Annotated in this window: 54 protein-coding genes and 3 pseudogenes; 26 read left to right on the plus strand and 31 right to left on the minus strand. The window is 70.8% G+C overall.

Annotation, left to right across the window (positions count from 1 at the left end; translation table 11 throughout):
* Positions 1–125: 125 nt before the first annotated feature.
* Genes ABZ822_RS28165 through ABZ822_RS28175 form a run of 3 tightly spaced genes read left to right on the plus strand, consistent with a single transcriptional unit; the run spans position 126 to position 3,251 of the window.
* A complete protein-coding gene (locus ABZ822_RS28165) occupies positions 126–1,523 on the plus strand; it encodes an LLM class flavin-dependent oxidoreductase (protein WP_360860221.1) in 1,398 nt (465 codons plus the stop codon).
* On the plus strand, positions 1,520–2,017 hold the full coding sequence (locus ABZ822_RS28170; RefSeq protein ID WP_360860224.1) for a flavin reductase family protein: 498 nt from the start codon (positions 1,520–1,522) through the stop codon (positions 2,015–2,017). Before ABZ822_RS28165 ends, ABZ822_RS28170 begins: the two co-directional genes overlap by 4 nt.
* A 1-nt stretch (position 2,018) precedes the next feature.
* The gene (locus ABZ822_RS28175) at positions 2,019–3,251 is read left to right on the plus strand and encodes a hypothetical protein (protein ID WP_360860227.1); all 1,233 of its coding nucleotides are present in this window, start codon (positions 2,019–2,021) and stop codon (positions 3,249–3,251) included.
* 97 nt (positions 3,252–3,348) lie between these two features.
* Here the strand turns inward: ABZ822_RS28175 and ABZ822_RS28180 are convergent, their stop codons facing one another.
* From ABZ822_RS28180 to ABZ822_RS28205, 6 genes and pseudogenes are all read right to left on the minus strand, one after another.
* Positions 3,349–4,221 (minus strand): oxygenase MpaB family protein, encoded by an 873-nt coding sequence (locus tag ABZ822_RS28180; protein ID WP_360860230.1) that lies wholly within the window; start codon positions 4,219–4,221, stop codon positions 3,349–3,351.
* Positions 4,222–4,370: 149 nt separating this feature from the next.
* Positions 4,371–4,976 carry an alkaline shock response membrane anchor protein AmaP gene (amaP, locus tag ABZ822_RS28185; protein ID WP_360860233.1) on the minus strand — a complete coding sequence of 202 codons (606 nt, stop codon included), beginning with the start codon at positions 4,974–4,976 and terminating at the stop codon, positions 4,371–4,373.
* Between the two features lie 61 nt (positions 4,977–5,037).
* Positions 5,038–5,790, minus strand: a complete 753-nt coding sequence (locus ABZ822_RS28190; RefSeq protein WP_360860236.1) for a DUF6286 domain-containing protein — start codon at positions 5,788–5,790, stop codon at positions 5,038–5,040.
* Positions 5,791–5,878: 88 nt separating this feature from the next.
* Positions 5,879–6,196, minus strand: a complete 318-nt coding sequence (locus ABZ822_RS28195; RefSeq protein ID WP_360860239.1) for a hypothetical protein — start codon at positions 6,194–6,196, stop codon at positions 5,879–5,881.
* 203 nt (positions 6,197–6,399) lie between these two features.
* A pseudogene (locus tag ABZ822_RS28200) lies at positions 6,400–6,582 on the minus strand (hypothetical protein); the annotation flags it as partial.
* 41 nt (positions 6,583–6,623) lie between these two features.
* Positions 6,624–7,109, minus strand: coding sequence for an Asp23/Gls24 family envelope stress response protein (locus ABZ822_RS28205; protein WP_360860242.1), 486 nt, complete (start codon positions 7,107–7,109; stop codon positions 6,624–6,626).
* A gap of 181 nt (positions 7,110–7,290) precedes the next feature.
* On the opposite strand from ABZ822_RS28205, the gene ABZ822_RS28210 reads away from it, so the two are divergent.
* From ABZ822_RS28210 to ABZ822_RS28225, 4 genes are all read left to right on the plus strand, one after another.
* The gene (locus tag ABZ822_RS28210) at positions 7,291–7,974 is read left to right on the plus strand and encodes a sigma-70 family RNA polymerase sigma factor (protein ID WP_360860245.1); all 684 of its coding nucleotides are present in this window, start codon (positions 7,291–7,293) and stop codon (positions 7,972–7,974) included.
* On the plus strand, positions 7,965–8,654 hold the full coding sequence (locus tag ABZ822_RS28215) for a hypothetical protein (RefSeq protein ID WP_360860248.1): 690 nt from the start codon (positions 7,965–7,967) through the stop codon (positions 8,652–8,654). The genes ABZ822_RS28210 and ABZ822_RS28215 overlap by 10 nt, the downstream gene beginning before the upstream one ends.
* On the plus strand, positions 8,651–9,013 hold the full coding sequence (locus ABZ822_RS28220; RefSeq protein WP_360860251.1) for a hypothetical protein: 363 nt from the start codon (positions 8,651–8,653) through the stop codon (positions 9,011–9,013). Before ABZ822_RS28215 ends, ABZ822_RS28220 begins: the two co-directional genes overlap by 4 nt.
* A gap of 774 nt (positions 9,014–9,787) precedes the next feature.
* Positions 9,788–11,317 carry an MDR family MFS transporter gene (locus ABZ822_RS28225; protein WP_360860254.1) on the plus strand — a complete coding sequence of 510 codons (1,530 nt, stop codon included), beginning with the start codon at positions 9,788–9,790 and terminating at the stop codon, positions 11,315–11,317.
* Positions 11,318–11,682: 365 nt separating this feature from the next.
* Here ABZ822_RS28225 and ABZ822_RS28230 read toward each other — a convergent pair whose 3' ends face one another.
* The 4 genes from ABZ822_RS28230 to ABZ822_RS28245 all read right to left on the minus strand — a co-directional run bounded on the left by ABZ822_RS28230 (position 11,683) and on the right by ABZ822_RS28245 (position 15,442).
* On the minus strand, positions 11,683–12,525 hold the full coding sequence (locus tag ABZ822_RS28230) for an alpha/beta hydrolase (protein ID WP_360860257.1): 843 nt from the start codon (positions 12,523–12,525) through the stop codon (positions 11,683–11,685).
* 80 nt (positions 12,526–12,605) lie between these two features.
* Complete coding sequence (locus tag ABZ822_RS28235) at positions 12,606–13,553, minus strand: SMP-30/gluconolactonase/LRE family protein (RefSeq protein WP_360860500.1); 948 nt, start codon at positions 13,551–13,553, stop codon at positions 12,606–12,608.
* A gap of 234 nt (positions 13,554–13,787) precedes the next feature.
* Positions 13,788–14,144 carry a hypothetical protein gene (locus ABZ822_RS28240; protein WP_360860260.1) on the minus strand — a complete coding sequence of 119 codons (357 nt, stop codon included), beginning with the start codon at positions 14,142–14,144 and terminating at the stop codon, positions 13,788–13,790.
* A 206-nt stretch (positions 14,145–14,350) separates the two neighbouring features.
* Entirely contained in the window at positions 14,351–15,442 is a 1,092-nt protein-coding gene (locus ABZ822_RS28245; protein WP_360860263.1) for a glutamate--cysteine ligase, read from the minus strand.
* 337 nt (positions 15,443–15,779) lie between these two features.
* Between ABZ822_RS28245 and ABZ822_RS28250 the strand changes: the two genes are divergently transcribed.
* The gene (locus tag ABZ822_RS28250) at positions 15,780–16,454 is read left to right on the plus strand and encodes a DUF5701 family protein (RefSeq protein WP_360860266.1); all 675 of its coding nucleotides are present in this window, start codon (positions 15,780–15,782) and stop codon (positions 16,452–16,454) included.
* A 35-nt stretch (positions 16,455–16,489) separates the two neighbouring features.
* On the opposite strand, the gene ABZ822_RS28255 is transcribed toward ABZ822_RS28250, so the two are convergent.
* A complete protein-coding gene (locus ABZ822_RS28255) occupies positions 16,490–17,140 on the minus strand; it encodes a LysE family translocator (RefSeq protein WP_360860269.1) in 651 nt (216 codons plus the stop codon).
* A gap of 255 nt (positions 17,141–17,395) precedes the next feature.
* Between ABZ822_RS28255 and ABZ822_RS28260 the strand changes: the two genes are divergently transcribed.
* On the plus strand, positions 17,396–17,728 hold the full coding sequence (locus ABZ822_RS28260) for a plasmid stabilization protein (RefSeq protein ID WP_360860272.1): 333 nt from the start codon (positions 17,396–17,398) through the stop codon (positions 17,726–17,728).
* Positions 17,729–17,810: 82 nt separating this feature from the next.
* Here the strand turns inward: ABZ822_RS28260 and ABZ822_RS28265 are convergent, their stop codons facing one another.
* Positions 17,811–18,020, minus strand: a complete 210-nt coding sequence (locus ABZ822_RS28265) for a DUF397 domain-containing protein (protein ID WP_360860275.1) — start codon at positions 18,018–18,020, stop codon at positions 17,811–17,813.
* Positions 18,002–18,844 (minus strand): helix-turn-helix transcriptional regulator, encoded by an 843-nt coding sequence (locus ABZ822_RS28270; RefSeq protein ID WP_360860278.1) that lies wholly within the window; start codon positions 18,842–18,844, stop codon positions 18,002–18,004. Before ABZ822_RS28270 ends, ABZ822_RS28265 begins: the two co-directional genes overlap by 19 nt.
* Positions 18,845–19,019: 175 nt before the next feature.
* Between ABZ822_RS28270 and ABZ822_RS28275 the strand changes: the two genes are divergently transcribed.
* The 3 genes from ABZ822_RS28275 to ABZ822_RS28285 all read left to right on the plus strand — a co-directional run bounded on the left by ABZ822_RS28275 (position 19,020) and on the right by ABZ822_RS28285 (position 20,884).
* On the plus strand, positions 19,020–19,349 hold the full coding sequence (locus ABZ822_RS28275) for a hypothetical protein (protein WP_360860281.1): 330 nt from the start codon (positions 19,020–19,022) through the stop codon (positions 19,347–19,349).
* Positions 19,346–19,603, plus strand: coding sequence for a hypothetical protein (locus tag ABZ822_RS28280; protein ID WP_360860283.1), 258 nt, complete (start codon positions 19,346–19,348; stop codon positions 19,601–19,603). Before ABZ822_RS28275 ends, ABZ822_RS28280 begins: the two co-directional genes overlap by 4 nt.
* 81 nt (positions 19,604–19,684) lie before the next feature.
* The gene (locus ABZ822_RS28285; protein WP_360860286.1) at positions 19,685–20,884 is read left to right on the plus strand and encodes a hypothetical protein; all 1,200 of its coding nucleotides are present in this window, start codon (positions 19,685–19,687) and stop codon (positions 20,882–20,884) included.
* 78 nt (positions 20,885–20,962) lie between these two features.
* On the opposite strand, the gene ABZ822_RS28290 is transcribed toward ABZ822_RS28285, so the two are convergent.
* The 5 genes from ABZ822_RS28290 to ABZ822_RS28310 form a co-directional block, all read right to left on the minus strand.
* Positions 20,963–21,259: a hypothetical protein gene (locus ABZ822_RS28290; protein WP_360860289.1), complete on the minus strand. Its 297-nt coding sequence runs from the start codon at positions 21,257–21,259 to the stop codon at positions 20,963–20,965.
* Between the two features lie 294 nt (positions 21,260–21,553).
* Positions 21,554–22,699, minus strand: a complete 1,146-nt coding sequence (locus ABZ822_RS28295) for a DUF6596 domain-containing protein (protein ID WP_360860292.1) — start codon at positions 22,697–22,699, stop codon at positions 21,554–21,556.
* On the minus strand, positions 22,692–23,114 hold the full coding sequence (locus ABZ822_RS28300; RefSeq protein WP_360860295.1) for a YciI family protein: 423 nt from the start codon (positions 23,112–23,114) through the stop codon (positions 22,692–22,694). Before ABZ822_RS28300 ends, ABZ822_RS28295 begins: the two co-directional genes overlap by 8 nt.
* Positions 23,115–23,359: 245 nt before the next feature.
* Positions 23,360–24,121: an SDR family oxidoreductase gene (locus tag ABZ822_RS28305; protein ID WP_360860298.1), complete on the minus strand. Its 762-nt coding sequence runs from the start codon at positions 24,119–24,121 to the stop codon at positions 23,360–23,362.
* Between the two features lie 213 nt (positions 24,122–24,334).
* Positions 24,335–24,481 (minus strand): hypothetical protein, encoded by a 147-nt coding sequence (locus tag ABZ822_RS28310; protein ID WP_360860301.1) that lies wholly within the window; start codon positions 24,479–24,481, stop codon positions 24,335–24,337.
* 412 nt (positions 24,482–24,893) lie between these two features.
* On the opposite strand from ABZ822_RS28310, the gene ABZ822_RS28315 reads away from it, so the two are divergent.
* From ABZ822_RS28315 to helR, 3 genes and pseudogenes are all read left to right on the plus strand, one after another.
* On the plus strand, positions 24,894–25,904 hold the full coding sequence (locus ABZ822_RS28315) for a permease (protein WP_360860304.1): 1,011 nt from the start codon (positions 24,894–24,896) through the stop codon (positions 25,902–25,904).
* On the plus strand, positions 25,901–26,620 hold the full coding sequence (locus tag ABZ822_RS28320; protein WP_360860307.1) for a TIGR03943 family protein: 720 nt from the start codon (positions 25,901–25,903) through the stop codon (positions 26,618–26,620). The genes ABZ822_RS28315 and ABZ822_RS28320 overlap by 4 nt, the downstream gene beginning before the upstream one ends.
* Before the next feature lie 415 nt (positions 26,621–27,035).
* Positions 27,036–29,185: pseudogene (gene helR / locus ABZ822_RS28325) on the plus strand (RNA polymerase recycling motor ATPase HelR).
* 121 nt (positions 29,186–29,306) lie between these two features.
* On the opposite strand, the gene ABZ822_RS28330 reads toward helR, so the two are convergent.
* Both ABZ822_RS28330 and ABZ822_RS28335 read right to left on the minus strand, forming a co-directional pair.
* Positions 29,307–29,690: a hypothetical protein gene (locus tag ABZ822_RS28330; RefSeq protein ID WP_360860310.1), complete on the minus strand. Its 384-nt coding sequence runs from the start codon at positions 29,688–29,690 to the stop codon at positions 29,307–29,309.
* A gap of 154 nt (positions 29,691–29,844) precedes the next feature.
* Positions 29,845–30,492, minus strand: coding sequence for a DUF4232 domain-containing protein (locus ABZ822_RS28335; protein ID WP_360860313.1), 648 nt, complete (start codon positions 30,490–30,492; stop codon positions 29,845–29,847).
* A 553-nt stretch (positions 30,493–31,045) separates the two neighbouring features.
* Between ABZ822_RS28335 and ABZ822_RS28340 the strand changes: the two genes are divergently transcribed.
* The 3 genes from ABZ822_RS28340 (at position 31,046) to ABZ822_RS28350 (ending at position 32,626) form a co-directional block, all read left to right on the plus strand.
* Positions 31,046–31,609, plus strand: a complete 564-nt coding sequence (locus ABZ822_RS28340) for a SigE family RNA polymerase sigma factor (protein ID WP_360860315.1) — start codon at positions 31,046–31,048, stop codon at positions 31,607–31,609.
* 80 nt (positions 31,610–31,689) lie between these two features.
* Positions 31,690–32,040, plus strand: a complete 351-nt coding sequence (locus ABZ822_RS28345) for a hypothetical protein (RefSeq protein WP_360860318.1) — start codon at positions 31,690–31,692, stop codon at positions 32,038–32,040.
* A gap of 127 nt (positions 32,041–32,167) precedes the next feature.
* Entirely contained in the window at positions 32,168–32,626 is a 459-nt protein-coding gene (locus tag ABZ822_RS28350) for a GNAT family N-acetyltransferase (RefSeq protein ID WP_360860321.1), read from the plus strand.
* 178 nt (positions 32,627–32,804) lie between these two features.
* On the opposite strand, the gene ABZ822_RS28355 is transcribed toward ABZ822_RS28350, so the two are convergent.
* Complete coding sequence (locus ABZ822_RS28355; protein ID WP_360860323.1) at positions 32,805–33,353, minus strand: SH3 domain-containing protein; 549 nt, start codon at positions 33,351–33,353, stop codon at positions 32,805–32,807.
* A 582-nt stretch (positions 33,354–33,935) separates the two neighbouring features.
* Here ABZ822_RS28355 and ABZ822_RS28360 point away from each other — a divergent pair.
* From ABZ822_RS28360 to ABZ822_RS28375, 4 genes are all read left to right on the plus strand, one after another.
* A complete protein-coding gene (locus ABZ822_RS28360; RefSeq protein ID WP_360860326.1) occupies positions 33,936–35,120 on the plus strand; it encodes a DUF3103 family protein in 1,185 nt (394 codons plus the stop codon).
* 129 nt (positions 35,121–35,249) lie between these two features.
* On the plus strand, positions 35,250–36,086 hold the full coding sequence (locus ABZ822_RS28365; RefSeq protein WP_360860329.1) for an aldo/keto reductase: 837 nt from the start codon (positions 35,250–35,252) through the stop codon (positions 36,084–36,086).
* A gap of 343 nt (positions 36,087–36,429) precedes the next feature.
* On the plus strand, positions 36,430–37,782 hold the full coding sequence (locus tag ABZ822_RS28370) for an ATP-grasp domain-containing protein (protein ID WP_360860332.1): 1,353 nt from the start codon (positions 36,430–36,432) through the stop codon (positions 37,780–37,782).
* The gene (locus ABZ822_RS28375; protein ID WP_360860335.1) at positions 37,779–38,843 is read left to right on the plus strand and encodes an EamA family transporter; all 1,065 of its coding nucleotides are present in this window, start codon (positions 37,779–37,781) and stop codon (positions 38,841–38,843) included. Before ABZ822_RS28370 ends, ABZ822_RS28375 begins: the two co-directional genes overlap by 4 nt.
* Here ABZ822_RS28375 and ABZ822_RS28380 read toward each other — a convergent pair.
* On the minus strand, positions 38,783–39,775 hold the full coding sequence (locus tag ABZ822_RS28380) for an AraC family transcriptional regulator (protein WP_360860337.1): 993 nt from the start codon (positions 39,773–39,775) through the stop codon (positions 38,783–38,785). The two genes, ABZ822_RS28375 and ABZ822_RS28380, sit on opposite strands and share 61 nt — an antisense overlap.
* Before the next feature lie 337 nt (positions 39,776–40,112).
* Here ABZ822_RS28380 and ABZ822_RS28385 point away from each other — a divergent pair, with 337 nt between their 5' ends.
* From ABZ822_RS28385 to ABZ822_RS28395, 3 genes and pseudogenes are all read left to right on the plus strand, one after another.
* Entirely contained in the window at positions 40,113–40,706 is a 594-nt protein-coding gene (locus ABZ822_RS28385) for a TetR/AcrR family transcriptional regulator (RefSeq protein ID WP_360860340.1), read from the plus strand.
* A 535-nt stretch (positions 40,707–41,241) separates the two neighbouring features.
* Positions 41,242–41,994, plus strand: a pseudogene (locus ABZ822_RS28390) (Hint domain-containing protein); the annotation flags it as partial.
* A 6-nt stretch (positions 41,995–42,000) separates the two neighbouring features.
* The gene (locus tag ABZ822_RS28395) at positions 42,001–42,390 is read left to right on the plus strand and encodes a hypothetical protein (protein ID WP_360860343.1); all 390 of its coding nucleotides are present in this window, start codon (positions 42,001–42,003) and stop codon (positions 42,388–42,390) included.
* Between the two features lie 359 nt (positions 42,391–42,749).
* Here ABZ822_RS28395 and ABZ822_RS28400 read toward each other — a convergent pair whose 3' ends face one another.
* Positions 42,750–43,745: a 5'-nucleotidase gene (locus ABZ822_RS28400; protein WP_360860346.1), complete on the minus strand. Its 996-nt coding sequence runs from the start codon at positions 43,743–43,745 to the stop codon at positions 42,750–42,752.
* A gap of 155 nt (positions 43,746–43,900) precedes the next feature.
* Here ABZ822_RS28400 and ABZ822_RS28405 point away from each other — a divergent pair, with 155 nt between their 5' ends.
* Positions 43,901–44,557, plus strand: a complete 657-nt coding sequence (locus ABZ822_RS28405; protein ID WP_360860349.1) for a maleylpyruvate isomerase N-terminal domain-containing protein — start codon at positions 43,901–43,903, stop codon at positions 44,555–44,557.
* A 25-nt stretch (positions 44,558–44,582) separates the two neighbouring features.
* Here ABZ822_RS28405 and ABZ822_RS28410 read toward each other — a convergent pair whose 3' ends face one another.
* The 8 genes from ABZ822_RS28410 to ABZ822_RS28445 form a co-directional block, all read right to left on the minus strand.
* A complete protein-coding gene (locus ABZ822_RS28410; RefSeq protein WP_360860352.1) occupies positions 44,583–45,692 on the minus strand; it encodes a PP2C family protein-serine/threonine phosphatase in 1,110 nt (369 codons plus the stop codon).
* A gap of 205 nt (positions 45,693–45,897) precedes the next feature.
* Positions 45,898–47,241 carry a transaminase gene (locus tag ABZ822_RS28415; protein WP_360860355.1) on the minus strand — a complete coding sequence of 448 codons (1,344 nt, stop codon included), beginning with the start codon at positions 47,239–47,241 and terminating at the stop codon, positions 45,898–45,900.
* A gap of 29 nt (positions 47,242–47,270) precedes the next feature.
* Complete coding sequence (locus ABZ822_RS28420) at positions 47,271–49,085, minus strand: hydantoinase B/oxoprolinase family protein (RefSeq protein WP_360860358.1); 1,815 nt, start codon at positions 49,083–49,085, stop codon at positions 47,271–47,273.
* Positions 49,082–51,172: a hydantoinase/oxoprolinase family protein gene (locus tag ABZ822_RS28425; protein WP_360860361.1), complete on the minus strand. Its 2,091-nt coding sequence runs from the start codon at positions 51,170–51,172 to the stop codon at positions 49,082–49,084. The genes ABZ822_RS28420 and ABZ822_RS28425 overlap by 4 nt, the downstream gene beginning before the upstream one ends.
* Complete coding sequence (locus ABZ822_RS28430) at positions 51,162–52,418, minus strand: aminotransferase class V-fold PLP-dependent enzyme (RefSeq protein WP_360860363.1); 1,257 nt, start codon at positions 52,416–52,418, stop codon at positions 51,162–51,164. Before ABZ822_RS28430 ends, ABZ822_RS28425 begins: the two co-directional genes overlap by 11 nt.
* A gap of 34 nt (positions 52,419–52,452) precedes the next feature.
* Entirely contained in the window at positions 52,453–53,220 is a 768-nt protein-coding gene (locus tag ABZ822_RS28435) for an SDR family oxidoreductase (RefSeq protein ID WP_360860366.1), read from the minus strand.
* Positions 53,217–54,746, minus strand: a complete 1,530-nt coding sequence (locus ABZ822_RS28440) for an MFS transporter (protein WP_360860368.1) — start codon at positions 54,744–54,746, stop codon at positions 53,217–53,219. The genes ABZ822_RS28435 and ABZ822_RS28440 overlap by 4 nt, the downstream gene beginning before the upstream one ends.
* Positions 54,747–54,863: 117 nt before the next feature.
* A complete protein-coding gene (locus ABZ822_RS28445) occupies positions 54,864–56,102 on the minus strand; it encodes an alpha/beta fold hydrolase (RefSeq protein ID WP_360860371.1) in 1,239 nt (412 codons plus the stop codon).
* Positions 56,103–56,221 lie beyond the last annotated feature (119 nt).

The raw sequence follows: 56,221 nt of genomic DNA on the forward strand, positions 1-56,221 counted from the left end.
GCGACCTATTACGGCCACGCCGTTCAGGACATCCGCGCCTACCTCGACGGAGCACCCGCCCGCCGCCTCGGCTGAACCGCGACACCGGCCGGACCGGCCGGCCCCTTCCATCGGAGAGCAACACCGTGACCACGAACCAGCCCGACACCAGCACGCACAGCGCCGGCCGGCACCGGAAGGACGCCCGGCGGATGATGAAGCTGGGCGCCTTCCTGCCGGCGCCCGGCCACCACGTCGCCGCCTGGCGCCACCCCGACGCCCGCCCGGACGGCGGCCTCGACTTCGACCACTACCGCTCCGTGGTGCAGACCGCCGAACGCGGCAAGTTCGACATGATCTTCCTGTCCGACGGCGCCGGCATCAGGACGCACTACAAGGACGCCGACGAGCTGAGCCGCCAGGGCCGTATGGTCCACTTCGAGCCGCTGACGCTGCTGTCCGCGCTCGCCGTGCACACCACCCGCATCGGTCTGACGGCGACGGCCTCCACCACGTACAACGAACCGTTCCACGTCGCCCGGAAGTTCGCCTCGCTCGACCACCTCAGCCAGGGCCGCTCCGGCTGGAACGTCGTCACCTCCGTGACCGACGCCGAGGCGCGGAACTTCAACCTGGAGCAGCAGCCCGACCATGCGGCCCGCTACCACCGCGCACGCGAGTTCATGGACGTGGTCACGGGCCTGTGGGACAGCTGGGAGGACGACGCGTTCCTCCACGACCAGAAGTCCGGCCGCTTCTTCGACCCGGAGAAGCTGCACATCCTGGGCCACCGCGGTGAGCACTTCCGGGTGCGGGGGCCGCTGAACGTGGCCCGGCCGCCGCAGGGCCACCCGGTCATCGTCCAGGCCGGTTCCTCACCCGACGGGCAGGACTTCGCCGCTCAGTGGGCCGAGGTCGTCTTCACCGCCCAGCAGACCCTCGACCAGGCGCAGGCCTACTACCAAGGCATACGCGAGCAGGTCGCCGCCCATGGCCGCCACCCCGATCACGTCAAGGTCCTCCCCGGAGTCTTCGTCATGGCCGGGCGTACGCGTTCCGAGGCCGAGGACAAGTACGCCGAGCTGCAGGACCTCGTCGACCCGGTCGTCGGACTCGGTCTGCTGACCGGCCTCCTCGGCGACATCGACATCTCCCACCTGCCCCTGGACGGTCCGCTGCCCGAGCTGCCGCCCACGGAGGGCAGCACCAGCCGGCAGCAGCTCGTCTACGAGCAGGCCCGGCGACAGGGTCTGACCATTCGTCAGCTCTACCTCTCGGTCGCCGGCGGCCGCGGGCACCGCTTCCTCCTGGGCACACCGGAATCCATCGCCGACGAACTGGAGGACTGGTTCCGCAACGGCGCCGCCGACGGCTTCAACATCATGCCGTCCCACCTGCCCGGCGGGCTCGACGACATCGTCGACCTGGTCGTACCGGAGCTTCAGCGCCGCGGGCTCATGCGGACCGAGTACGAAGGCTCCACGCTCCGGGAGAACCTGGGCCTGCCCCGCCCCGCCTTCCGGGCGTCCGGGGTCCGGGCATGACGATCGACGGCAGGGAGCTGCGCTCCGTCCTGCGTTCGCACGCCTCCGGCGTGGCCGTGCTCACCGCGGCCACGCCCACCGGGCCGGCGGGCGTCACCATCACCTCGTTCACCTCGATCAGTGCCGACCCCGCCCTGGTCTCCTTCGCCCTGGCCGAGTCCTCCTCCACGTGGGCCCGTCTCCAGAGGAGCATGTGGTTCGGCCTCCACATCCTGTCGGCTGACCAGACAGACCTGGCCGAACGGTTCGCGGCCCGGGGTGTCGACCGCTTCGCCCCGCCCACCCGGTGGAGCACCGGACCGCGGGGAGTTCCGCTGCTCGACGGCTGCGCGGCCCGGCTCATCGGCTTCCGCTACCGCCAAGTCCGGCTCGGAGACCACCACTTGGTGGTCTGCAGCGTCGAGCACGCGGAGACCGGTACGCCCGGGAACGCCCTGATCCACCATCAGGGCGCTCTGCTCCCAGCCGGTTCCACCGTCCCCGCGAGGATCTGACATGCCGAAAGTGCTTCTCTTCTCCCGCCGGCCGCTCGACCGGCGGCCCCTCCACAACTGGCTGGGCGACGCAGCGTCCGACGTCGTCCTGGTCACGCCGCGGAAGGCGGTCGCCGGGACCGGCGACCTCGTCACCGAACGCTTCCTGGGCCACCGGCTGGTCGACGACTACGAGAGCTGGGCCACCGACGTCGTCGCGGAGGAGGCGGCACGCGCCTTCGGTGTGGATCTGGTGGCGAGCACCAGCGAGGACGACGTGTTGCGCGCGGCCCGTCTGCGCGACCGGCTGGGCCTGCCCGGACAGCCCGGAGTGTCCGCCCTCGCCTACCGCGACAAGGTGGTGATGAAGCGGCTGGCGCGTGCGGCAGGGCTGGCCGTACCCGAATTCGCCCCGGTCGACGACCCGTTGGGCCTCCTCGACTTCGTCGACGCGCACGGCTTCCCCGTCGTGGTCAAGCCGCGGTTCGGCGCCGGCGCCGAGGGATTCGCCGCCCTGCGGAGCGAGAAGGACGTGGACGCGTTCCTGGACCCGGGACGGCCGCGTACCGTCCCCTTCGTGGCGGGCCAGTGGATGGCGGAGTCCTTCGCCCACGGGGAGTTCTTCCACGTCGACGGCATCATGCGCGGCCATGAGGTGCTGCACTGCTGGCCCTCCCGCTACAACACGGGCGTGGCCGAACATCTGCGGGACGCGTCCGCCCTCAGCAGCGTGATGCTCGACGCCGGTGACCCGCTGACGGCACGGCTCACCGCGTTCACCTCCGACGTCGTCGCAGCACTGCCCGCCTCCCCGATGCCGGGCAGCTTCCACCTGGAAGCCTGGGTGGGGGACGACGGAGCACCGGTGCTGTGCGAGATCGCAAGCCGCGCGGGCGGAGGGCCCATCGCCGAGACGTACGAGCGGGCCTTCGGAGTCCATCTCGCGAAGGAGGGCCTTCGTGCCCAGTGCGGGCTGGAGCTCTCCGCGGACACCGGGCTCGGCGCTCCGGCCGAGACGTACGGCTGGATCTCCCTCCCGCCCGGCACGGGCCGCTTCGAGCCACCGGCCGGTCCGTGCCCGGTCCCGGGGGTCCACCTCACCGTCCATCTGGAGGTGGGCGCCGTGGGCGAGGGGATGCGCCACGCGGTGGACTCCGCGGCCCATGCGGTCGTCACGGGGGCGTCGGAGGCGGAGGTGAGCAACCGGCTGGAGGAACTGGCCCGTTGGTGGCACGCGGAGACCACCTGGGGCTGAGCGGTAGCCGGCGGCGGTCCCGCTCTCCCGCCACCGACCGCGGGCGGGCGGGACCGCGGCCCCGTTCGAAACGCACGGCCGTTCCGCGCCAGTCTGGTCAAGCGGTGGCCGGCGGGCGGGCCATCGCCCAGCGGATGGCGGCGGTGAGGGCTCGTCCGGCGGGCCGGACGCAGGTGCTGTCCACCCCGGCGAGGCGCGGCAGCCTCAGTGCGTCCCGCGCCCACACCGGAAGCGTGGCCACGGCGTTCGCGCCGAGAACGGCGTACGGACCGCGCGCGATCCAGGGCAGCGGCGGGTGCAGCAGGACGTAGCGGACCGCCTCGTGGGCCTCGCGCGTGGCGCGCAGGTGAGGGCGGTAGGCGGCGATACGGGCCGCCAGTTCCTCCTGCGTGCGCGGCGGGTCGATGACGCCGAGCGCGGTCGCCACACGGGCCGTGTCGGCGATGTACGCGTCGCGGCCTGCGGCGTCGAGCGGCTGCGCGCCGTAGCGCCGGTGGGCGCGGAGAAAGCTGTCGACCTCGGCGACGTGGACCCAGCCGAGCAGATCCGGGTCGGCTGCCGAGTACGTCTCGCCGGCCGGTGTGGTGCCCCGCACGCTCCGGTGGACCTTCCGTACGCGGTCGACCGCGCGCTGTGCGTCCTGTGCCGTGCCGAAGGTGGTGACGGCGAGGAAGGTGCTGGTGCGCTGGAGACGCTGCCACGGTTCGTCCCGGTAGCCGGAGTGGGCGGCGACCGCTGCCATGGCGAGGGGGTGCAGCGACTGGAACAGGAGGGCGCTGAGCCCGCCGATGAACATGGAGGCGTCGCCGTGGACGGTGCGGATGGCCGCGTCCGGTGCGAACCACCGTGGCCCTGGTGTGTCGTGGATCCGGGCGCGGTTGGCCGGGCCCTCCGGCCCTGCGACGCGGCTGAAGAGCGCGCCGCCCAGCCGGGCCCGGAGGTCCACGCGCGCTCGGGGAACGACGTCCACGCCTCCAGTATCGACCCGTGCGACGGAACCGGTCCGTGCGACGGAACCGGTCCGTGCGACGGGACCGGTCCGTGCGAAGGGACCGGTCCGTCCGTGCGACGCCACGTCATCGCCGGGAGGTTCCGGCGCTCCGTCCGGCGGACCCATCGCTAGTCGGCGCGGTGCGGTGCTCGACGGGCGACCTGCAAGGAGGCCGAGACGGGCAGGTGTTGCCACCCGGCGGAGCGGCGGGCCCGCTCGACCGGACCGCTCCACAGCGCCTCCAGCACCGCGTCGGGAGCCCCGTCCGGATCGAGGACGAGGCCGATGTGGGCCTCGGCGCGTGAGGGTCGGCCCGTGAGGCGTACCGCGGCGTTCCGGACGCCCGGGAGGCTTCCGGCGTCGGCGGCGAGGGCGTCGCTCAGCGCGTCGTCCCGCAGCTGTACGCCCTGCCGGCGGTCCGGGCTCCCCACGGGCATACGGCCGGGGCGGTGCCGGCGCAGCTGAGCGAGGAACCACCACAGGGCCAGCAGGAGGACGATGGCCAGTCCTGCGATCACGGCCGGCCACCACCAGTCCTGATCGGTCCATGCCGTGCGATCGGCGGTGGAGAGGAGGACGTCGTCGGGTGCGGTCAGCGGCCAGCCGACGGGAGGGTTCAGATCCCAGTGCCGGTAGATGTCGAAACCCCCGGCGAGGACGAGGAGTCCGCCGCCCAGCAGCACCATGCCGATCGACGCCAGCAGGACCCGGTTGATGGTGGACTGGGTTCTCATCGCTCCTCCAACTCCCCCTGAGCGGCGGCTCGTACGACGTTCGATGGGGTTCGTGCTGCCGTCACCTGGGGCGCCGCCGTACGCGGACTCTCAGCCGCAGCGGACGGGCCAGGGCGAGCCGGTCCGTCTGTTCGTGGGCCAGGACGTCGGTGAGGTCGGCACGGACCTCGTCCAGGTCGCGGAATCCCGCGTCCGCGCGCACGCGTATCCCGCGTCTGCGGACCCGGACCTTGGCCCGGCTCACACCGGGGACGCGAAGGGCGGCGTCGCGCAGCAGTTGCCGGGCGCCGGCACGGTCCAGCACCGCGCGCGCCGAGTCCGTGTGCGTGTGCCTGTCCGTGCCGCCGGTGACGCGGAGCGGCAGGTGGTGACGTAGTCCGGGGGTCAGCGCCAGGACGGCCAGCCACAGTCCGAGCGCCGCCGCGACGGCGGCACCGGTGAGCACCCAGACGTCGTCCAGGGGGCGGGTCGCCAGCTCATCGGCCAACTCCTTGCGCCAGGAGGCGGCTTCGTGGCCGGTACGGACCCGGACGACCTCGTAGAGCAGCGTCCCGGCGGCCAGCAGCAGACCCAGCGCGACAACTGCGGCCGGAGCGCGCCGTGTCGACCACGGCCGGTGCGGACTGTCCGGGACGTCACCACGTCGACGACGGTCATCACCGGTCGCAGGGAGGGGTGTTGACGGGCCGTCGGCAGATGTCCCGGCAGACCGCGGAGGCTTGTCCAGCGGTGTCCGTGTGCCCTGGGCGGCGGGGCGTCCGTTCGGGGTCGTGTCCCCGGAACCGGGCGAGGTGGGCGTCTGATGGCGGGTCATGAGCACCTCCTTCCGCGGCCCTTGTCCCTACGCGGCTGCCCCGTGCCCGTGGCCCGTCCTGCCTTTGGATTCAGGGAGCGTGCCGGGTTCAGGCCACCCGTCGGCCTTCCTGGCTCTCGACGGAGACCAGTCGGCCGATGACGAGGTTGACGTCGGTGACGCGCAGGTCGGTCAGCTGGGCCACGCGCTGAGCGACGTGCTCCTGCACGCGGCGGGACGCGTCGGCGATGTCGATGGGGTAAGGCAGTTCCACGGTCAGGCCCAGCCGGGCCGCGCCACGGTGGACCACCGCCGAGGAGCGGGGGTCGGCCAGGACGCTCCGCACGAGTGGCGGGGCCGGCTGCCGGAGCAACGCCTCTCGCGCCGCCCGGACAGCGATGCGGGCCACCACCTTCTCCGGGATCACGGTTGCTCCGCGCTCGGCCGGTGGCGGAAGCCGCCCGCCCGCTCCCGCGCCCCCGGACGCTCCGGGAAGCGCGGGAGCGGAGGGCCGCGTGGTCATGAGACCCGGCTCCGGACAGGTCCGGTGTCACTCCGGGACGGCGGCCTGGACTGTGTCCTGGACTGCGGGGGGCCGGGGCTCCGCGTACGGCGCCCCTCGTCGCGCGGGCGACGCGCCTCCTCCCGGGGACGTACGAAGTCGCCCAGGGCGAGGTCACCCTGCAGGAAGCCGCCGATGATCAGCCCCAGGGCACCCAGGGCGGCCACCACCACGAACGCCCCGAACCCTCCGAAGTAGCCGGCGAACCCCAGGACCATGCCCGTCAGCAGCCCGATCGTTGGCTTGGTCATCCCTCACTCACCTGTCTCGTGTCCCGAGGGGGACCCGCGGCTCACGCCACGCGGCCCTCGCTCTCCTCCGAAGTCTCGTCCTCCTCGTCGGGCAGATGGACGTCGTCCACGGCGATGTTCACCTCGACGACCTCCAGGCCGGTCATCCGCTCCACGGCCGCGATGACGTTCGCGCGCACCTCGCCCGCGACATCGGATATCGAGACGCCGTACTCGACGACGACATCGAGATCCACCGCTGCCTGGCGCTCGCCGACCTCGACGCTCACACCGCGCGTCAGGCCCGGCTTGCCGGCGGGGACGCGGTCACGGACGGCTCCGATACGCCGGGCCATGCCCGCGCCGAGGCTGTGGATGCCCGGTACCTCGCGCGTGGCCATCGCGGAGATCTTCTCGACCACACTGTCCGAGATCGTGGTACGCCCGCGGTCCTCGGGGGACCGGGGCTTCTTTCCGCCCTGCCGTTCCTTGCCGGTCTCGTTCGAGTGGCCTCTGCCTGTGGCGGGAGGGCTGGTCGTGTCCGTCATGAGGATGCTCCTCGGCGATAGAGGTCCCGAGCGGGCATCACGTCGATGCCCGTCACTGCTTGGACACCCCGCAGCGGAAACCCTCACGCAGAAAAAGAACATTTCTCGCATAGGATGCAGAAATGGCCCATAAGGCCCGCACGCAGAGTGACGGCGGCCCCGGAACCGCAAGTGAGAACCGATGCGCGAGCAGAACGGCTTCCGATCGCCCCCACGGGAAGAGGGCGCGCCGCCCCCGCCCGGCGGACCAGGCCAGGCACTTCCCGGCAGCACGGCGGCCGGGAAGGACGGGCCGGCCGCGGCGTCCGGGGACGACGGGCTGGACGCGGCGGAGGACTGGCTGCTGTCCGTACGGGCGGGCGAGGGCGACGACGACGCCTTCGCCGTTCTCGTCCGCCGGCACACCCCCGCACTGCTGGCGCTCGCCGTCCATCTCCTCGGCAACCTCGCGGACGCCGAGGACGCGGTGCAGGACGCCTTCATCCGCGCCTGGCGGCGGCTCCCGGAGTTCCGCGGCGACGCCCAGTTCCGAACCTGGATGTACCGCATCGTCACCAACCGGTGTCTCAACACCCTCCGCCGGCGGACGCCCACCGTGTCCCTGGAGAACGCCCCCGAGCCCACCACCCGCGACGCGCACGCCTCCCCCGAGCGCGCCGCCGAGGCCGACGCCGCCACCGCGGCCCTGGCCCGGGCGCTCGGTTCACTCCCCGCCGACCAGCGTGCATGCTGGGTGCTGAGGGAGTTGCACGGTCTGCACTACGAAGAGATCGCCCAGGTGATGGGCACCAGCGAACAGTCCGTGCGCGGCAGGCTCTTCCGCGCGCGGCGCTCCTTGACGAAGGAGATGACGTCATGGCGCTAGACGACTCGCACTCCCCTTATGCCGGCAGCGCCCCACCGGGAAGGACCGGCGCACGCCCCACCGTGCTGCGGTCGGGCGACGCCGCCCTGATGGCCGGGGACGAGCGGCTGCCCTGCGGACGCCCGCTGAGCCTGGCCTGGGAGCAGGCCCGTGACCGCACCGGCCCGCTGGACCCGCACATCGCCTCCTGCCCGTACTGCACACAGGCGGTCGAAGGACTGACGGCTCTCGACCGGGCCACGCTCGCGCTCCGCACCCGGGAGCGCCCGAGCGGGACCACACTCGCGGGGCGGGTCATCGACGCCGTACGCACCGAGGTCCGGATCGGGCGCACGCTCCTGCTGGACGACCCCGCGCGCGACCTGCGGATCTCGGAGACCGCGGCCGCGAAGGTCCTCCGGCGGGCAGCCGACACCGTTCCCGGCACACAGGCGTGCAGCTGCCGTCTGACCCCCACGGGGGACGGCACCGGCGTGCATGTCGCCCTCACCCTGGCCTCCGGACTGGGGGCACCGCTGCCCCAACGGGCCGATCTGGTACGTCAGGCCGTGCTCCGCGCCGCGGACCGGGTCCTCGGACTGGCCGTCACCACCGTCGACATCGAGATAGTGGACGTCACGGGGCGCCTCCACCCCCGCCGCCCGCGCGAAGCCACCCGGCCCGGAGGGCGGACCTCGTGAACGACCGTGAGGTGAGCGCCCTCCACCGGGCCGCTGCTCGCGCGGCCCTCTCCGCCCCCGGGGTGAGAGACCTGCAGCCCGGTCTGCGCCACCAGTTGGCCGCGGCCGTCCGCGGCGGACACGGCACGCACTCCCCGACTGCTCCGCCCGAAGCCGGCATCCGGACCGTCCACACCCACGACCCACCGGGCTGGCACGTCGAGGTGCGCTGCATCGTCGACGAGTCGCGGCGTGTGCTGGACACCGCCCGGGACGTCCGCGAACGCGTGCGGGCCGCCGTCACCGACCACCTCGCCGGGCGGGACGAGCCCGGTCGTGTCGACGTGCTGGTCTCGATCACCCGCACCGAGCCGGTCTGAACCTTCACCACCCTGGCAGCGCAGGCGGGACATCGGGCTACGCCTCCCTGGAACTGCCGAGGCGCCGCCCCTTTTGCGCCATGGCGGACATGTCCTGCGCCCCGCATGAAGGAGAGGTGTTTGGTCACAGCCGTCACCGGTCAGGCGAACAAGACACAGCCATAGGAAGTGAGGCAGACGATGACCAACCTCGTACTTCTCACCGCCCCCATGCTGGCGGCGCTGCTCCTGCTGAGCTTCGCACCCTCACGGGCCAAGCACCGCGCGCAGAGTCCGCGCCACCGCTGACATCGCCTGCGCTGCACCACGACGCATGCCGTGAACGGCTTCGCGTATCGACAGCTCAAGACCGCAGTCACCGCGCACATTTCAGGACGAAGCGAGCGACCTCTTCCCCAGCCGCGCGGCGCCTGCTCACCCTCCGCCAAGGACGGAGTCGTCGAGACGATGCGCAAGGCGAAGGCGGCGACCGTGCCGTGTACGGCTGCGCGCGCGGACCTGGACCGGAGCCAGGCGGACCTGGACCGGAGCCAGGTGGGGGACGAACCGTTCGCACGGCGTTCGGGACCCGCTTGCCGGGTCGGGGGCGGACAAGGAATACCCTCTTGGGGCAGAGGAAAATTCGGGGGAGATCTGCGCGGTGATGCGGAACACTCGGGGCGACCGATGAGTTCCGCCGGTCATGCCGGTCTTCACCGGTGCCATGACCCACGTCCACGCCGGCAGCCCTGGCTGCGAGGCGCCTGTGACCCGTAATCCCAGCGAGGTGCTGCCATGTCGGCTGCGATCCCACAACAACCGGCCGTACGGGCGGGGCGTACCCCGACGGTGGTGCGGTTGCTGGTACTGGCCACGTTCGTGGTGATCCTCAACGAGACCATCATGATCAACGCCATCCCGCGGTTGATGGACTCGTTGCACATCACCGAGCAGTCCGCGCAGTGGGTGTCCACCGCGTTCATGCTCACCATGGCCGCGGTGATTCCCGTCACTGGCTGGTTCCTGCAGCGGGTCACCACCCGCCGGGCCTACGGGATCGCGATGGGTGTGTTCCTCGCGGGTACGGCACTCTCAGCCGTCGCGCCGGCCTTCGAGGTGCTGCTGCTCGGTCGGATCGTGCAGGCGGCGGGGACAGCTGTGATGATGCCCCTGCTGATGACCACGTTGATGATCGTGGTCCCCGAGCAGGACCGCGGCCGGGTGATGGGCAACGTCACCCTGGCGATCTCGGTGGCGCCCGCGCTCGGCCCCGCCGTGTCCGGCCTGATCCTGCAGGTCGGGTCCTGGCGACTGCTGTTCGTGGCCGTCCTGCCGATCGCGGCTCTGGTGACCTTGTTCGGACTGCGCAAGGTGGAGAACATCAGCGAGCAGCAGGTGAGCTCGATCGACTGGCCCAGCGTCGTCCTGGCGACGCTCGGCTTCGGCGGCCTGGTGTACGGCCTGAGCCTCTTCGGCGAGGGTGATGGCGAGGTCGGCACCGCCATCGGCATCGTCGCCGCGGGCTCCGCGGCCATCGCGGTCTTCGTGATCCGCCAACTCAAGCTGCAGCGCACCGGTGCACCCCTGATGGACCTGCGCACCCTCAGGCACCGGACCTACAGCCTGTCCTTGGCCCTCATGTCCATCGGGTTCCTGGCGATGCTCGGGTCGATGATCCTGCTGCCGCTGTACCTGCAGAACCTGCGGGGGCTCACCCCGCTGGAGACCGGTCTGCTGATGATGCCGGGCGGTCTGGTGATGGGCCTGTTGGGGCCGACCATCGGCAAGACGTTCGACCGGTTCGGCAGCCGGCCCCTGGTGCTGCCCGGCTCGATCGGAATGGTGCTCGCCCTCGGCGGTTTCACCCAGGTCTCCTTGACGATGCCGTTCTGGCAGGTGCTGGGATTGCACGCGCTGCTGATGGTCAGCCTGGCGGCGACGTTCACCCCGGTCTTCACACTCGGCATGGGCGGGCTTCCCCCGCACCTGTACTCGCACGGCAGCTCGATGCTCGGGACGTTGCAGCAAGTCGCCGCAGCGTTCGGGACCGCGCTTGTGGTGACGGTGATGTCCGCACGCTCCAGCCACCTGGTCGCCGACGGCGTCGCCGCGGTGCCCGCACAGGTGAGCGGGATGAAGCTGGCCTTCGGCATCGCGACCGCCCTCGCCGTGGTGACGATCGTCGTCGCGGCGAAGCTGCCGAACCGGGTCGCGGGCGCCCCGGACCACGGCAACGTCGGCGCGGACGCGCCCGACGACGGACCTGCGATGCAGCAGCACAGCACGGCGGCCGTTGTCGGCGAGAAGAAGACGGACATCCGGTGAACGGCGCCGACCGCACGCGCCGAGCCCATCTCCACCTCTCGTACGACACGGTCCGAGCAGACGGCGCCTGATCCAGGTCGGCAGGAACGCCCGTACGGCAGTACGCCTCCCCCGGCACCTTTGCCGGGGGAGGCGTACTGCCGTACGGGCTCATTGGCGGAGGAGCGACACCACGCGCCAGGCGCCCGGGGCCGTCAGCGGTTCCGCTCCGCCCCGCATGTGGCACCGAGGGCGGCCACAAGGAATTCCTGAACGGCCTTCTCCACCTCGGGCGGCCCGGCGACACCCGGCACCGTCAGGGTCCAGCCGAACGTGACCTGACGGCGGCCGTCCGGTGAACTCCACGACTGGGATCGGTACCCGAGTCAACCCTCGCCGCGCTGCAGGAAGGCGAGCAGCGCGGCGGTGAGTTCGGCGGGGCGGTCCTCGGGGAGCAGGTGGCCCGCGCCCTCGATGACGCGGAGTTCGGAACCTGCGATGAGGCCGGCGAGCTCACGGCCGCGTTCGGCCGGGACCCAGGTGTCTTCGGCGCCCCAGCACACCAGGGCCGGCAGATCGATCCCGGTGTAGCCGCGGTGGATGCGGTCGGTGTACGACGGGTCCGCGCGCCGCTGGGCGAGTTGACGGTAGAAGGCTGCCTGCCCGTCCGCTCCGAGCCACGGCGCGGTCAGGGTGTCCAGCACCTCCGGGCGCAGGCCCGGCGAACTCGCCGTGGCGACGTACTCGCGGAGCATCATCCGGTGCAATGTCCCCGGCAGTTGGCGGAAGACCTCCGTGTGCTCCCCCACCAGCCCGAAGAACGCGCTGCCCCACGGGGACAGCGACACCGCGTCGACCAGGACCAGGCTGCGGTAGGGGACACCGCGGTCCACGTGCGCGCCCAGCGCGACGGCGCCGCCGGAATCGTGGGCGACGACGTCCGGGCGGTCCAGCCCCCAGTGCCCGAGCAGGTCGGCGAAGACGCAGGCCAGCGCGTCCAGGGACAGGTCCTGTCCTTCGACCATGGCCGAGGAGCCGTAACCCGGCATGTCGAAGACGTACACCGAGCGGCTGCGGGCCACAGCCGGAGCGACATCACGCCAGATGAACGAGGAGAACGGCGTGCCGTGCAGCAGGACGAGAGGTGCGCCGCCCGGATCGCCCAGCCGGTCCCATCGGACCTCGCCCAGGCCGCTGTCGAAGCTCTCACCCAACTCCCACGTGCCCACCAGCAACGCTCCTTCGAGATGCCCCGGCCGACAGGGGCGCCCGCTCACACCTGAATCGCGCGGCCCGGTCCGGCCACTCGTCACCGGGTCCGAGGCGGACCGCACACGGCGACGCCGCGTTCGTTCAGGCTTCCCAGCACGAGCCCGTCGCCGAACGCGCAGACACTGGTGACCATGCGATAGGGCGAGCGACGGAGAACGAGGTCGTGCACGATCCGGCTCTCCGAATCGACGGCCAGGACCCTGACCGTAGTACGAGGCCGGGCTCTGAGCCTGGTGACCGCGGCTCCCATGGCCCCGGCGGCCCGCCGGACCGTTCCTGATCTGCGGTGGAGCCAGTCCAGGGCCGGTTCCCTCGGGCTCGCGATCGCGATCCAGTACAGTCCGCCCGGGCTTCGTGAGATGTTGTCGGGAAAGCCCGGCAGACCGTCGAGGAAGGTGTCCCGGCGACCGGCCCGGGGCCCGGTCAGCCAGAACCGGGTGAGCCGGTACGCGCCGGTCTCCGCGACGATCAGGAACGACTCGTCCGGAGCGAGCGCCACGCCGTTGGCGAACTGCAGCCCGTCGAGCAGGACTTCTGGCTCACCGCCCGGCCGGAGGCGCACCAGCAGCCCGGTCCCCGTGTGCTCAAGGATGTCGCCGAGCCATGCCTCCAGTCCGTGGCGGCGGCTGGAGACCGTGAAGTACACCGTGCCGTCGCTCGCCTCGGTGACATTGCTGCAGAACCGGAGCGGACGCCCGTCCACCTCATCGGCCAGGACCTCCACCGAACCCGCTCGGGTGTCGACGCGCAGGAGACCGCGTCGGGCGTCGCACACCAGAAGTCCGTCGTCGGCCGTCACCTCAAGACCGAGAGGTCGTCCACCGGTCCGCGCGAGTACCTCGGAGTGGTCCGTACGCCCGGCTTCGTCGAGGGTGAACCGCAGGATCCGGCCGTCCCCCGTTCCGGTCAGGACCCTGCCGGAGGCGTCCACCTGGACATCCTCCGGGCCCTCGGCCTCGGGGGCGCTCACGTGCAGCAGCGCCAGAGGCCGCTCGTTCTCCCCCTCGTACCGGGCCGCCGTCGTCCTCACCGCGCCTTCCTTCCCCTGGCCGCCCGCACGCACCGCGTCATCTCCTCGGTCCTCCACGCGCGGGCCGCAGGACTGCGAAGAAATGCCATCGTGACTCCCAACAGTGCGGCCGATGATGTGTGCCCGCAAGAGGCGGCGCCGGCACCTGGTCGTGGGCCGTCCGGGCGACCACTGGGCGCCGCACCCGTCTCACCCGCTCTGCAGCCGGAGTTGCACGTCCTTCTCCTGGTCACCGGAGGCTCCACCCTCGTCGTGCACCACGAAGGCTTCGGTGAGGACCTGCTCGAGATAGTCCACCGAGGCGTGGCTGCCGAGGATGCGGGCCACCACGGGAGCGTCCAGCCGTGTCGGGGCGAGTGAAGCGCGCGGGCGCGCGATGTCGAGCGTGGCGGTCCACACCGTCGCGGTCCCGTGCCGGTCGGGTGGGGTCGCGTCGTCCGACAGGTAGCAGGCGTACAGCACGTCGAGGACCGCGGCTGCGTCCCTCCGGGTGCATTCGCTGAGGGTGACCGTCACCTCTGTCTCAGGCTGTTGACCGTGTGTCATGTCAGTCCACCTGTTCCCGGGCTCCGGCCCGTACGTGCTTGAGGGGTGCTCGGTCCTCTCGCTGTCCGAGGACCACCCGGCGATTCATCCGTCATCGGGTGCCCGAGCGGACGTCATCCCATTCCGGTGCGGCGCGCCGGGCTTCGGAACCCTGACCGTGACGGCGCGAGCGCCCTGCCGGGCGCGGTCCGCTGCGGCGTTCGGCCTCAGCCTGCCGTACGCCTCGCGCACTCGACCACCACATCCCGCAAGCTGCCGGTCCGCCGGAAGAGTTCGCGCTGGAACCTGGCACCCGTACCGCGGCGTGACAACTCCTGCAGTCCCTCCTCGACCAGAGCCCGGTCACCGTCGTCGAGGACCTCCCGCACATGCTCGAAGAGCGCGCGCACCACGGAGTCGGAGGATTCGGGGCGCATGGTGAGGGGGTGCAGCAGGTCGCCGTCCAGCCCCGACCGGGCCGCTCGCCACGCCGCCAACCGGAGCACGCCCACCCCGTGCGGCACCGGCGGCTCACCGGCCCTCCACTGCTGGGCCGCCCGCTCGACCAGGCCGCGCGTCAGCGCCGCGAGAAGGAGCGTGGTCGAGGGGTCGAGGCAGACATCCGCCACGCGCACCTCGACCGTGTCGTACTTGTGCGACAGGCGGGCGTCGAAGTAGATCATGCCCTTGTCACGGAGAACCCCCGTCTCCAGCATCGCTTCCACCTGCGCGTGGTAACGCTCGGCGGAGCCGAACATCTCCGCCGGCCCGGCCGACGGCCACCGCCCCCACACGCGGCTGCGATAGCTGCCGTACCGGCTGTCCTGCCCTTGCCAGAAGGGGGAGTTGGCGCTCAGGGCGAGCAGCACCGGCAGCCACGGGCGCATGCGGTCGAGGACGGCGACACCTTCCTCATCCGATGCCACGGACACATGGACGTGACATCCGCAGGTGAGCTGCTCCTGAGCGGTGAGCCCGAACTGCTCCTGCAGCCACCGATAGCGTTCCTCGGAGCTGATGGAGGGACTGGCCTCCAGCGGGGAGGTGGCCAGTGCGGCCACGGCCGCCCCCAACCGCCCGGCGTGGTGCGCCGCTTCACGGCGCCATCTGCGGAGTTCGTTCCACAGCTCCGTCATACCGGTCTGCGGCCGGGTGGCGAACTCCAGCTGCTCCCGGTGCAGCTCGGCCTCGAATCCGTGCTCCTCCGTGTCACCCGAGGTCCCGGTGGCGGAGGCCAGGACGGCCGCGGACAGCGCCCTGGGCTCTCCGGAGTTGGCGTCCACCAGGAGGAGTTCCTCCTCCACGCCGACACTGCGCATTGACGAGCCTCCCGACACGCTGTACGGGTCGCTGCCGACCCGGTGCGACCAGGCTCGCCTCCCCGCTGCGTGCGCGCCCGGTATCTCGCGCCGAGTACCCCGCCACGTCACTCACATGGCCGACCGGCCGAGGGCCACCCTCCCGGACCGGCCGGCGGCCACCCTCCCGGACCGGTCGGCGGCCACCCTCTCGGACCGGCACCGCGGGCCGACCAGTGCTCGCTCGCCGAAGCGGCGTGATCATGGCCAATGTGCGACGGCATGCGGGGACGGGAACGTTCCGGTGGACTGTGTCGTTGCCGCAAAGCCTGTCCACGTCGCGACCCCTGGGAGTCCCGTGCCCGACGCCACACCCGCCACTCCTCTCCCCGTCCTCCCGTCCCTGAGCCGGCAGGCCGAGCGACTGATCGAGACGGGGGTGCACGAGATCGCAGGGCTGTCCGCCGCCGAGCTGCGCGCCTTCGCCGAGTCGGCCGAGGCCGGTGCGGACGGCGAGGGCACCCTGCTCGCCGTCCACCCGGACCGTGCCCCCGCATCCGCCCTCGCGCCGCTGCTCCGCCGCGACGACAAGCCCGGCTTCGTCGTCTCGGACATGTCCGACGTCGATCTCTTCGCCCCGCTCGACACCGTCACGCCGCCCGGCGCCCCGCTCTACCTCCTCACCGGTCTCGACCGCGGCGACCGGATGGCCAACTGGAGCCCGGACGAGGCGCTGCCCGCACTCACCGGTGAGGCCCGCACCCCGTTGCTGCTCACCGAGGGCATCCACTGGGTGCTGCAGCAGCCGGACGCCCTGGAGCGCAACCGCTGCTTCATGACCATCGGCTCCCGGCTGCGCAAGGCCAACGGCACGCTGGACGCCCGCACCCCGGCGATCTGGATCAGCAACGGCACCGGACGGGACGGCCGCGAACGCCGCAACGCCCCCAAGGTCGGCTGGTGCTGGGCGGGCAACCGGCACACCTGGCTGGGCTTCGCCTCCACCACGGGCAGAAAGAGCCGGACCCTGTGACGCTGTGCGCCGTTGCGGCAGTTCACCGTCCGGGGTCAGCCACGCAGCGCCAGAGCGCCTCCCAGGCCGACCAGGCTCACGCCCGACAACCCGGCGAGGCCCTGCCGAACGGCGGGGCGGCGCAGCAGACCCTCGACGCGGGCCAGGAGCAGGAGGACCAAGGAGAGCCAGAGCAGGGTCATGATCCAGAAGAGCCCGGCGAGCACGGTGTGCGCGGCGGTCGTCGTCAGGCCCGGCAGGGTGAACTGGGGGAAGAGGGACAGGTAGAAGGCCGCCACTTTGGGGTTCACGAGGTTGCTGACCAGGCCCTGCCGGAAGGAGACCCGCGCGACACGTCCCGCGTCAGGACGGGTGTGCCGGGCGTGAGGGTGAGCCGGAGCCTCCCCTGCCCCGCTCCGGCGCAGACGGACGAAGTCCACCAGGGCTCGGACGCCGAGGTGGACGAGATAGAGGGCACCGACGAGGCGCAGGACGGTGTAGCCGAGTTCCGAGGCCGTCAGCAGGGCCGTCAGACCGGCCACCGCGGCCGCGGCCAGCACGGCGTGGCCCAGCATGATCCCCGCCGCGGTCGCGATTCCGGCATGCCGTCCCGATCGGGCGGTGACGGCCAGCAGCAGGGTCAGATCGGGGCCGGGCACCACGATGATGACCAGGGCCGCGGCGACGAAGCCGACCAGTTCTGACATGGGGATCCCTTCGGCGGGTGATGGAACCCGGGTCGACCGCGCAGAAGGGGGTTGCCGGGTGCCGTACGCATCGGTGGCGACCTGGCCATTTCAGCGGATGCCGCGGCACCGGGGCAGGGCCAATCGCAACGATCTGGACCGACTCGGGGTCGGCACCGCGGGCCCATCGCCGATCCGGTGATTCTCCTGCCGTGGACGCATGACCGGGAGCCGACGTGGAACCCGATGACCGCTACCGGACCAGGAGGTATCGCCATGCCCGCAGGGTCGAGCCAGAAGCGTGAACGGCAGTACGAACGGATCAAGGAGAGCCAGGAGGAGAGGGGCGCCTCGGCCGCCAGGGCCAAGGAGATCGCCGCCCGTACGGTGAACAAGGAGCGCGCGCGTTCCGGTGAAGCGAAGACCGCCGGCCGCACGTCCACACAGGACCCCAAGTCCGCACCCCAGAGAGGCGGCGAGCGGTCCGGCAAAGGCACAGGACCAAAGGGTCCAACGCGCGACCAGCTCTACAACGAGGCCAGGAAGAAGAACATCGAAGGCCGCTCCTCGATGACCAAGGACGAACTCGCCAAGGCGCTGGGCCGCTGATCCGACCCGCAGAATCCGGCGCGGCCCTGACCGGCCCCCGCGAGTCCGTCAACCGGTCGCGGGGGCCGAGTCGTTGGGTGTGCTAGACGCCGAACTCGCCGTTCCTCACGGCCTCGACGAACGAGGACCAACCGCCCTCCGGGAACACGAGCACCGGGCCCTGCGGGTCCTTGCTGTCACGCACAGGGACGACGGCGGCGAAGTCGTCGGAGACCTCGATGCATTCGCCTCCGTCCGAGTTGCTGTAGCTGCTCTTGCGCCAGGTAGCAACGCTCAGGTCAACGGGACACACGGCACTTCCTCCAACAGGCGCAGGACGAACTTCCGCGATTCGGCCGGGGACAACGCCAAATCGCGCACCGCATCGTAGGCACGTTGCAGCCGATCGACCGGCACGTTTTCCTCGATCAGCTCACCGCGATAGGCGTTCTCGGCGTACGCCACAGTACGCCCGTCGGGCAAGCGCAGAAACATCACGGCAGTGCTGTCCAAGCCGTAGAGTCCCGCGCTGAACGGCAGCACCTGAAGAGTTACCGCTCCGCGCTCGACCAAGGTCCCCAGATACTCCAACTGCCCCCGCCACTCCCCCGCATCGCGCAGGGGCGTCCGCAGCACTGCCTCCGACAGGATCGTGCGGAACGGCGGCGCATCGTCCCCCTCCAGCCGTTCGCACCGACCCATCCGGGCCTCCACCTGCTGCTCCAGCTCCTCGCCCTTGAGGCCGCCCGCGGCGAGGACTTCCCGCGCGTACTCCGGCGTCTGCAGCAGTCCAGGGAGCACGCTCACCGCGAAGTGCCAGAGGCTGGTGGCCTCCGCCTCCAGCGCCATGTACCGGCGGTACCGCTCGCGGAACTGGGTCTGGTCGCTCACCGCCAGTTCCCAGAGCGCCAGCAGCAGTCCCGGCGTCCCGTAGTGCTGGTCGAGGGCCTGGACGACTTCGGGGCCGCCCAGCGTCTCACCGTTCTCCATCTTGCCGAACAACGACCAGTCCCAGCCCAGCCGTTCGCCGAGCTGCCGCAGGCTGTCGCCGCGCTGGGTGCGCAGGAGCCGCAGCTCCTCGGCGAACCGGGCTCGGGGTTCGCGGCTGCGGCCCGTGACCGCTCGCCTGGTCGGCATGGTGCCCTCCGTGGAAGGTGTGGAACTTGCGCTGTCCTGCGGGGAAGCAGCTCGCCTCGACGGTGTGTCGGCCCGGAGACGGAGCCATTCTCGTAGCGCCCCCATCACGCACCGTAAGCCACATCGTGCGGCCGGGGCAGCCGATCCCGTGAGGAACGACCGATGGAGCACGCTCATGACGACCCGGGGCACCGCCGTCACCGAGGACGAGGACCACGGCCGGACGACCGACGATCCCGTGGCCTCCCCCGCGCCGCCCCCGGCAGGGGGGAAGGTCCGGGAGGCGGTCGAGGCCCGCGACGCCCTCGCCTCCGCTCTCACGCTCGCAGGTATGCAACTCCCTTCCATGGACGTCCGCGTGCCCTGGCAGGACGCAGCAGCGGGGGACGACCACGATTGCGACGCAGGACGGGCCGCCCGCTATGCCCTCGTGCACCTCGGCGTCTGCTCCGCCCCCGTGGCCCACGCCCTGGCCGCTGTGATCGCGAAGGGCGCCGAGCGGTGACCGGACGACCGCAGTCCCCTCCCGCCGGTGACCCGCCCCCGGAACCGGCCGTCGGTGTCCCGGTCCGGGACACCGAACGCGACCGCGTCGGGGTCGTCATGGGACGGGAGGGGCCGTACCTCCAGCTCCGTCCGCTCGGCGGCGGCCGCGAGTGGGACGCCGAGCCCGGCCGCGTCCGGCTGATCAGTCAGGCGGAACTGCTGAGCGCCCGCGTCGCGGAGGCGAACGCCCGCAGCCGCAAGGACGGCCGCTGAGCGATCCGGGCAAAGGCCACCGTCACAGGCACCGAGTACGCTGAGCGGCCACGACAGCGCTTCGGGTGGGGGCGGGGGCAGGTGTACGACAGCGGGCGCATGGTCAAGGTCAACGTGGCCCTCATCGTGCTGCTGCTCCTGTTCGTCGCCGTGCTGGGGATACGCGCCCTGATCGGCCCCGACATGGCCTGGACGTACGACAAGGTGTTCCGCGGTCCGGAAACGGGCCGGCTGTCGGACGTCATCGCCACCGCCGACGACGACATCTGGGTGGTGGGCAACGCCACCGATGCCACCGATGCCACCGACCGCGACGGGGACGGGGACGACTCGGCCGACGACGGGTTCCTCCTGCACGACGACGGCACCGGTTGGGAGCGTCGTCCGATGCCGGAGTCCTTCGGCCGCAGCGTCCACGAGGCGCGCTTCGACGCCGTGGACTCCGGCGGGGTCCTGCTGACGGCGAGCGCGCGGGACCTCGGCGCCCCGCGGATGGCGCACTGGAACGGCACGCGCTGGACGCCGGTGCCCCGGCTTCCCGACGACCCCCGGATCGCCGATGTCAGGGCCTTCGCTCCTGACGACATCTGGGTCCTCGGCGGCGGGACGAGGGCGTACCACTGGGACGGCGCCCGCTGGACCGCCCTGGATCTTCCCGTCACGGCGGGCGCGCTCGACGGCGTCGCGCCGGACGACGTGTGGGCCGTCGGCTCCCGCGACCGGGACCCCGGCGGGGACCCGGAAGGCCGGTACGCCCAGCCCGCCGCGGCGCACTGGGACGGCCGGGCGTGGAAGTCCGTACCGACGCCCGGGTACCGCTACGGCGTCCCGGCGCCCGAGCAGACGGCCTACCTCACCGAGGTGGTCGCGCTGGGAGACGACGACGTACGGGCGTACGGCGAGCTCACCTCCGTCAGCGAGGACGACGAGCCCGACCCTCCGGAGCAGGGCATCCGGCTGCGCTGGAACGGCACCGGCTGGACCAAGCTGCCGAACGCGGAGGGGGCGTGTGCCGAGCGTGGCCGTGCGGTGCGCGACGGTGACCGCGGGTCGGTCCTCGGCGCGAAGTGGTACCGCTCGGCGGACGGCGACTGCGAAGGGATCGCGCAGCCGGAGCTGCCGAGCGGCGGCGGCATCAGCCCGGACGCGCGGCAGTCGCTCCGGCTCCATGCCATCACCGCGGTCCCCGGCACCGACACCGTCCTCGGCGTCGGCTCGGTCGACGTCTCCCAGGGCGGGAATCCCACGAGCAGATCGGTGATCGCCCACCTGGAGCGGTGAGCGCAAGCCGAACAGTGCCGGCGACCAGACCGATGAAGGCCCGCCGGGGCCGCGCGCCCGGCGCTCGTCCGCTCCTGCCTAGTCCTGCTCCGTTCTCGGGACGACGAAGGCCACCGTGGTGTCGATGTCCGCGTCGCGACGTCTGCGCCGCGCCTTGGGCGTCACGGCGTCGCGGACGGCGGTGTTGAAGGCTTCGTCCGCGGTCGTGGCACACGTGACGAACGTATGGGTGCCCGGGTGTCCGTCCGCCGTGATGATCGGCAGCGTCACCTCCCACCACCCCGCGGAGCCGTCCTCCGCGAATCCGAACCGCTCCACCGGCACGACTTCCGCCTGTGCACGTTCGGAAGGGTCGACGTAATAGCTGTCCATCATCAATCAGCGCTCCGGCTCCGATCCCGAGTCCCGCGCATGGCCCGCGCGAGGAACATCGCCGTATCCCAGACTCGTCGGGACGAGGGGCGTGCACATCCGGCCACGGTGGACAGTTCCGTACACCGGGAGCGTGCGGGCGGGCCCCTGCCGGTACTCCGCGGGGAGTACCGGCGCACGGCCGGAGGGGGAAGATCTGGTGCCCGTGCCGCGGTGACCGGCCTGCGTGATTGGTCACGGGGTTGCGGCCGGTGCTGCGGAAGGAGCCCGGCGGCGGCGGTGGGCGGGAGCGGCGGGTCAGCGGGAGCGGCGGGTGTTGAGCCGGGCGGCCTGGCGCGTCAGGTGGTCGCGTTCCGCGAGGTTGGGGGCCTTCCGTGCCGCCTCCGCGTACAGCCGTGCCGCCGTCGCCAGGTCGCCGTCGCGCTCGTGGAGGTACGCCGCCGCCGCGGTGTGGCGGGGCAGTTGGTCGTCCAGCGCCCCGAGGGCCGCGAGCCCGGCGCGCGGACCGTCGGCCTCGCCGACGGCGACAGCGCGGTTGAGCCGGACGACCGGGCTGTCGGTCAGGCGCGCGAGCTCGTCGTACCACTCGACGATCTGCACCCAGTCCGTCTCCTCGGCGGTGGGCGCGTCGGCGTGGAGTGCCGCGATGGCGGCCTGGGCCTGGAACTCGCCCAGCCGGTCGCGGGCAAGAGCTGTCTGCAGGATCTCGACGCCCTCGGCGATCGATGTCGTGTCCCACCGGCCGCGGTCCTGCTCGGCGAGCGGTACGAGGCTGCCGTCGGGCGCCGTCCGGGCGGCGCGCCGGGCGTGGTGGAGCAGCATGAGGGCGAGCAGCCCCGCCACCTCGGGGTGGTCGATCGCGGCGGCGAGTCGGCGGGTGAGCCGGATGGCCTCGGCGGCGAGGTCCATGTCGCCGGAGTAGCCCTCGTTGAAGACCAGGTAGAGGACGCGCAGCACGGTGGTGACGTCGCCGGGCCGGTCGAACCGGACGCCGGACACGGTGCGCTTGGCCCGGCTGATGCGCTGCGCCATGGTCGCCTCGGGCACCAGGTACGCCTGGGCGATCTGGCGGGTGGTCAGCCCGCCGACGGCGCGCAGGGTGAGCGCGACGGCGGACGACGGCGTCAGCGACGGGTGGGCGCACAGGAAGTAGAGCTGCAGCGTGTCGTCCACCGCGGGCGCGGGCCCGGGGGCCGGCTCCTCGTCGAGACGGTCCTCGCGGCGGCGGCGGGCGGCGTCCGCGCGGGTGGCGTCGAGGAACCGGCGCCAGGCCACGGTGACCAGCCAGCCCTTCGGGTCCCGCGGAGGGTCGGCCGGCCAGGTCCGGAGGGCCTCGACGAGGGCGTCCTGCACGGCGTCCTCGGCCGCCGCGAAGTCGGCTCCGCGGCGGACGAGGACGGCGAGCACGCTGGGCGTCAGGCTCCGAAGCAGAGCCTCATCCATGGAAGGCGCAGTCCGAGGTGGTGGGCGGCGCGCCCAGGAAGGGGCGCAGTTCGAGCCATTCGTGGATCGGCTTCCCGCCCGCCCCGGGTGCGGCGGACAGTTCCCCGGCCAGCTCGACCGCCCGTTCGTGGCTGTCGACGTCGATCACCATCCAGCCGGCGATGAGGTCCTTGGTCTCGGCGAACGGGCCGTCGGTGACCGGCGGGCGGCCCTCACCGTCGTACCGGACCCACTGTCCCTCGGGGGCGAGCGCCTGACCGTCGACGAACTCGCCGGTCTTCTCCAGCCGGGCCGCGAAGTCGTTCATGTACTGCACGTGCGCCGTGACCTCCTCCGGCGCCCACTGGTCCATGGGGACGTCGTTGACCGAAGCCGGAGCGCCGCGGTAGTGCTTCAGCAGCAGGTACTTGGCCATGGTGGTTCTCCTCGGTGGTGGTGCGGCCCATTCTGGTCGCGTTCATACCAGGGACGGAGCGGGCCACGGGTTCTCGACATCTCCGGCCGAAGTTTTTCGGCTTGCTTCGAGGCGCCTGTGGTGAGCCGGTTCGCGGCGCCCCGGTCAGGGCGCGGGCGCGCGGCCGCGACGGGTGCGGGCCGTGGCGGTGGGCGACGGGCCGTGGCACTGGACTCCGCGCGGGAGGCGGCTGCCCCTCGGCGCGGTCATTGGGCGATGAGCTGCTGGCCGCCGTCGATGTCGTACGTGGCGCCGGTGAGCGCGTCGTTGACCATGATGTGCACGGCCAGAGCGGCGATGTCCGCCGGGCCGACGACCCGCCGGATGGGCAGCGTGGAGCGCAACTCCTGGCGCCGGGTCTCCAGTTGCTCGCCCAGGAGCGACGCGGACAGGGGAGTGTCGACGAATCCGGCGGCGATGAGGTTGGCCCGGACCGGCGCGAGTTCGAGCGCCAGATTGGCGACGAGCGCGGGCAGAGCCGCCGTGAGGGCGGACACGACGGACATGCCGACGCCGGGCCGCCGACCGCCCGTACCGCCGATGAACAGCAGCGTGCCTCCGGCCCGGACCTTGCCGCGGCTGTGGACGGCGACCCCGAGGGTCGTCGCGAAGCGTTGATCGACATCACGCCGGGCGGCGGCGAGGTCCATGTCGGCCAAGGGCATGTAGGAGGGCGCGCCGGCCGTGACCATCACGTGGTCGACCGGGCCCGGCAGGCCCTCGAAGAACCGCCGGAGGCTGTCGGTGTCGGTGGCGTCGAAGGCCGCCGTGCTCAGGGGGTGGAGCTCGTCCGCGGCGTGCTGGAGCCGGTCGGGGTTACGGGCGACCAGCACCAGCCGGCCGCCGCACGCGCGTACCTGGCGAGCGGTTTCGAGTCCCATCCCCGCGCTGGCGCCGATCACCACGACCGTCCGACCCGTGAGGTCGGGCTGGAGACGGGTGCCGGGGAGGCCGGGGGCGGCAGTCATGACGAGGCTCCCCTCCGGAGGACGTCTGCACGTCGCGGCCGGGGGAGGCCCGCTGCCCGGCAGTATCGCCTCCGGCCGTCGGTCACGCCCTCATTCTCGCGCCGCGGGCCGCTGATCGCTTCCCGGCCCGGGGCCCCCGGCCGACGGACGGACCTCCGACCGTGAGCGTCGCCATGAATGGAGAGTGAGCGAGCGATTACCCGACGATGACGGTCAGGTCAGGCGCGTCCGGCCCCGTCCCCCGTCGGGCAGCGATCTCGTGCGGCGATCACCGAGCATCAACTCGTCGTAGCGGCCCAGGAATACGACGGCTACGAGCATCAGAGCGGGTACGAGCAGCGACACCAGCACGACCACCACGGCCGGCCCCTTTCCGGGATCTTTCCCCGCATCGGAGGAGAGGGGCAGGCGGTGGGCTCCGAGTTCCCCCTGATCCTGCGCCGGAGCCCACCCCCTGCCCTACGCGGTCCCCGCCGTGCCGTTCGTCCTCCGCGGGGACCGATGGCGCTCGAGCCCCTGGATCTCGAGCGCTTCATCCCCGGGTGCCCGCCGATGCGCGGCTCACGCACACGATGTCGGCCAACCCGTACGGCTCTCGCCCCGGGTGAGGTGAGCAAGCGGTGAATCTCTGCGGCGCGACAGGCGTACTGAGGTGGACAGGAACCCGCTCCGCCGGCTCCGCCCCGCCGGTGCCGCCGTGCGGGTCCGCCCCGCTGGTTCCGCCGGCTGGTTCCGCCCCGACGACGTCCGTCCCGCAGGAGGTACTTCACCCGTGACCGCCACCGAATCGGCACCGACCCGGACCGGCCGCGGCAGGGGGCCCGATCCTGCGGGCCGGCGGTTCAACTCGTCCCTCGCCCTCACCATGCTGCTGCTCCTGGGCGTGGCGTTGCAGGGGCCGATCCGCCGGGCGCTGTCCGGTCCCGCGGTGCAGAGCTGGATGACGGTCTTCGTCGCCGTGGTCGTCCAGGCCCTGCCCTTCCTCGTACTCGGTGTGCTGCTGTCGGCGGTCATCGCGGTGTTCGTGCCGCCCTCGTTCTTCACGCGGGCGCTGCCGCGCCGAACTGCCCTTGCCGTACCGGCTGCCGGGATGGCCGGGGCGGTCCTGCCCGGCTGCGAGTGCGCCTCCGTGCCGGTGGCCGGATCCCTGGTACGCCGGGGTGTGCCGCCCGCGGCGGCGCTGGCGTTCCTGCTGTCCGCCCCGGCGGTCAACCCGATCGTGCTCACCGCGACCGCCGTGGCGTTCCCCGGGAATCCGGAGATGGTCCTCGCCCGCTTCGTGGCGAGTCTGCTCGTCGCGTGCACGATGGGCTGGCTGTGGCAGCGGCTGGGCCGGGCCGAATGGGTGCGGCCACCGGCCCATCCGTCGACGGAGGGCCTGCGCAGGGGCGCGGCGTTCTGGGCGTCCGTACGGCACGACGTGATGCACGCCGGCGGCTTCCTCGTGATCGGCGCGATGGCCGCGGCCGCCCTCAAGTCCCTTGTCCCGGCGGACTGGCTGCAGTCCGCGGCCGGCAACCCCGTCGTCGCGATCCTCGCGCTGGCGGTTCTCGCGGTGCTGCTGTCGATCTGTTCGGAGGCCGACGCCTTCGTGGCCGCGTCCCTGTCGCAGTTCTCGCTCACCGCGCGGCTGGCGTTCCTGGTCGTCGGGCCGATGATCGATCTGAAGCTCTTCGCGATGCAGACGGCGACGTTCGGCCGGGGATTCGCGGTGCGATTCGCTCCCGTCACCTTCGTCCTGGCCGTCCTGGTGTCGGCCGTCGTCGGGGCGGTGGTCCTGTGAACCGGCACGCTCAGACGGCCGTCCTGTTCCTCCTCGGCGCGGCACTGCTCCGTACGGGCTTCACCGACCAGTACCTGCGCTATGTGAAGGCCGGGTTGCGCCCGTTGCTGATCGTGGCCGGGGCGGTCCTCGTCGCGGCCGCCGTGGCGACCCTCTGGTACGAACTCCGGCGCTCCCGCCCGGACCCGGGCGGCAGGGAGCGCGGGGGTCATCGCGAACCGGCGGTCTCCTGGCTCATGGTGCTGCCCCTGCTCGCCCTCGTCCTCGTAGCCCCGCCCGCGCTCGGCTCGTACAGCGCGACGCGCACCGGCACCGCGCTGCAGAAGCCGTGGGGCTTCCCGGCCCTGCCCGCTCACGGCCCTCTGCGCCTCGGTGTCCTCGACTACGCGGGTCGTGCCGCCTACGACCACGGGCGCGGGCTCGACGACCGGCGGATCACGCTGACCGGCTTCGTCACCCTCGACCGCGAGGGACGTCCGTACCTGACGCGCATGGTCCTCAACTGCTGTGCCGCCGACGGCCAACCGGTCAAGGTCGGTCTCTCCGGACGGACCCCGCCCGTCCTGCAACCCGACACCTGGCTCGAAGTCTCCGGCAGCTACACGGACCGCCGCACCAAGGACCCGGTGGGCGGTGGCGTGATCCCGTACTTCGACATCGACCGGGCCAGGCCGGTCCCGGAGCCCAGCGACCCGTACGAGAGCTGGGGTGGCTAGCGGCCCGAACACCGCCACGGCCAAGAACAAAGGCAAGGAGTGAAAGCCCTCCTTGCCACTCTCAACGTATAGCGCACCGGGGGGCTTGCAGCAAGGCCCCGGTCGTGCCGCAGAATCGACCGCCGACACCGGAACCGGGGGAAACAGGAGTTGCGCGGTGCGTGTGCTGTCGCACGAGCGTCGAGCCACACCCGAGACCCCAGCCCCAGACCCCAGCCCACAGACCACGTACGAGACCTGACGACCTGAACCGGCCACGGCCACCGCCACTGCACAGCCGCAGCCACAGCCGCAGCCACAGGTGCGCGTCAGGCGATGAGTCGTTCCCACGGCCACGCACCCGGGCCCCTCACGCCGGTCCGGGCGGAGTGCCGCGCGCCATGGCCGCAAGCGGCCGCAGATCGGAGCTGTTGACGTGAATCCCGTGACCACCCGTGCGTTCGGCCTTCCCGACCGCCTCTCCCCCAAGGCCGACCCGGCCCTGATCGCCGCCGACGAGCGGCACTTCGCGGCCCTGGCGACGTGCCTCGAGCAGTCGATCGCCGATGTGTCCGGCCGCCTCGACGACCTGCGCAGGGCGCCCGGTGGTCTGGGCCGGGAGGCGATGGACCGTGACATCGAGATCCACCAGCTGACCGCTCGTCTGCGGACCCTGCGCCGTTTCGGCCTGGACCTCTGCCTCGGACGGATGGTCGAAGCGGACCGCCCCGACCCCGTGTACGTCGGACGTCTCGGCCTCACGGACAGCGAAGGCCGACGGCTCCTCGTCGACTGGCGCTCCCCCGCCGCCGAACCGTTCTTCGGAGCCACCCACGCCGATCCGATGGGGCTGGCGAGCCGCCGCCGGTACCGCTGGACCGGCGGGCTGATCAGCGACTACTGGGACGAGGTGTTCACCCCTGACGGGTTCGCCGGGCACGCCGCGCTGGACGACCAGTCGGCTTTCATCGCCGGACTGGGCGACCACCGGTCCCCGCGGATGCGGGACGTGCTCGGCACCCTCCAGGCCGACCAGGACGCCATCATCCGCGCGGGCTCCCGCGGCGCCCTCGTCGTCGACGGCGGTCCGGGTACGGGGAAGACCGTCGTCGCCCTGCACCGCGCCGCCTACCTCCTCCACTCCGACCCCCGTCTCGGTCACCGCCGCGGCGGCGTGCTGTTCGTCGGTCCGCACCAGCCCTACCTGGCCTACGTCGCCGACGTCCTCCCCAGCCTCGGCGAGGAGAGCGTGCAGACCTGCACGCTGCGGGACCTGGTGGCCGAGGGAGCCGGGGCGGCGATCGAGACCGATCCGGACGCCGCCCGGCTGAAGTCGTCCGCGGACATGGTGCGGGCGATCGAGACGGCGGTCCGGTTCTACGAGGAGCCGCCCGCCGAGGGGATGACGGTCACGACCGACTGGGCCGACCTCCGGCTGAGCGCCGGCGACTGGGCCGAGGCGTTCGCGGCGCCCGAACCAGGTACGCCGCACAACGAGGCACGCGAACAGATCTTGGAGGAACTGCTCACGATCCTCATGGACAAGCTCGACACCGACGTCCCGCCCGACCAGTTCCGCAGATCGCTGCTGCACGACGAGGAGTTGGTCACCACCCTCAACCGCGCGTGGCCGCTGATCGAGGCGGCCGACCTCGTCGGAGACCTGTGGGAGGTCCCCGCCTACCTGCGCCTGTGCGCCCCGTGGCTCGGCCCCGACGAGGTCCGGAAGCTGCAGCGCAGGACGCGCCCCAGACCTGGACGGTGTCCGACCTGCCGCTCCTGGACGCGGCACGGCAGCGACTCGGCGACCCGCAGGCGGCACGACGGCAGCGCCGGCGCCAGGCAGCCGTCGCCGCCGAACGCGCCCGTATGGCCGACGTCATCGCCGACGTGATCGCGGCCGACGACGACGGTGAGGGCGCGGTGACGATGCTGCACGGGAAGGACCTGCAGGACAGCCTGATCGACGAGACCTCCCTCCCCGTCGCCGACCCGGACCTGCTCGCCGGCCCGTTCGCCCACATCGTCGTGGACGAGGCGCAGGAGCTGACCGACGCGGAGTGGCAGATGCTGCTGCTCCGGTGCCCGTCGCGGAGCTTCACCATCGTCGGGGACCGCGCCCAGGCCAGGCACGGGTTCACGGAGTCGTGGCAGGAGCGGCTCGAGCGGATCGGGCTCGACCGGATCAACCTGGCCTCCCTGAGCATCAACTACCGGACGCCGGAGGGCATCATGGCCGAGGCCGAGCCCGTCATCCGGGCGGTGCTCCCGGACGCGAACGTGCCGACCTCCATCCGCGGCGGTGACCTCCCGGTCGTCCACGGATCCACTACGGAGCTGGACGCGATCCTCGACTCCTGGCTGGCCGCGCACGCCGACGGGACCGCCTGCGTCGTCGGCGACCCCACGTTCCGGCCGACGCCCCGTGTCCGGTCGCTGACCCCGGAGTTGACGAAGGGGCTGGAGTTCGACCTGGTCGTCCTGGTCGACCCGGAGGAGTTCGGCGACGGCATCGAAGGGGCGGTCGACCGCTATGTCGCGATGACCCGCGCGACGCGGCAGCTCGTCATCCTCACCAGCACCTGAAACCCGCCCGACGAACGCCCTCTCCCCGTCCGCACAGTTCCCTGGGCTGTGCAGCGACGGGAGTTGGTTCGGCAACGGACGGCCTGTCGGGGCCGGTCCGGGGCTGGCACGACCAGCGGCCTCAGACCGGAGCGGTCCAGGTGACGTGCCCCATCCACTCGCGTCGCCGGGGCTCCTTCTTCCGCCGCCTGTGGGGTTTGCGGAGGTGCAACGGCGGAAGGGAGAGGGTGACCCAGATGCCTTCCTGGCTCTCGGTCTCCTCAGCATCCAGCGCGTCCATGAGGTAACGGCTGATCACGATGCCGACCTGCCCGTTGTCCTGGGCATCCGGTTGCACGATCCGCCGTTCCTGACCGACCCGCGGTGCACCGAGCCTGTCGAGCTCCCGCGACTCGCTCTCGGCCCCCGTGCAGGACTCGCAGTCGCATCCGCAGCCGACGAACGTACGACTCCGGTGCCGCTCGTCCTCCCAGTGCGTGCACGCATCCCGCAGATCCACGCTCATCCCCCCGACCCGCAAGGCTAGCCCGGGCGACCTCCCGGCGCCTGAGCCAGGAATACTCCAGCCCGCCAAGAGCCACCAGGACAGGGGCAGCGCATCTGCACGGCGCGCCGGACGACGGGCGCGCCCCCGGTCCGGGGCCCGGGGCGCGCGGAGGTCAGTTGCTGAAGGCGCCGAACTTCACCTTGTCCGGGGCGCAGACCGAGAAGGACGACATCTCGCCGCCCTCTCGCGTGACCTCGACGGTGCGGCTCTCGTCCTTGGGCAGGGCGATCTCCACCTCGTGGGCCTCGAGGGGACATTCCTCACTGCCCGTGCCGTCGTTGGCGAAGTCCGGGTACTCGACGGTCGCGACGGCGGACTTGCCGGGTGCCACGTCGACGGCGTCGTTGTTCGCGTCCATGTTGTCGGTCGCGACAGTGGCGGGCTTGCCGGTGATGTCCTTCGCGTTCAAGGTCGAGAAACCGACGATGGTGCACGTGTTGGACCCGGTGTTGGTGAGCCGCAGCTCGGACTTGGCATCTTCCATCTCGTTGCCGTGCTTGACGACGACGAAGGTCAGCTCGGTGTTCTCGGTGGTGCAGGAGTCCGCGGCCTCGGAGTCACCGGAGCCACCGCCCGATCCGTTCTCCTTGCCCGAGCCGTTCTCGTCGCCCTGTCCGCCGGTCTTTCCCTCCGACGAGGCAGGCGAGGAGGAGCTCTTTCCGCTGTCCGCTGCCTTGCCGTCCTCGGGCCCGCAGGCAGTGAGGCTCACAGCCGCCAGAAGCACACTGCCCGCGGTGATGATGCCGGCTCGACGTCGCATGGGGGTTTCTTCCTCTCGGTACGTTCGGTCTCCAAGTCAGGCCCTTCCGTGTCGTGTGGGGCATGACCACATCACGTAGGCAGGATCGAACCCCGCGGCTCTTGGTTGGTGGCCGACCGAGTCCTTCACCAAGGCTCCACCGGCCGCCGACCGTTCGGGCACAGCATCCACCGACACCCCGGCGGAGCTCCCGGGCGGGCGCCGGTCCACGGGCTCCCCGCAGGGAACCGAAGCCCGCTCCCGCCCCGTAGAGCCCGTGGTGATGCCGCGGGAGCGACCGGGCAGCTCGTCCCGCCGGATCTTCGGGAGTGCCACGCCCCGAGGGGCCGGATCGGGCTCGACGGACCACTACTCAATTTCCCGCCGCGCCCTGTCCGTCGGTGCGGAGCGCTCGACAAAGGGCCACCTGCACTCCATATCGTTAAAGCATGGAACCAGATGATGGAATGAGTGGACGTGGCCGCCGCTCGAGCACCGCTCCCCCGTGCCGGCCGGGCTGAGTCACCCCCTTCAGGCAGACCAGGACGTCGCGCGCACGGACGAGGTGCCGCCGATGTCCGGGCTCCAGGAGCCGGGCGCCCCACTGGGTCACCTCTACAGGGCCCACCGGCTTCCCCTCGTACGGCTGGCCGCGTTGCTGGTGGGCGACCTGCCGACGGCCGAGGACGTCGTTCAGGACGCCTTTGCGGCCGTGTGGCACAGACGGCATTCCCTCCACGACGCCACCAGCATGGCGCCCTACATCCGGCGAGCGGTGGTCAACAAGGCCCGCTCGGTGATCAGACGACGCCGGGTGGCCAACGCGTTGCGCCCGGAACGGGAGCAGCACGCCCCCTCGGCGGAGCACGAGGTCCTGCTGAGCTTCGAGCACCGCGAACTGCTGACGGCGCTGCACCGGCTGGCTCCCCGCCAGAAGGAGATCCTGGTCCTGCGGTACTGGGCAGGGCTGTCGGAGGCGGAGATCGCCAGGGCCATGGGCATCACCCGCGGAGCGGTGAAGTCGATGAGCCACCGGTCCCTGGCCGCCCTGCGGCGGCGCCTGGAGAACGGTGCGGACGGGGTCGGGCACCGGCTCGCACCGGACTCGCCCTCCTCCGGAGTGAGGCTCCCCTCATAACCCAGCCCCGCCGCTACAGCCTGTGGTGCCCAATTTTTTGAGTAGTGCCTCGAAGGGGCCCGGCCTGGGAGGGTCCCAGTATGAGCGCCGAAATGACCCCGGACGACCACGATTGCCTTGCGGAGACCGTCACCCGGAACGCAGCCGGACTCACCGAAGCCATCATGGAGATCTCCGAGGCCTACCGGGCGCTGGGCCATGGGACCGGTCAGCAGGTCGCTCGCCTGGTCCGCTTCCGCGACCGCCACCTCACCAGCGGGAAAGCCATCGCGCACACCGCCCGCGAGTTGGCCGACTGGGCGGCCGGGATCGCCGACATGGCGACCGAGTACGACGTCCAACTGCACCGCATGAAGAGCCTGGAGCCCTCTCGGCACAACGGCCTCACCGCGCGCGGCGCGACCCGGTCCGCCGACGCCGGATGGCGCTGAGCCCCACCTGATCGGCGGGCCGCCGGGAGCCGTTGCGGCTCACCTCGCCGAACATCGGGCTCACTTCGGTCGCCGGGACCGGCTGCCATGCTGGGGGCAGCCGCACACGACCGAACCGCGAGGAACCATGCCGACTCCCGCCAGCCTGGACGTACTCCCCCTGTCACCCGGGGACCGCGATGCCTGGGACCCTCTGTGGCAGGGCTACCTGGACTTCTACGAGCACGCCCTGCCTCCCCGCATCAACGACCTGACATGGGCCCGCATCTGCGACCCGGCGGAACCCGTGGGCGGACTGGGAGCCTGGGCCGACGGCACTCTGGTCGGCATCTGCCACCACATCCTGCACCGGTCGACCTGGGCCGAAGGGACCAACTGCTACCTCGAGGACCTCTTCACCTCCCCCTCCTCCCGAGGGCGCGGGGTGGGCCGGGCACTCATCGAGGCAACGGCCGACGCGGCCCGGAAGGCGGGCGCGGAGAAGCTGTACTGGCAGACCCACGCGGACAATTCCACTGCCCGCGCTCTCTACGACCGTGTGGCGCGCCACGAAGGATTTCTCGTCTACGAGCGCCCACTCGTCTGAACCTGCGGACCCGCGTTCACGTCCGCCTCGCGTCGCATCGGTGTTCCGCCGGGTGGAGGCGCCGGCCCTGGTGACGGGTGCGTCTTTCACCCACCACGCAGGCACGCGACGCCTCCACCCTTCCGCAGCAAGCGGCTTGCACCGAATTCAGCGGCGGAAGCGGATCCTTGATCCGGGGTCAGCCCAGCGGAGCGACCGAGTTCCAGTCCTGCTCGATCGGCTCCAGGTCCTCATCCGACAGCCCCGGCGGCTGGGACGGGCAGAAGGGGACATCGCCGTAGTTCTGAACGTACCGGGCCGATACCCAGCGGACCTGGTCCGCCCTCAACCGGTACCAAAGGTCGTTGCCGTCGATGGGCTGGCCGTGAACCTTGCAGGCCAGTCCGACCTCGTCGCCCAGCTTGAGCGTCCCGAGCGCGGGCGAGTTGGTCGTCGGCAACGCCCTCATGAAGAGGGAATCGACGAGCACCCGTCCGTAGGGCCGCGCCGGGGTGCCCGGGTCCTCGGCACCCGGGCCGCCGACGTCGTGGCCGGTGCCTGCGGTGTGCCCGGAGCCGACCAGGTTGTCGCGCCCCGCGATGCTGTTGCCATCGCCGTACACGACGGTGTTGTTGTCCCCGTAGATCGTGATCGGCACGGAGTCCTTGTGCCGGTCGTCCGCGTGGGCGGTGGACATGCCCACACCCGCGGAGACCATGGCCACGACCGCCGCAACTCCAAGCCGCACCCTCTTTTGCATACCGTCCTCTTTCTCGGATGAGTGGGTTGACCTGCTTTGCGTCGGAACATTAATTGCGCACAGACGTAACAGAATTTGATTGGTCCGATCGTGGGCCAAGCCTCACCACGCGCACGACAAGGAGCATATGGCCCAATACCCACAGGACTTCACATCTCATGCGATTTTCCGAAAGTCGTGGTGCTGATGCCTGCGGTATTCCGTCGGTGGCCGAAGGCGCGCAGGCGCAGCCACTTCGCCGTGAGTGAGGGAGCGTCAGGGCCTGAAGGCCCGTACGACCCGGGCGAGTTGGCGGACTACGAGACGACAGCCCACGCCCAACTTGTCCCATCAAACACGGATGTCTTGCGTTTTGCCTATCACGGAGGACATAGAGCGCAATGACTCCAGTCTCCGGTAGGGCATGAAACTGCGTAACTGATACTCATGTGACGTCCGTTGTCGGTCTGTTGAATGTGCGTCAGGTCGAGGGCCCGTAGCGTCTGACCAGCGCTCGGGTTCCTCGTACCGGTCAATCCGCATGGCACGCGGGCCGACCACCACGCGTGCCTCCATTGGGGGTAACAACTCATGTCTCGTTCGCGCTTATCGAAGATCGCTGTCGCCGTGGCCACGGGTGTCGTCGGAGTCGTCGGTGCGGGGCTCGCCGCACCCGCGCACGCCTCGACCGCCCCGGCCTCCGAACAAGTTCCGGCTCGGACGGCAGCACCGACCCAGAACATCGTCCTGGGTGCGAAGAACGAAGCCGCGGCCGCGGTGGCCACCGCACTCGCCTCCTCGGCCACGGCCGAGGAGATGCGGGAAGCACTCACCCATTCCGACACCATCGAGTTCGCACAGCCCCGAACCGAGGGCCTGCGCCGCGTCGCGGCCCAACTCCGGGCCGCCAACGCCAAGATCCTCGAAGCCAAGGGCCTGCCCGCCGACACCGGCAACATCCTGCAGGCCCGTCTGATCAACCCGAAGGCACGTCAGCAACTCCTCGCCGGCGCCGCTCCCTTGATCGCAGCACAGCCGGACGCCGCAACCCACACCCTCAAGGCGCGCCGCCTCGACGGAAGCCCCGTCACCGTCACCCCGGCCATGACGGCCACCCGTCCCGTCATCACCCTCGACTACGACGGGGACAAGGCACTCGAAGCCGGAACCAAGGTCCTCCAGCAGGGCTTCCGGCACGCATGGCCGCAAGCGGCCGAAGCGATGCGTAAGCCGGGTTCCGTCGCCACGGGTGCGTCCACGGCGGGTGCGGCCGCCGGGACGAAGCGGGTCTCGCGTATCCAGGAGATCTCGCTCAAGGACGACGAGGAGCCGTTCTTCAAGGGCGACGCCGAGATCTTCGCGCTCGTCTCGGGCAACGACACGAACGACACCCCGTTCGTGTCCGACCCGATCCCCATGACGTACCTCGACGAGGACGACACGACCTACCGCCCGAACCAGAATCTCTTCGAGTGGTCGCGGTTCGGCTGGGACGAGGCCGGCGTCTCCTTCTTCGAGGAGGACGACGGCACCAACTACAAGTCGATCGTCAGCGCCGTCGTCACGGCCGTCGGCACGCTCGCCAAGGCCACGGACATCGCGACAGTGGTCACCACCGTCATCAACGCCATTCCGGACAGCTGGTGGACGGACAGCACCGATGACGTCGATGCCTTCTACTCGCTGAACCAGGCTTCGGGCAACGGCTCCCTGCTCCACGGGGCCGGGGGCAACGTCAGCATGCGGCTGCAGACCGTCGACGTTCCCAGGGCCTGACACGGCCAGGGCGAGAGCGGCGTACCGGCTCCCGCCCCGCCGAGAGGCCGCACGTCCCGGCGCCCACCCTTTTCCGCCGGGACGTGCGGCCCCATGCGCCAGGTGCGCGACCCCCCTTCACGACGCCGGATGGACCCCCGCTCCGACCGTGACGCGACGATCCGCAAGGTGGCGGAAAATGCCCGGCGCCTGGCCTCGGACTTCCTCTCCACGAAGTTCGGGCTGCGGCACGACCCGGTCAGTGGCCGTGTCGACGGCGTGGACAACTCACCCCGTCACGTGCGCACGGCCTGTGACGCGTCCCTGCGCAGACTCGGCGTCGACCACATCGACCTGTACTACGTACACCGCCTGGACCCGGCGGTTCCGGTCGAGGAGTCCGTGGGAGCCATGGCGGAACTCGTCGACGCGGGCAAGGTCAGGTGTCTCGGCCTTTCGGAGGTCAGCCCTCGCACTCTGCGCAGGGCACACGCCGTCCACCCGATCAGTGCCATTCAGCTGGAGTACTCGCTCTTCACCAGGGACGTGGTGGAGGGAGAGATGCTCACCACGTGCAGGGAACTCGACACGACGGTGGTGGCCTACTCGCCTCTGGGGCGCGGCATGCTCACCGGGACCCTGTCCTCTCGCGACGAGCTGACCGAGGGGGACAACCGACGGCGATGGCCGCGTTTCTCCGCCGAGAACATCGAGCACAACCTCACGCTCGTGTCGTCCCTCAAGGCCGTCGCCGACGAGGCCGGATGCACCCCGGCGCAGGCAGCCCTGGGCTGGCTGCTCGCCCGGGGCGGCGACGTCGTACCGATCCCCGGGACCAAGCGCGTGCACTACGTGGAAGAGAACGCCGCAGCAGTGGACTTGCCCCTCAGTCTGGATCAACTGGCCAGGATCGATGGGGCCGTTCCGGCAGCCGCGGTCGCCGGAGAGCGATACCCGGAGCAGGCGCTGCGCCGCCTCGGACTCTGAAGGCCGGAGTGCGCAGGCCGGAGTGCGCAGGCCGGAGTGCTCACGCTCGGCGGTCTGCCGGTGCCGGGCGGCCCCGCCACGCGACATCGTCGGCAGGCCCTGACCCCGGCCGTCACAGAATGCATGCACTTCGTAACGGATTGACATACCTGCCGGTCGACCTGCCGCCCCGGCCCGTCGGCCACTCCGGCGAAGGCTCCCGACCAGGGAAAACGGCAAAGCGGACAAAACTAGGGATACCTCCTGATCCTGGATCGCCGATGAGCGCCCAGAGTGGATGGTGATCGACGCGGACAGCCCACCCACAGCGTCCGCACCGCCCGTTCCACCAGGAGCCACCACCATGCCCCCCACCACCGTCCTCACCGGACCGACCCTCCGTGACGACGTCCTCTCTCACTCGTCGCCGCACGGCCGCGTGGCCGTCGTCGACCCGCTGTCGACGGGAACCGAACTCGTCCGGGCGTTCCGCGAGCGGGGCGTGGAACCGCTGCACGTGTACGACGACCCGGAGTGGTACCGGGCGGCCGCGGCTGACGGAAACCCCGCCGTGCTCAGCCGGTCCGTCGAGGAGACCGCGGAGAGCCTCATGGCGCGGAACGTACGGACCGTCGTCCCCGGCAGCGAGTACGGCGTCGCGCACGCCGACGCCCTCAACGCCCGAATGGGCCTCGACCTCCACGACCCGGCCCGGTCCACGGCCCGCCGGAACAAGCTCGGCATGATGCGGGAACTGGAGCGCCAGGGTGTCCCGGTCCCCGTGACCCGGTCCGTGCGCAGCGCGCAGGAGCTGGAGGACGTGCTGGGCGACCTTCCGGGCTACCCGGTGTTCGTGAAGCCCTCCAACGCCGCGGGCAGCGACGGCTGCTTCACCTGCCGCAGCGCGGCCGAGGTGCGGACCGCGTTCTACCGGATCGCCGGGCGGAGGAACCTGCTACGGAACCTCAACGACACGGTCGTCATTCAGGAGTTGCTGATCGGACCGCAACTCATCGTGAACACGGTCAGCCACCAGGGACGCCACCTTCTGGCGGACTTCCAGACGGCGCGGATCGACGAGGTCGAGGGCCGCCCGGTCTACCGCAACCAGCGGGTCGTACGGACCCTCACCGCGCAGCACCGCGAGGTCGTGGACTACGCGTTCCGGTGCCTGGACGGGCTGGGGGTGCGCAACGGCGGCGCCGACACCGAGATACGTCTCACCGACCGCGGCCCCCTGCTGGTCGAGGTGAACGCCCGGCTGATGGGCGCGACGATCTCGCACTCCGCGTACACGGCTGCGCTCGGCCACAATCAGGCGGACCTGATCGCCGAACGGTACGTCTCCCCCGGGCGCTTCGAGCGCCGTCTCACGGAGCCCTACGCGCCGCACGCCGCTCTGGGCACCGCCTTTCTGCACCTGCCGCGCAAGGGCACCGTGCTGGGCATGCCCGGTCTCGACCGGCTGCGGGCCCTGCCGGGGTTCCACGGCGTGACGGGGATCGTCCCGCCCGGCGGGCGCGTGGAGGAGCCGTGGCTCTCGTGCGGGCAGGCGGGGTTCGCCTTCTTCGTCCACTCCGACCCCGGGGTCGTGGACGAATCGCTGCGGACGCTGCACGCCATGGAGGACCGCGGCGAGATCTACCGCGTCGCGTACGACGAGGCGCGCACGCCGGCCGAGGCGGGGGCGGGCGCGGGTGGGGGCAGCGGCCGATGATCGCCGTCGTCCTCCTCGCTCTCGTGCTGCAGGCCCTCTGCCACAACGCGGTGTCCGTCCTGTTCTCGCCGCAGGAGAGCCCGGCGTTCTCCTTCGTGGCGTTCGTCCTGGCAGCGGTGGTGTTCATCGTGGTCCGGCAGTTGCGCGCCCGGTCCACCCGGACGTCCACGGGCGGCGCCACCACGGGACCCGCGAGCGAACCCGCGACCGAGAGCCCTCGATCGACGACACCCGCGGCGGCCGCGGACGCCTCGTCGCGGCGTGAGATCCGCCGCTGGATCCGGGCCATCAATGTGGCCGGTGCCGTGTCGTTCATCTGCTTCTACGCGGCACTCACCCTGCTCCCCGCCTCCGTCGTCACCGTGGTCGAGGCCTCCGCCGGGCCGCTCGTACTCCTCGGGCTCGTCACGCTCGTCTCGGGCAAGCACCGCACGCTGGTGCGCCGGCGCGGCCCCGTCCAGTGGTTGCTCGCCTCGGTCATGCCGGTGATCGGCATCATGATGTGCGTGACGGCGCTGCGGGAGCACGGCACCGCCGAAACGGTGGCGGGGGCCGTGCTCGCGCTCGTCTCGGGTGTGGGTGTGGCCTTCGTCAGCGTCAGTTCGCATCATCTGGCGCGCCACGGCGTGAGCCCTACGCACGTCATGTCCGTCCGTTTCCACCTCAGTTACGTCCTGGCGCTGGCGCTGCACTTCGTGACCGCGGGCGCCGTGCCCACCGACGTTCAGCGTCTGCTGCTGATGGGTGCGCTGGGTCTCGGAGCCGTGGTGGTCCCGCTCTTCCTGTTCCAGATCGCGCTGCACCGCATCAGGCCCATCGTGTTCCTGCTGCTCTTCTCGTGCCTGCCCGCGATCACCCTGGCACTCGAGTGGGCCCTCGGACGCACCCCCGACACCGCGCTTCTCGCTCTGACGGGCGCGGGGCTGGCGGTGTCCGTGGCGTACGTGCTGAGCGACCACCCGGGCGGGCGGCGTGCGCGCAGGTCGCGTCCCGTGCCGCCCTACGCGTTCGTGCTCGTGAGGCGCCTTTCGTTGCGGTACGCCGACGGAGGCATGCCGTAGGTGGTGGTGAAGACGCGGGTGAAGTCGGAAGCGCGGGGGAAGCCCCAGCGAGCGGCGATGGCGTGGACGGGTGTGTGGCGCAGCGCGTCGTCGGCGAGATCGCGGCGCGCCCGTTCGAGTCGCTGGTGCCGTATCCAGCCGGCAACGGTGAGCTGTTCGCCCTGGAAGAGGCGGTGCAGATAGCTGAGAGAGATGTGGTGCGCGGCCGCCACTGTACGAGGCGTGAGATCGGGGTCGGTGAGGTGCTGGTGGATGAAGGTCTTGATACGGAGGACCAGGCTGCGGCGGTGGGTCTCCGGATCGAGGGTGTCCTCGGCGTCAAGGAGGTGGGCGAAGAGCGCGAAGAGCAGGTCGGTGGCGACAGTGCCGAGCCGGGATCCGTCGGAGGGACAGTAGGAGGCGGGGTCGTCCCAGATCCGGTGGAGGAAGGCGGCCAGTAGCCCCCCGATCCCGTCGCGCCCGGAGATGCGCCGATTGAGGAGGCGGTCAGCGCTCGCGTCCGGAAGCGGCAGGAGGGTGCGGGGGATCAGGACGCCCGTGCCCAGGACGCGTTCCTGACCGTCGTCCGGGCGCGCCTCCATCACGAAGGGGCTCGAGGTGTCGACCAGGGACAAGTCGTAGGCACCGTAGTGCACTTCGTGGTTACGGAGGGCCAGTGTCTTGGTTCCGCGCAGGGCGAGCGACAGGTGGTACATCTCGGGATCCGACCGCCGGACCAGCTTCGACGTGCGGCGTAATGTCAGCTGAGGATGCTCGGTCCGCCACAGACGTATGGCGCCGAGGTGCAACATGCGCTGTGACGCGGGGAAGTCGCTCGTCCGGTCACTGAGGATCTCGGCGGGTGCGTAGCTCTTGGACAGATGCTCACGCCAGTGGTCGAACTGGTCCTCCGGAGCGACGTCCTGGGTACGGATTCCCGTCTCGGTCAGCATGAGCCCACTCCCCCGTGGTCGGCCTCGGGCAGGTCGGCGGCGATCCAGAAGGCGCCAACTGCCACTGTTTCCCTACTGTTCGTGCTGCGGAATGCCCTCGCCTCGCGCCCCTGAGCGGGCTCGTTCGCATGGTCCGTACCGCGGTCCGAGCGGAAGAGGCGGCACGATTGGCCGCGGTGGCGCCGTCATGCTCCCCCTCTCCACACTCCTGTTCTCGTTCCGCCGCCGGTGACAGGCGAGTTGAGCTCACGGCAACGGCACAGGCGCCGCCACCCCACGCCGCCGCACTCGAAATATACGGAGGCGTATGGTTGACCATACGGTAGCGTATGGTCACATGGCGCACCGCGAGGATCAGCCACGCCGTGAGAGTGGCCGACTGACCGCTCAGGACTGGACCGACGCGGCTCTTACCGCCATCGGTGAAGGGGGCCTGTCGGCTGTCGCGGTCGAGCCGCTGGCCAAGCGCCTGGGAACCACGAAGGGGAGTTTCTACTGGCACTTCCCCAGCCGGGACGCGCTGATCGAGGCCGCGCTCAGCCACTGGGAAGAGACCAACACAGGGCGCGTCATCGCCGAGGTCGAGCCGGAAACGGACCCGGAGAAGCGGCTGCGACGCCTCTTCAAGGCGGTCCCCGCCGCAACCACCGGAGACCCGATCGAAGTCACGCTGCTGACCTCCGTCGCACACCCCCAAGTCGCGTCCGCCCTGCGGCGGGTGACGGAGCGTCGGATCGCGTTCGTCACCCAGATCTTCACCGACCTCGGATTCCCCGCCGACGAAGCGCAGCGCCGCGGACTCCTCGCGTACACAACTCACCTCGGCCAGATCCAGCTCATCCACGCCGTCCCGCAGGCCCTGCCTTCGGAGACGGCCGACCAACGGCGATATCTCGACACGATGCTCCACACGCTGACGCGCAAGGACTGAACGCTTCGACGATGAGGAGCGCTGGGCCGTCGTCACCGGCCTGTTCATCACCTCGCTCGGCATGAATAACCGGGAAGAGAGCGGAGGAAAGCCGCTGAACGACCCGTCCTGGGGCTGCGACGGCGACAGCTACAACGCCGGCTGGTGGACCATCAGTGGCTGGAGCTCCTCCGCTTCGAAGGGGCCGTCGATCATCCCCGGCTACTCAATGGCGTTCCCGGGCGTACACGTTCCCGACGACTGGGATCGCGCCCAGGACTTCAAGAAGGAGCTCAACCAGTCCCTGCAGTCCGACTACTGCGGTGTCGACTGCGTCGCGCGCTGGATCACGGACCCGGAGGACGAGGAACAACTCGCCTTCGGCGAACAGTTCTTGGCGCAGGCCGCCTACCATGCCTGTAAACGCATCAAGGCCGGATGCCAAGACGAGATCGCTTCGTTCGGCAAGGCCCTCGCAGCCGGCGCAGGCCTCTCGATGCTCACGGGTTCGGGCGGTGGCCGCGGGCTCGGCGGCAACAGACTCAGCGGCCTCTGCAACAGCTTCGTGGGCGGAACGGAAGTCCTCCTCTCAGACGGCACGTCCAAGCCGATCGAGGACCTCGAGATCGGCGACAAGGTCCTGGCCACGAACCCCAGGACCGGCAAGACGGAAGCGAAGACCGTCACCGCCGAGATCACGGGCAAAGGTCTCAAGAAGCTCGTCAAACTGACGCTCGGACTGGACGGGAAGAAGGCCGACACCACAACCTCGGTCACGGCGACGGCGGGACACCCGTTCTGGGTCCCCGAACTGCGCGAGTGGATCGACGCGACGGACCTCAAGTCCGGCCAGTGGCTCCGGACGAGCTCCGGCACCCGCATCCAGATCACAGCGGTCAAACGCTGGACCCAGCAGGCCACGGTCCACAACCTCACGGTGGCGGACCTGCACACGTACTATGTGCTGGCTGGGCAGAATCCGGTCCTGGTTCACAACAGCAATGGCAAGGGTTGCGAGCCGAGCGGTTCGGGAATATCTGCCCGTCACGAAAATGCTGGCGATCTCGGTCAATACACCAATGGGCAGAGGACCCGGGATCCGGCTTCGCAGTGGTATCACGAGGAGCTGAGTAATGATGAACTCCTGGACGCCATCAACAATGCTGATGAAGGAGATGGAATCCTTGTCTCGCGCGATGGCACCATTCTTGGAGGTCATCACCGAAAGGACGAGGTCCTGAGAAGAATCAAGGACGGCCGCATCGATCCGCATGCGCAGATTCGCATCGACATCTACGATGGGGATTAGTTTCTGATGTCACTTATCCGTTCGACGGATCCCGACTTCCGTGTGTGCGAGATCAGCTTCGACGCGTTGCTGGTGATCCAGGCGGAGGCGGAGGGTCGAGGCTGGGCAACTCGGTGGTCCTCTGTGGAAGCGCTTCGTGGCCAGGTCAAGGAAGGCACCATCTTGCTCCGGCCGTTGATGCGGGAGGAACGCGGAGGGATTGTGCAGGCATATCGATGTCTGCTGCTGCTCGCGACCGCTGGCGACCAGAATGCTGGCGGCGTTGCCACTATCGACCTCGATCCGGCAATGCTGGAATCGCTGGAGCGAATCGATCGAGATTCTGATGTCCGCAGAGCTCTCGTGCGAATGTTCTCTCTAGCCACAGGTGGGATTTCGATGATCTCGAAGGAGTAACCGTTCCCGACTTCAGGGGAATTGCCCGTCTTTCCATTCCATCAAGTGTTGATTATGCGCCCACGAGAATTGCCCTCCTTCGAGTTGTCGATGAAGGGAAATCGGCATCGAAGAGGGTGCTCTTTCGAGGGCCCACCGCGATGGGCTCGGGCTATCAGAGTCTGACCGCTGATTGGATTCGCAGAAGCCCCGCCGGATTGCGATCCGGCGGGGCTTCTGCGGTGTTCGACAGGCGGACACAGCGGAGGGAGGGTTCAGGTGTGGCAACACATGCCAGTTGCTGCTCATTGCTGCTGCGCAGCCGCAATGTGGAATGCGAGTCTTCGCCCACAGCTATCGACGAGCAGGCCCGCATCGTCTCAGGCGCGGGCAGGACCGCCGTCCGGGCGTGGGTCCCCACCGTGCCTCACTGCAGGATCGCGGAGGTCCCTCTCGTTGATCTTGCCGAACGGGACGTGGACGCTGGGCGTGCTGCGGGACGTGCCCTCCAGGTGTCCGACCTGGTCGTCGAAGAAGATGTGGGGCTTGAGGATCCCCATGACCGTGCTCTTGTCTATGCCGCCGAGGAAGAACGCGTCGTTGACCGTCACACCCCAGCCCTTCAGGCTGCGCACCGCGCGTTCGTGGGCCGGTGCGTTGCGGGCGGTGACGAGGGAGACGTGGACGCGGACCTCGTAGTCCGGGTCCTGCGCCCGTCGTTCCTCCTCGCGCTGCTGGAGCCGGTTGATGCTGGCGAGGAAGTCCCGCAGCGGGCCCGGGTCGTGCGGCGTGGCCGCATTCCTCGTCTCGTGGGAGCGGAACCCTTCGAGGCCGTCGGCCTGGAAGACCTGCTCGGAGGAGTCGTCGGCCAGGACTCCGTCGAAGTCGAAGGCGATGCGCAGGTCCTGGTCGTCGGTCTCGTCGGCCGCCGCCGCACCCAGCACGCGGCCGGCGGGCAGGCCGAGGGCGACGGCCTCGCGGACGTCGGTCTCGTCCGCGGACAGGAAGAGGGACATGTTCAGGGCGGGCATGAACCGGTACGGCGAGCGTCCCTGCATGAAGATGGCCCGGCTGATCGGCAGGCCGTGCGCCTGGATCGACCGCATGACCCTCAGCCCGGTGTCAGGGTCGTTACGGGACAGGACGATCACCTCCACGAGGGGGTCGTCGGGAGAGCTGAGGTCGTTGAGGGACAGCAGTCGGCGGATGAAGGAGAAGGCGACGCCCTTGCCGAGCGTGTCGTCCAGGTGCTCCTCCTGGTAGGCGCGGTAGGACTCCTCGCCCTGCTCGCGGAACACCTCGGCCGACTCCGCCAGGTCGAACAACGCGCTGGTGGCGATCCCGATGACCAGGCGGTTCGCAAGTTCGTACTGCACAGCTCTCTCCCGCATCCATTCGTGCGCCGGGTCCGGTGATGTGCCCGGCCCGGGCCAGGATCCCAGTCGGTGATCGGCCCTGGCGAGCGGGAGGGTCCTCCCGACGCCATGAGTGCGCTTGTCCGCTGTTCCGGCACCGCACTACCGTGCCCGATGTGGATCTCTTCTCCCGCGCCTGGACCGCGCTGCGCGCCGCTGTCGCCGAGCTCTCGGACCGGGACTTCGAGCTGCCGTCCGGCTGCGGCGGCTGGCTCGTACGGGACCTCGTGTGCCACTTGGTCATCGACGCGCAGGACGTCCTGATCACCCTGGTCACTCCGGCCGGCTCGGAGCCGACCCGCACCGCGGTGACTTATTGGAACGTCGAGAAGCAGCCGCCGACCGGCGACGATCCGCTCGATGCCCTCACCGTCCGGCTCGCCGCCGCGTACGAGGAGCCCCGCCTGCTCACGTTCCACCTCGACGACGTCGGTTCAGCCGCCGGACGCGCCGCCGAGCTCGCCGATCCCGGCGCCCGGGTGAGCACCCGCGACGAGGTCCTGACCGTGGGCGACTACCTCACCGCGTACGTCCTGGAGTGGACGCTGCATCACCTCGACCTGATCGCGCATCTCCCGGACGCGAAGGAACCGCCCCCGGAGTGTCTGGCCGGGGCGCGGGGGATGCTGGAGAGCATCGCCGGAGGGGCGTTCCCCGCGTCGTTCACCGACACGGACGTCCTGCTGATCGGTACGGGCCGCCGCGCACCGACCGACGCGGAGAGGGCCGAACTCGGGGAGATGGCCGGTCACTTGCCGTTCGTCCTGGGCTGAGGGTCCAGCGGGAGCGGGCCAGGTCTCACCGGGTGCCGGAAGGGCGCTCGTCGGGGGTGCGGGCCAGCGCGATGATGGCCATGTCGTCCTGGTAGGGGCCGTCCGTCCAGCGCTCCACGTCCTGCACCAGCGCGTCGATCAGCTGACGCGGGTGCCGGTGGGCGCGGGTGGCGAGGCCGGCGTCCTCGATGTCGTAGAAGGCGCCGGTCTCGTTGCGGGCTTCGGTGACTCCGTCCGTGATCAGCAGCAAGGTGGCGCCGGGCGGCATCGCGAATCGGTCCGCCGTACCCGGGCCCGGCCCGGCGTCCAGTTCCCCGAGCTCCATCCCGAGCGGAAGCTGAGGGTCCGTGGGGTCGAGGCGGACGACGTCGCCGTCGTGCACGAGAAACGGTGACGGGTGCCCGCGGTTGATCAGGCGTACGGTGTCGTGGCCCGGGACGATCTCTGCCAGCAGCGCGGTCGTGAAGTCCTCGAGGCCGGTGGGCGCCGACCGGCGCTCGGTGTCACGCCGCAGCGCCGCATCGAGCCTCTGCGCGAGTTCGTCGAGGGTGGGTGCGTTCTCGGCCTCCTGCCGGAAGGCTCCGATGAGGACCGAGACGGAGGCTACCGCCTGCAGGCCCTTGCCCCGTACGTCCCCGATGATCGCCCGGACGCCGAAGGGCGTGGCCTGCACGGCGTAGAGGTCGCCGCCGATACGGGCTTCGGCCTGCGCCGCCTCGTAGCGGGCCGCCACTTCCAGGTCTCCGGCGCGGGCCGGTGGTTCGGGCAGCAGGGCGCGCTGGGCCGCCTCCGCCACGTCACGGGCCTGGGCCAGGCTCCGGCGGTGCCGGGTGAGGAGCACATTGATGAGCAGGGCGAGGCAACTGGTCACGGCCACGTCGGCCAGATCGACGACGAGTGCCGTGACCGGGCGCCCGAGGTGGATGTCGAGCGCGACGGATGCGGCACAGGCGACGACGGCGACGGCGAGACTCTCCCGGAAGGAGAGCATCGCCGCCGCGACCAGAGGGGTGGCGGCCAGCAGAGGCAGCCCCATGTAGGGCTCCGGCCCGAAGAGGTCCGCCGCCGCGCCCGCGACGAGCATCAGGACCACCAGGAGCCGGGTCAGCCCGGGCTGACCGATGGCCTTGGACACGATCGCTCTCCGCTCTCCCTGCGAGCGGCGCTGTGCATCGGAGCGTGGTGCGCCACTGCTGCTGTCGAGCATGCCGCCGCGAGCAGGCCGTCGCACGTGACCCCGCGGGCGGCTCACTGGACCGACGTACGCCCCGGCCGCGCGGGCCGGGGCGACAGGTGTCGGCACAGCGAGAGAGACCGCCGGAGGGTCCGGTGTGCCTCCCTCACATCACCAGCTTCCGGACCGCCTCCTCGAAGACGTCCAGATGGGTGTCGACGTCCGGCTCGGTCGTCGCCGGGCACATCAGCGCCATGTTGTGGAACGGGGTCAGCAGGATCCCCCGGTTCACCAGGTACAGGTGCAGATAGTCCTCCAGGTCCACGTCGGTGGCCCTTTGCGAGGCGGTGCCGTTCACCGGTGCGGGGCTGACGAAGCGGTACTCGGCCCGCGCGCCCAGCTGTGTGACGCTCCAGGGGAGCGAGCAGGTGTCGATCACGCGCTGCACCCCGGCCGTGTAGCGGGTCGCCAGGGCGATCATGCGCTCGTACGCCTCGTCGGTGAGCACCTCGGTCAGCGTCGCGCGGGCGGCGGCCAGCGACAGCGCGTTGCCCGCCAGGGTGCCGCCGACGCCGCCGGTGTCGACCAGGTCCAGATCGGGGTGGCCCCACAGGCGGTCGGCGAGGGATTCGCTCAGGCCGTAGGCGCCGATGGGGATGCCGCCGCCGATGGCCTTGCCGAGGGTGACGACGTCCGGGTCGAGGTTCCAGGCCGCGGTGCAGCCGCCGGGGCCGGCGGAGATCGTGTGGGTCTCGTCGTTGATCAGCAGCGTCCCGTGGCGCCGTGTCAGTTCCCGTACGCCCTCGAGGTAGCCGGGCTCGGGCAGGACGATGCCCATGTTGGTGAGGGCCGGTTCCATCAGGACCGCGGCGACGTCTCCGTGCGCGAGTTCGCGTTCCAGCTCGTCGAGGTCGTTGTACTCGGCGACGCGGCTGGTCAGGGTGACGTCGCAGGGGGCGCCCACATTACCGGGGCGCGAGCGGGGTCCCGTACCGGAGTTGACGATGAAGGACTCGTCGACGGTGCCGTGGTAGCTGTAGCTGTTGACCAGGATGCGCGGTCGGCGGGTCACGGCGCGGGCCAGGCGCAGGACCCAGCGGTTGGCGTCCGTGGCGGTCAGCGAGAAGCTCCAGCGGGAGACGCCGAAGCGGGCGGCGAGTTCGCCCGCCACGACGGCAGCGTCCTCGGTCGGCATCATCGTCGTGGCGCCGCCCCGCTCGCCGTAGCGGCGACCCACCGCCTGCACGGTAGGAGCCGGGGAGTGCCCGGCCATGGCTCCGGTGTCGCCGAGGCAGAAGTCGATCAGCTCGTGCCCGTCCAGGTCCACCAGCCGCGCACCGGACGCCCGGTCGAGATACAGCGGATGACCCGCAGCGCTCTTGGCCATCCACGTCATCGGCACGCCGCCGAGGAGGTGCGACGCGCCCCCGGTGTGGGCCGTGCGCGAGCGCGGGTTGCGTTCCCCGAAGAGCCGGCGCTCCTCGGTGAGCAGTTCCGTCAGCTTCTCCACCGCCGGTGTCCTTCCTGTGTCGTCCTGTGTCATCCCGTGTCCGTCCGGCTTCCGTCGCCGCGGAGCAGCGCGGTCGCCGCCGTGTCCGGATGCTGCCGGGCGTCGAGGGCGACCCGGTAGACCTCCCGTGCCCGCTGCTCGCTGATCCACTGTTCGCGTACGTCGCGGGCCACTTCCTCGGGCGGGCGCGCTTCCGGCGGCCCGTACCCGCCGCCTCCGCTGGTGCGTGCGACGAGCGTCTCGCCCTCCTCGACGCGCACCGGGCCGCAGATGTCGACCTCGTGGAGGGTGCCGTCGCGGTCCCGCTTGAACTGGGCCGAGGGCGCGCCGGAGTGGCCGCCGCGAGCACCCGCCATCGGGTTGATGGACCCGTCGTTGGCGTAGATGGCTTCCAGCTCGCCGCCGACCGGGCCGTACTCGACCTCCAGGCCGGGGGCGCCGCGGTGGCGGCCCGCTCCCTCGGTGTCGTGCGCGAGGTGCCTGCGGTGGATGACGATCGGCTGCTTCAGCTCGTCGATCTCCACGCTGTCCAGGAGCAGGGTGCCGCCGCTGCCGAGGTCGCTCATGGTCAGCCAGCCGTCGCAGGCCGGTCCGGCCGCACCGCCGTTGGGGCCGGTGAAGATCTGGTTGACGAAGGGAACGGGGACGTCGGTGCGCCGGTCCACCCCGGACACGACGGCCTCCGACGGCGACATGCCCGAGCCGACCTCCGCCAGGCCCATGCCGTCCCCGATCTCCGCGAGCGCACGCTGCACGATGTTGCCGACGCGGTTGGCCAGGTTGGTCGTGGCCGCCGAGCAGCTGAAGGGGTGCCGGGTCACGCCCACCACGCAGTTCTCGCGGAGGTGCACCCGGACGCGGCGGAAGCTTCCCTGGTTGTGCGGCACGGTGTGGTCGATGCTGTTGAACACGCCGATGAGGGCCGCCGTGCGCGAGGCGGCCTCGCTCAGGTTGAGGCCGGACGGGACGCAGTCCGGGTTGTCGCGCAGATCGACGTCGATCATGCCGTCGTCCGGACGGACCGTCACCGTGGCCTGGACCGGCACCCCGTCGGGCACACGGGGGAACGGGTCGTGGCGCGTCGTGGTGGTCGCGGTGCCGGCCGGAAGCGCGCGGATCGCCGTCTCCATGCGCGCCTCGCCGTAGTCGAGCCAGTCGTGGGCGAAGTGGTCGAGCGCGTCCCAGCCGACCTCGTCGGCGAGTTGGAGGAGGGCGCGCTCACCGATGCGGGCGCTGCCCAGCACGGCGAGGTAGTCGCCCCGCCACTGGTCGGGGACGCGGATGCGCATCTCGCACATGCGCAGGACGTCCTCGCAGTCGGCGTACGCGTCCTGGACGCGGACGACCGGGAAGATCAGCGCCCCTTCCTCGTAGACGTCGCGCGCGCCCGCCATGTACGTGGTGGGCACCGAGTTGCCGCAGTCGGCCTGATGAGCCTTGGCCAGCACTGTGTAGCGGTGCACGCCGTGGTCGTCGACCACCGGTACGAGGACGGAGTGGTCGGCCGCGTGCGTGTTGCCGTGGTAGGGCGAGTTGTGCAGGAAGGCGTCGCCCGCCCGTACGCGCGGATAGAACTCGAGCATGGACTTGGCCTGCAGGTCGGGGCCGCCCATGACGTGGATCGGCGGGCTGTCGCCGGTCATCAGCACCTCCCCCGACGCCGTGAGCACACAGCAGGAGAAGTCGCGGGCGGTGTTCAGCACGCCCGAACGCCCGGATCTGGCCAGGGTGTTGGACATCCGCCGCACGATGGCCTCGAAGCGGTGGCTGAGCACCGCCATGCGCGCTCCGTCGAGCGTCTCCGCTCCTGTCCGGCCCCGCTCCGGGGCGTCGATGCCGCTCATGCGGCTCCACCTCCATTGATGATCAGGGATCCGGATGGGCCCAACTCGGCCGTGGCCGCGGGGTCGGCGACCACCACCGTGGTAAACGGTGACTCGATGAGGACCGGCCCCCGCACCACCTCTCCGGCCTCGATGGTGCCCAGGGGCCGTACGGGCACGTACGTCATGCCGCGCCCCTCCACGTAGGCCCGCCGCACCGACGGCAGGCCCCGGCGGCTGACCCGTGCCTTGAGGGTGCCGCCGGAACCGGGCAGGGCGACCCCGACCCGGGCGCCCCAACTCACCACCTCCACCGGCGACTTCTCATCGGCGATGCCCAGGATCTGCTGGTGCATGGCGTGGAAGTCGGCTTCGAACTCCTCGACGTCACCGGAGCCGAACGCCCGGACTCTCAGGGGAACTTCGAGCTCCCAGATCTGCTGCGGGTAGCGCGCCTCGGCGTAGAGGCTCACGGAGCTGCTGTCCGCTCCGACACGGGCGGCGAACTCCTGGCAGCGCCGGAGCAGGCCGTCGAGGGCGTCGTTGACCTTCCCCGTCCGGAAGGCACTGGTCAGTACGGGGACGGTCGCGGAGTACACGGCGGTCAGGTCCGACATCAGCGCGCCCGCCGCCGCCAGGGCCGCGCCCACGGCCGGGACCACGAGCCGCCGGCAGCCCAGGCGTGCGGCCACCGCGGCGGCGTTCAGCCCCGCGGCCCCTCCCCCGCCGACCAGGACGGCCCGCGCAGGGTCGATGCCCTGCTGCAGGGTGATCTCCTCGATGGCGCGGACCATCTGCTCCGTCGTCAGCTCGAGGACCGCGTGCGCGGCGTCGACCGGGTCGAGCCCCAGAGGTTCGGCGACGTCCTTGGTGACGGCCTTCAGGGCGGCCGCCGGGTCCAGGGACATCGAACCGCCCGCGAAGTCCGCGGGGTCCAGGTGTCCCAGGACGAGCGCGGCGTCGGTGACCGTGGCGCGGAGGCCACCGCGCCCGTAGCAGGCCGGGCCGGGCACGGATCCCGCGCTCTGCGGGCCGATGTGCAGCAGCCCGCCGGAGTCGACCCAGGCGATGCTGCCGCCTCCCGCGCCCACGCTCTTCACGTCGATCGACGGCAGCCCGGTCATGTGGCCGGTGCCTTCCCCGCCGATCCACGCCGAACGGGTCGAGGGGATCTCTCCCTTGCGGACGAGCGTCACGTCGTACGTGGTGCCGCCCGCGTCCGCGACGATCACCTCGTCCGCGCCCAGGTCGGAGAAGGCGTACGCGCGGCCGGCCACCGGCGCCATCGACGGGCCGGAGTTGAGGGTGAGGATCGGCGCGGCCGCGGCGTCCCCGACGTCGGCGACGCCGCCGATCGAGGTGACCATCAGGATGCGTCCGGCCAGCCCGGCGTCGCGCAGCCGCGCGGTGAGCCCCTCGATGTAGGTGCTCATCAGCGGCTTGATCGAGGCGTCGATGGCCGCGGAGGATGCCCGGCGGTACTCGCGCAGCGACGGGTTCAGCGCGTGCGAGAGGGTGTGGGGCACCTCGGGGAGCCGCCGGCGGAGCACGTCGGCGACCGCCCGTTCGTGGTCCGGGTTGACGGTGGACCACAGCAGGCAGACGGCGACCGCTTCCACCTCCTCCTCGATCAGCCGGTCGCAGACGCGCTCCAGACCTGCCGTGTCGAGCGGCCGCAGGACCGCGCCAGTGGAGGAGATGCGTTCCTCCACCTCGAAGGTCAGCGAACGCGGCACATACGGCTCGGGGTAGGGGACGGTGAAGTCGAACGGATCACGCCTGCCGCCTTCGCGCAGCAGGAGGACGTCCCGGTGACCGGCGGTGGTCAGCAGCGCCGTCCTGGCCGTGTTGCCGGTGAGGACGGCGTTGAGACCGCGGGTCGTCGCGTGCGCGAAGGACTCGACCCGGCCGAGGAACACCCTCAGGGGCGTACCGTCCGCGTCGGCGGCCATCGTCAGCGCGTTCAGGATGCCCCGGACCGGATCGTCCGGCACGGTCGGCGACTTGTAGAGCCGCATCTGCTCACCCTGCTCGACCACCAGGTCGGTGAAGGTCCCGCCGATGTCCACGGACACCCGCAGGGCCTGACGGGAGAACTCAGAACCCATAACTGGACACGCTTCCTGTGGCGGCCGCGGCCGGTGCGTCGTTCAGGGGGACGGCCACGTTCTTCACGGCCTCGCGCAGATCGTCGAGGAAGGCCGGGATCCGGCCGTGGTTGTGCGGCATGGACACCGCCACGAAGCCGACGGGCACAGGTACGGCCCGTGCGGCGAACATCCAGCCCTGTGACCGGAGTTCGTTGGCCACCGGCCGCAGGTCGAAGTCGTCGGAGTGGATGAGCGCCATGTTGATCCGGGAGCCGGGGTGGATACGGAGGCCGTCGATCCCTCGTACGCCCTCGACGATCTCGTCGCGCAGGGCCATGGACTTCAGCGAGACCGCCGTGTAGCCGGGCTCTCCGAGGAGCTTGACCATCGTCCAGGCACCGGCGATGGGCCCGGTGCCGCGGGTTCCGGACATCGTGCCGTTGGGCGGGCAGATCTCCTTCGCCGTGGCGAGCAGGGACGCGTCCCGGAAGAACAGCGTCCCGGCGGGCGGCGGAGCCATGCCGTTCTTGTGCAGGTCCGCGCTGATCGAGCAGACACCGGGCAGCCGGAAGTCCCACAGCGGAATGTCCGTGTCGTAGCCGGAGCGCTCCAGGAACGGCAGGATGTAGCCGCCGAACGCGCCGTCGACGTGCAGGTAGAGCCCCCGCCGCAGGGCGATCTCACTCATCGCCTCGACGGGGTCGACGCTGCCGTACGCCCACGTGCCGGCCGTCGCGATGAGGGCGATGGTGTCGGGACGTATCGCGGCCTCGATGGCCTCGGGGTCCACCAGATGCAGCCCCTCCGCGGGGGCCGGGACCGGTACGGGGTCCAGGCCGAACATCCGGCACAGCTTGGGCAGCGAGTAGTGCCCGTTGTCCGGATAGACGACGCTCCCGCCGCGGCGCCCCGAGCGCTGAATCGCCGTCAGAATCGCGCACATGTTGGACTCGGATCCGCCGGACGTCACGAACCCCGCCGGATCGTCGGCCCCGAGCAGACCGCCCATCCACTGCACGATCTCCCATTCCATCTCGCGCGCGCCGCCGCCGGTGATCCACGTCTCGCCGTAGATGAAACGCCGGTACGCCTCGACGGCCTCCTGGCGTACCGCGTCACCCCAGGGCAGTTCCGGTGTGGTCACCAGGTGCAGGCCCTCGTCGAAGAGGTTGCGCGAGGTCTCGGAGAAGCGTGAGACGCGTTCGAGTCGGCCGAGTTCACGGTGCAGGTCATCAGCGTGCAGGCCGCTGGGAAAGGGGGTCATGCCGTACTCCTGGAAAGAGAAGGAAGAGCTGGGGTCATTGCGCGATGAAGCCGCCGTCGACGGGGAGGCTCGCTCCGACGACGTACGCCGACGCGTCGGAGGCCAGGTACACCACGGCCGGGCTGATGTCGTGGACCAGCCCCACCCGGCCCGCGGGCGTGGCGGCCACGATCTCCTTCTCCACCTCCGGAGTGATCAGCTCCTGGTTGATGGGGGTGTGCACATTGCCCGGTGCGACGGCGTTGACGCGGATCCCCGCGGGTGCCAGCTCGGTGGCCAGCGCCTTGACCATCAGTTCCACGGCTCCCTTGGAGGTGCAGTAGGCGCTGTCGTCGGGTGAGCCGACGTGGCCGGACATGGAGGAGACGAAGACGACCGAGGCACCCCGGCCGAGGTGGGGCAGGGCTTCGCGGGTGAGCCTGAACGGGGCGCGGACGTTGGTGTTCCACTGGCCGTCGAACAGCTCGTCGGTGGTGTCCGCCAGGGATGCCTGGGCGTAGATCCCGGCCGAGTGGACCAGGACGTCGATGCGCCCGAACGCCTCCACCGCGGCGTTCACGATCGTCCGCGGCGCGTCGTCTGCGCGGACGTCCACGGCCACGGTGGCCGTGGCGGCTCCGGTGGCGGCCACGGCTTCGGCCGACCGGTCCAGCCGGTCCTGCGAGCGGCCCGTCAGGACGACGGACGCCCCCGCCGCGCCGATCGCGCGGGCGATCTCGGCGCCGATACCGGAGCTGGCGCCGGTGACCACCGCCACCTTGTCGGACAGGTCGAGCATGCTGTGTTCCTTTTCTCTGATCATGGTGATGTCCGTCCGTCGGCGACGAGTTCGCCGGTCGCCGCGGAGATGTCCGGCTCGAGGAAGCGGGCGCCGCGCAGGAACAGGCATCCTGCGGCGACGGCCGAGATGGGCACCGCCGCGGCCATGGCCGTACGCGCCCCGTAGGAGTCGGAGATGACACCGGCGAAGACCGACCCGAAGAACCCGCCCATCAGGAAGGTGAACACCGGCAGGATCGCGAACGCCTGGGTGCGCAGCCGTACGGGTGTGACCGCCGCGATCAGCGGGCTGATGGCGACCAGCGCGATGCCGAAGCACATGTAGCCCAGCACGTAGACCCCGATCAGGGCCCAGACGGGCTGCGCCCAGATGCCCAGGCCGATGACCGCGCCGAAGAGCAGCAGGGCCGCGCCGGCGATGTGCATGGTGCGGGGCGGGTTGTGCCGGTAGGACCGGTCGAACTGGTGCCCGCCGATGAACATCGCCGCGATGACCGGGATCTGCGCCACGGAGAAGATGAGGCCGCGGGTGAAGGCGTCGTACCCGTACTCGTCCCCGAGGAGCAGTGACATCTGCAGGGGCAGCGTGAACAGGGCGAGCCCCAGCACGCCGATGCCCAGGCACATGTGGAGGAAGGTCTTGACGCGCATCATCCGGCGGAAGGCCTGGATGATGCCCACGGGTGGTTCGACGGTGTTTCCCTTGGTCCCGCCGAGCAGCATCTGCCGTTCGGACTGGCCCCGTGCGGGCTCCTTCAGGAAGATCGCCGCGGAGACGGCCAGCACGGCGTACGGGATGGCCAGGCCGATGTACGCCCAGCGCCACGCCTGGTCGCCGGCGCCCGCGAGGGCCGCGAGCGAGCCGGCCAGGGTGGGGCCGATGGCCTGCCCGAGTGGTGTGGCGATCGCGTGCAGTGACAGGATCCGGCCGCGCCCCTCGACCGGATAGGCGTCGGTGAGCATCGACAGGAAGACGGGGCTGGAGTACGCCGCGGCGATGCCGGTGAAGATGTAGGCGGCGAACAGCTGCCAGGTGTTCTGCGCGAGGCCGGCTCCGAGCAGCGCGCAGGCACCGAGTCCGGCGGAGGTGACCACCAGGTAGGTGCGGCGTACCCGGTCGGCCAGCCAGGCCAGGGGTATGCCGCCGAGTGTCAGGGCGACGCCGGAGAATCCGGCGATCGCCACGAACAGGGCGTCGGAGATGCCGAAGTGGTCCCGGATGTCGGGTGCCAGGACGGTGGTCGCCTCGCGGGTGAGCTGTTCCATCGCGACCAGCGGGACGGCGAGTGAGCAGATGGCCCATCCGCCGCGGCGGAGCGCGTCACGCAGCCCCATCTTGGCGGCTCCGACGCCGGGCAGCCGTTCGTCGGAGAGCGGGTCGTCCTGGGAGCGGTCGTCCTGGGGCCGGTCGTCCTGGGACCTGTCGGCTTCGGACGGCTCGTTCTCGGACCGGTCGGGCCCGGGCCGGCCGGGGTCGAACCCATCGGAATCGAACCCATCGGTCGCGGGCCGGTCGGTCACCGGCCGGTCGGGCAGGTCGGCGGTCATGAGGCGGGCACGTGCGGCCGCCGCGGGCGCGCATGTGTCATGCGTCGACGGCGGGAGCGAGCGGATTGGGAGCACCACATGGTGTGTTTCCTTTGCGCTGGTGCGGTGGAGCCGTGGCTAGAGGTGTTCGTCCAGCCAGTCGAAGGTGAACTCGGCGGCCGCCGCGGTGCCGCCGTTCTGGCAGTGGAGCTGCGCGGTCGACTCCGCGTCGAAGTGGAGGAAGTCCTTCGGGCAGGTGAGCGCGTCGAACAGCTGCCGGGCCTGGCCCTCGGAGAACTGCTCCTCGGATCCGTCCATCACCAGCGTCCGGCAGGTGATCCGTTCGGCGACGCCGGTCAGGTCGCAGGCGGCGAACTCCTGGAACAGCTCGTACGGCGTCTTCACACCGTGCTTCCAGGAGGAGTCGCGGATGAACCAGTCGACCAGCTGGGACTGGGAGGCCATCGCGGCGATGGCGGCGTTGAAGGGTTCGGGGCCCTCCTTCAGCGCCTGGCTGACCGATTCCGGGAGCTGCTCCAGGATCGACTCCCCCCACTGCATGACACCGGGGTTGGCCACGCACACCTTCAGCCGCTGCTCGAACGCGGCGGCGCGGGGCGCGAGGTAGCCGCCGAAGCTCAGCCCCATCAGCCCGATGCGGTCGGGGTCGACGCCGTCCTGCTGTACGGCGACGTCGACGACGGGGGTGACGACGTTCTCCCAGTCATGACGGAACGTCAGGTCGTTCAGGCGCAGCGCGTTTCCCTGGCCGGGGCCCTGGACGGCCAGGCAGTGGTACCCGCGCCGGATGGCGTTGTCGTAGACCCAGCGGGTGTCCTCGGCCCAGGCGTCGCGTCCCTGGAAGAAGATCAGCACGGGGGCCGGGCCCTGGGCCACGGGGGAACGGTAGAGGTACGACGGGAGGAAGCTGCCCTCGTAGGGGATCCTCAGGAACTCCCCGGGATAGCCGGAGAGTTCGAGGTAGCGGTCGTACGTGTCGTAGGCGGCGGCCGAGTACTCGCGCACCCGGGGGTCGCCGGGGAAGCTGAAGTGCAGCAGGGAGGCACGCCAGTACGTCGAGGCCCGCAGATAGGCGGAGCTCGCGCTGATCTTCCGGCCCTTGCGCTCCCACTCCTCGGCGCGCCGCTGGATGCGCCCGGCCACCACGGCCCAGGCCTGGATCCAGCTCTCCTCGTCGTCGGGCCGTATCTGTGCCACGGCCTCCAGGCATTCGCCGAGATCGGACATGCCGAAGAACATCATGCTCAGCTGGTGCTTGAACTGGTCGTCCATCACCTCGCTGGGGATGAACCGGTGGGAGGTCCAGTGCGGGCCGGGGATGAGGGGGTTCGGCCACAGGTCGGTCGACGCGGTCATGTGTACCTCTTGGCTTGTGCGGTGCGGTTGGTGCGATGCGGTGGTGCGGTGCATTGCGCTGTACGCGGTGCGGTGTTGTGCGGTGTGGTGTTGTGCGGTGTGGTGTTGTGCGGTTGCGC

This window comes from Streptomyces sp. NPDC047108, assembly GCF_040643575.1.
In the GTDB taxonomy this organism is placed as follows: Bacteria; Actinomycetota; Actinomycetes; order Streptomycetales; family Streptomycetaceae; genus Streptomyces.

Coding starts and splice junctions, on each gene's coding strand:
- ABZ822_RS28435 (WP_360860366.1), bottom strand. CDS start 53,220: ATGATCAGAGAAAAGGAACACAGCATGCTCGACCTGTCCGACAAGGTG.
- ABZ822_RS28275 (WP_360860281.1), top strand. CDS start 19,020: ATGACGACCCGGGGCACCGCCGTCACCGAGGACGAGGACCACGGCCGG.
- ABZ822_RS28350 (WP_360860321.1), top strand. CDS start 32,168: ATGCCGACTCCCGCCAGCCTGGACGTACTCCCCCTGTCACCCGGGGAC.
- ABZ822_RS28375 (WP_360860335.1), top strand. CDS start 37,779: ATGATCGCCGTCGTCCTCCTCGCTCTCGTGCTGCAGGCCCTCTGCCAC.
- ABZ822_RS28370 (WP_360860332.1), top strand. CDS start 36,430: ATGCCCCCCACCACCGTCCTCACCGGACCGACCCTCCGTGACGACGTC.
- ABZ822_RS28380 (WP_360860337.1), bottom strand. CDS start 39,775: ATGCTGACCGAGACGGGAATCCGTACCCAGGACGTCGCTCCGGAGGAC.
- ABZ822_RS28385 (WP_360860340.1), top strand. CDS start 40,113: ATGGCGCACCGCGAGGATCAGCCACGCCGTGAGAGTGGCCGACTGACC.
- ABZ822_RS28360 (WP_360860326.1), top strand. CDS start 33,936: ATGTCTCGTTCGCGCTTATCGAAGATCGCTGTCGCCGTGGCCACGGGT.
- ABZ822_RS28445 (WP_360860371.1), bottom strand. CDS start 56,102: ATGACCGCGTCGACCGACCTGTGGCCGAACCCCCTCATCCCCGGCCCG.
- ABZ822_RS28340 (WP_360860315.1), top strand. CDS start 31,046: ATGTCCGGGCTCCAGGAGCCGGGCGCCCCACTGGGTCACCTCTACAGG.
- ABZ822_RS28205 (WP_360860242.1), bottom strand. CDS start 7,109: ATGACGGACACGACCAGCCCTCCCGCCACAGGCAGAGGCCACTCGAAC.
- ABZ822_RS28225 (WP_360860254.1), top strand. CDS start 9,788: ATGTCGGCTGCGATCCCACAACAACCGGCCGTACGGGCGGGGCGTACC.
- ABZ822_RS28255 (WP_360860269.1), bottom strand. CDS start 17,140: ATGTCAGAACTGGTCGGCTTCGTCGCCGCGGCCCTGGTCATCATCGTG.
- ABZ822_RS28190 (WP_360860236.1), bottom strand. CDS start 5,790: ATGACCCGCCATCAGACGCCCACCTCGCCCGGTTCCGGGGACACGACC.
- ABZ822_RS28365 (WP_360860329.1), top strand. CDS start 35,250: ATGGACCCCCGCTCCGACCGTGACGCGACGATCCGCAAGGTGGCGGAA.
- ABZ822_RS28425 (WP_360860361.1), bottom strand. CDS start 51,172: ATGGGTTCTGAGTTCTCCCGTCAGGCCCTGCGGGTGTCCGTGGACATC.
- ABZ822_RS28345 (WP_360860318.1), top strand. CDS start 31,690: ATGAGCGCCGAAATGACCCCGGACGACCACGATTGCCTTGCGGAGACC.
- ABZ822_RS28330 (WP_360860310.1), bottom strand. CDS start 29,690: ATGAGCGTGGATCTGCGGGATGCGTGCACGCACTGGGAGGACGAGCGG.
- ABZ822_RS28270 (WP_360860278.1), bottom strand. CDS start 18,844: ATGCCGACCAGGCGAGCGGTCACGGGCCGCAGCCGCGAACCCCGAGCC.
- ABZ822_RS28215 (WP_360860248.1), top strand. CDS start 7,965: ATGGCGCTAGACGACTCGCACTCCCCTTATGCCGGCAGCGCCCCACCG.
- ABZ822_RS28290 (WP_360860289.1), bottom strand. CDS start 21,259: ATGATGGACAGCTATTACGTCGACCCTTCCGAACGTGCACAGGCGGAA.
- ABZ822_RS28260 (WP_360860272.1), top strand. CDS start 17,396: ATGCCCGCAGGGTCGAGCCAGAAGCGTGAACGGCAGTACGAACGGATC.
- ABZ822_RS28335 (WP_360860313.1), bottom strand. CDS start 30,492: ATGCGACGTCGAGCCGGCATCATCACCGCGGGCAGTGTGCTTCTGGCG.
- ABZ822_RS28420 (WP_360860358.1), bottom strand. CDS start 49,085: ATGAGCGGCATCGACGCCCCGGAGCGGGGCCGGACAGGAGCGGAGACG.
- ABZ822_RS28430 (WP_360860363.1), bottom strand. CDS start 52,418: ATGACCCCCTTTCCCAGCGGCCTGCACGCTGATGACCTGCACCGTGAA.
- ABZ822_RS28395 (WP_360860343.1), top strand. CDS start 42,001: ATGTCACTTATCCGTTCGACGGATCCCGACTTCCGTGTGTGCGAGATC.
- ABZ822_RS28240 (WP_360860260.1), bottom strand. CDS start 14,144: ATGACACACGGTCAACAGCCTGAGACAGAGGTGACGGTCACCCTCAGC.
- ABZ822_RS28170 (WP_360860224.1), top strand. CDS start 1,520: ATGACGATCGACGGCAGGGAGCTGCGCTCCGTCCTGCGTTCGCACGCC.
- amaP (WP_360860233.1), bottom strand. CDS start 4,976: ATGAGAACCCAGTCCACCATCAACCGGGTCCTGCTGGCGTCGATCGGC.
- ABZ822_RS28295 (WP_360860292.1), bottom strand. CDS start 22,699: ATGGATGAGGCTCTGCTTCGGAGCCTGACGCCCAGCGTGCTCGCCGTC.
- ABZ822_RS28305 (WP_360860298.1), bottom strand. CDS start 24,121: ATGACTGCCGCCCCCGGCCTCCCCGGCACCCGTCTCCAGCCCGACCTC.
- ABZ822_RS28440 (WP_360860368.1), bottom strand. CDS start 54,746: ATGACCGCCGACCTGCCCGACCGGCCGGTGACCGACCGGCCCGCGACC.
- ABZ822_RS28245 (WP_360860263.1), bottom strand. CDS start 15,442: ATGCGCAGTGTCGGCGTGGAGGAGGAACTCCTCCTGGTGGACGCCAAC.
- ABZ822_RS28210 (WP_360860245.1), top strand. CDS start 7,291: ATGCGCGAGCAGAACGGCTTCCGATCGCCCCCACGGGAAGAGGGCGCG.
- ABZ822_RS28175 (WP_360860227.1), top strand. CDS start 2,019: ATGCCGAAAGTGCTTCTCTTCTCCCGCCGGCCGCTCGACCGGCGGCCC.
- ABZ822_RS28300 (WP_360860295.1), bottom strand. CDS start 23,114: ATGGCCAAGTACCTGCTGCTGAAGCACTACCGCGGCGCTCCGGCTTCG.